Here is a 57,671-nt window from a genome sequence, read left to right as displayed (position 1 = left end):
GAGCTGGCTGCCGCTCGGCAAGAAGGTCCTCTCCAACGTCGAGCGGATCGTCCGCGAGGAGATGGACGCCATCGGCGCCCAGGAGGTCACCCTCCCGGCCCTGCTGCCCCGTGAGCCCTACGAGGCCACCGGCCGCTGGGACGAGTACGGCCAGGAGCTGTTCCGGCTCAAGGACCGCAAGGGCGGCGACTACCTCCTCGGCCCCACCCACGAGGAGATCTTCACCCTGCTGGTCAAGGACCAGTGCACGTCCTACAAGGACCTGCCGGTGATCCTGTACCAGATCCAGACCAAGTTCCGGGACGAGGCCCGCCCCCGCGCCGGCATCCTGCGCGGCCGTGAGTTCCTGATGAAGGACTCGTACTCCTTCGACCTGGCGGACGAGGGCCTCGCCCAGTCGTACGCCCTGCACCGCCAGGCCTACCAGCGCGTCTTCGAGCGCCTCGGCCTGGACTACCGCATCTGCGCGGCCACCGCCGGTGCCATGGGCGGCTCGAAGTCCGAGGAGTTCCTGGCTCCGGCCGAGGCCGGCGAGGACACCTTCGCGGACTGCCCGAACTGCGACTTCGCCGCCAACACGGAGGCGATCACGTACGCGCTCCAGCCGGTGGACGGCTCGGCCGTCCCGGCCCTGGAGGAGATCCCCACCCCCGACACCCCGACCATCGAGACCCTGGCCGCCTCCCTCGGCGTCCCGGCCTCCGCCACGCTGAAGAACCTGCTGGTCAAGGTGGACGGCGAGATCGTCGCCGTGGGCGTGCCCGGCGACCGCGAGGTGGACCTGGACAAGGTCGAGGCGCACTTCGCCCCGGCCGCCGTCGAGATGGTCACCGAGGCGGACTTCGCCGGCCGTCCCGACCTGGTCCGCGGCTACGTCGGCCCGCAGGGACTGGGCGAGAAGGTGAAGTACGTCGCCGACCCGCGCGTGGCCCCCGGCACCGCCTGGATCACCGGCGCCAACAAGCAGCACACCCACGCGAAGAACGTCGTCGCCGGCCGTGACTTCGAGGTCGACGCGTACGTGGACGTCGTCGTGGTCCAGGAGGGCGACCCCTGCCCCAAGTGCGGCACCGGCCTCAAGCTGGACCGCGCCATCGAGATCGGCCACATCTTCCAGCTGGGCCGCAAGTACACCGACGCCCTCAAGCTCGACGTCCTCGGCCAGAACGGCAAGCCGGTCCGCGTCACCATGGGCTCCTACGGCATCGGCGTCTCGCGCGCGGTCGCGGCCATCGCCGAGCAGAGCGCCGACGACAAGGGCCTGGTGTGGCCCAAGGAGATCGCCCCGGCCGACGTGCACGTCGTCGCCGCCGGCAAGGCCCTGCAGACCGAGCTGGCCCTCGACGTCGCCGAGAAGCTGGCCGCCGCGGGCGCCCGCGTCCTGGTGGACGACCGGGCCGGCGTCTCCCCGGGCGTGAAGTTCACCGACGCCGAGCTGATCGGCGTACCCCAGATCCTGGTCGCAGGCCGCCGCTCCGCCGAGGGCGTCCTGGAACTGAAGGACCGCAGGACCGGCGAGCGCGAGGAACTCCCGGTGGAGGACGCGATCGCCCGCCTGACGGCCTGACGTGCGGCGAGGGCGGCGGTCGGTCACGTGCGTGAGCGCTGCCACTCCTCCCGGGAGAGCGTCCAGTACTCCCGGCCGGCGAAGGTGACGGAGAAGACGGTGCCGTAGCGGGCGCGTGCCTCGGCGACGGTGGTCCCACCGGGCTCCAGCCGGCACCGCTGGTCCGGGGCGGGCGAGGGACCGTCCGGGGCCGACGGGGGACACGGCATGGGCTCCCGGGCGCGCTCCCGCCGGTCCCACGTGTTGTCCCACTCGACGGTGAGCGACGCATCGGTGAGCCGGGGCTCGGACATGAGCAGCCCGTCGGACCCCCGGCCCTTGGCGCGCTGGTACCGCAGGGCGTAGTCGAACCCGTCGAATCCGCTGGTGTCCGCGCCCTCGCCCGGCAGACCGCCCGAGTCGCCGAGGTGCGCTCTGCCGATGTCCCGGAGGGCCGGCGTCACCCCGCGGGGCGCCCCGTAGTAGGCGACGGCGTCCATCCGGCAGTGCACCACGTCGGGGTCCTCGGACTCGTCGAAGAGATCCGGCTGCCGAGGACCGAGGCAGACGTCGCTGAACCGCAGCAGCACGGGTTCCAGTGAGGGCAGCGCCGCGAAGGACGCCACCCGCGCCCGAAGGGGCCCGTTCCTCCCCCGCCCGCCGCTGCCGCGCCGCCGTCGACATTCCCAGCCGGTGGCGTTCGGCGTCGTCCGGCTCGGCCGCGGAGCAGCCCGCCACCAGCAGCCCGGCCAGCCCCATGAGCAGTCCCCTGCGCCATGTTGTTCGCATGCGGCGAGTCTGTCCGCGCACCCGCCCGGCCCGCACCGGCCCGGCTACTCGGACACCTGAGTACGCCTGCTCTTGCCTACAACCAGCCCGCGAACTCCAGCAGCAGTTCCGCGTCCTTCTCACGGCCGACGCGCCGCGCCCGCACTCCCGACTCCACCGCCCGGAACAGCGTCCACCCCCGCAGCCGGTCCTGGTCCACCTCGAGCGACTCCGCGAGCCGTTTGATGCGGCGGCGGGTCGTCGCCGGGCCGGACGGTGAGGCGACCAGGTCCTCCACCCGGTCGCGCACCAGCCGTGCCAGGTCGAAGGCGCTCTCGCCGACCACCGGGTCCGGGCCCACCGCGAGCCACGGCATCCGCTCTCCGGCCAGCACCTTGCTCTGCCGGAACGTGCCGTGCAGCAGCAGCCGCTCGGGCGGCGCGGCGAGCAGCTCCTCGCGGGCCGTGAGCGCCGCGTCGACCAGCGGTGCCACCTCGGGGTCCGCGTCCGCGCCCGCCCGCACCGCCGTCGCCTGCCGCCCGGATCGCTCGGCGACGGTCTCGAAGGCGTGGCCGGCCGGCGGCTCGACCCACAGCCGCCGCAGCGTCCCCGCCGCCTCCAGCAGCGCCTTCGCCTCCGGCAGCGACCGCACCGACACATCCGGGTGCAGCCGCTCCAGCAGCAGCACGCCGTCCCCGGCACCGGTTTCCAGCAGCTGCACGGCGCCCCGCCCGCCCCAGTGCGCCAGCGCCGCCCGCTCGCTCTCCGGGCGGGCCCTCGGCGGGGCGAGCTTCAGCACGGCCGGGGTGCCGTCCGCCCGCCGCACCAGCACCACCAGGCTGCTGCGCCCACCCGGCACCTGGACCCGCTCCACGGCCAAGTCACCCTCGGCGACGGCCCGTTCGGCGATCGCGGGCAGCTCCGCCAGCCAGGCGTCCCCGGCCGGTGCCGTCTCACCGAGCGCCCGTACCAGGCGCGGCGGCGGTTCGAAAGCCATGCGCGAGTCGTTCCCTTCCAGTCCGGCTGCTGTCGTACGGGCGCTCACCGGGTCACCGTGACGGTGTCGCCGAGGCGGAGGCCGACGGGGCCGCGCCGGCCGAGCCCGTCCCCTCGTCGGCCCGCTCGGCGAGCCCAGGGAAGGCTACGCTCTCTCCGCTCCAGCGCCCCGCGCGCACCGCGGCCTCCCGCAGCGCCGCGGCGGCCGCACCGCGCCGCCCACCCGTCGCCGCCCGCACCAGGTCCGCGTACACGCCGGCCACCCGCTCCTCCAGCCGGGCGGCGAGCCGTACGGCGGCGGCCGGGTCCACCACCGGGAACGGCAGCGCGTACGCGGCGTTCGCGGCGACCGGCTGGCCGCCCAGGTCGCGGACCTCCAGGGTCAGCGCGTCCCGGCGCGCCCGGTGGGCGTCGTACGCCGCCCGTGCCTCGGTCCGGCGCGCCGCGCCGATCCGGCCGCCGACGACGCCGTACCCGTACACCGCCGCGTGCTCCGCCGCCAGCGCCGCCTGCAGCGCGGTCAGCTCGGCCGCCTTCGCCTCGTCCCTCGTCCTGCCGCTCACTTCGCCGCCTTCGTCAGCAGGTACGCGTGCGTGGCGCCCGCCGCCGCCACCGACGCCAGCAGCCGCGCCAGTTCGCCCGGCACCTCCAGTAGCTGCTTCGCACGCTGGTCGGCGAGGGTGCGCTCGGCGGCGGCCAGCCCGGCCAGCGCGTCCTTCCCGGCGGCCGGGACGGGGGACGCGGACGGGGAGGCGGACTTCGAGGGCGTCCGCGTGGCCGTCGTGCCGTCGGTGAACGCCCGGACGTGCGCCGCCACCTGGGCACGCAGCGGGCGCAGCCGCTCCGCGAGCCCCGGATGCGCCGCGAGGACGGCGTCGTACCGCTCCAGCAGCCCCTGGCTGTCCCGTGCCGCACGCGCGCGTGCCCGATCCGTCGCTGACGGGCCGTCGCCGCCGGAGCCGGGACCGGCCGAGCACCCCACCAGCAGGGCGGCCCCGGCGGCCGAGGCGAACAGGGATCTTCTGCGCGGCCCCGAGGGGGCGGGCAAGGGCGGGGGGTACGGCACGGCTGACGTCCTCGGGGGCCTCGTACGAACACACAGGCGGGAGGGCACCCCGCCGTGATCACCGTACCCGCGCATCCCCTCGCTTCCTCTCACCGGCTCAGCAGACCCACCCGAGGGGCCCGTGGCTGTGTCGACGGGCGCCTGCGCCGCGTGGGCGCGACCGGCCCGCCCGCCGCCGGAGGCAGGACGCAACACCCCCCGCGACCGGATACCCTTTGACCAGACACGCGCCCCATCCCACAACAGCACACGCGGCCGAGGAGTCACCCGGATGAGCACCACCCAGAGCGAGAGGCTGCGAGAGCTGCTGGAACCGCTCGTCACCTCCCAGGGACTGGATCTCGAAGAGATCGCCGTGGACTCCGTCGGACGCAAGCGGGTGCTGCGCGTGGTCGTCGACTCCGACACCGGAGCGGATCTGGACGCCATCGCCGATGTGAGCCGTGTGCTCTCGGCGAAGCTCGACGAGACCAACGCGATGGGCGACGCGGCGTACGACCTTGAGGTCGGAACCCCCGGCGCGGAGCGCCTCCTCAGCGAGTACCGGCACTTCGTGCGCGCCACCGACCGGCTCGTGAAGTTCCAGCTGGCCGAGGGCGGCGAGCTGGTCGCCCGGATCCTGACGGTCGACGAGGACGGTCTCGACGTCGAGGTCCCCGGGGTCAAGGGCCGCAAGGCGACCACCCGCAGGCTCGGCTTCCCGGAGATCGACAAGGCGCGCGTGCAGGTCGAGTTCAACCGCAAGGACAGGACCGACAAGGCCGACAAGGCCGATGAGACGGACAAGAACGACATGAAGGAAGAGGAGGAGGCGTAGCCGTGGACATCGACATGAGTGCCCTGCGGGGCTTGGTTCGGGAGAAGGAGATCTCCTTCGACCTGCTGGTCGAGGCGATCGAGTCGGCCCTCCTCATCGCCTACCACCGCACCGAGGGAAGCCGCCGGCACGCGCGCGTGGAGCTCAACCGGGAGACCGGGCATGTGACCGTGTGGGCGAAGGAGGATCCCGAGGACGTCGAGGAGGGCCAGGAGCCCCGCGAGTTCGACGACACCCCCACCGGCTTCGGCCGTATCGCCGCCACCACCGCCAAGCAGGTGATCCTGCAGCGGCTGCGCGACGCCGAGGACGACGCGACGCTCGGCGAGTACGCCGGGCGCGAGGGTGACATCGTCACGGGAGTGGTCCAGCAGGGCCGCGACCCGAAGAACGTGCTGGTCGACATCGGCAAGCTGGAGGCCATCCTGCCGGTGCAGGAGCAGGTGCCCGGCGAGACCTACCCGCACGGCATGCGCCTGCGGTCGTACGTCGTCCGGGTGGCCAAGGGTGTGCGCGGACCGTCGGTCACGCTGTCCCGGACGCACCCGAACCTGGTCAAGAAGCTCTTCGCCCTGGAGGTGCCGGAGATCGCCGACGGGTCCGTCGAGATCGCCGCCATCGCCCGTGAGGCCGGTCACCGCACCAAGATCGCCGTACGGTCCACCCGTTCGGGTCTGAACGCCAAGGGTGCCTGCATCGGTCCGATGGGCGGCCGGGTGCGCAACGTGATGGGCGAGCTGAACGGCGAGAAGATCGACATCGTCGACTGGTCGGACGATCCGGCCGAGATGGTGGCGAACGCCCTGTCACCCGCTCGGGTGAGCAAGGTGGAGGTCGTCGACATGGCCTCCCGCTCCGCCCGGGTGACCGTGCCGGACTACCAGCTGTCGCTGGCGATCGGCAAGGAGGGGCAGAACGCCCGCCTCGCCGCCCGGCTCACCGGCTGGCGCATCGACATCCGGCCCGACACCGAGCAGGCCGGGGAATAGGCGGGGAATAAATCCCGGCCGCAGGTCGCTCAGATCACGACAACAACCGTTCGATCTTTACCCCAAAGGGGTGAGGCCGCTACGGGGAGGTAGACTTAACCGTGTCTGGCCGGACGCACACCCGAGCATGCCCTGAGCGCACCTGTGTGGGGTGCCGGGAGCGGGCGGCCAAGAACGATCTGTTGCGGATCGTGATGATCGAGGACGCATGCGCCCCCGATCCTCGCGGTACGCTGCCCGGCCGGGGTGCCTATGTACACCCCGCCCTGGTCTGTCTCGACCAGGCGGTACGCCGCCGGGCGTTCCCGCGGGCACTGCGCGTCCCGGGGCCGCTCGACACAAAGGCGTTGCGCCGATACGTCGAGCAGACAACAGTTGCCGAGCAGGCAACACCGTAAGACGTGCCGCGCGGAACCCCGTGCGGCCTGGTACCTCGCGAGTCGAAAGCAGGTCGAGATTGCGATGAGCACTCGATGAGTACGCGATGAGTACGCCCATGAACTAGCGACGGTCCGGCTTCACCCGGACCTCAAAGGAGCGAAGTGGCTAAGGTCCGGGTCTACGAACTCGCCAAGGAGTTCGGTGTCGAGAGCAAGGTCGTCATGGCCAAGCTCCAGGAACTCGGTGAATTCGTCCGTTCGGCGTCTTCGACCATCGAAGCGCCGGTAGTACGTAAGCTGACCGACGCCTTCCAGGGCGGTGGCAACGGCAAGTCCGCCGGTAAGTCCGCCCCGCGCAAGGCTGCCCCCAGGCCCGCCGCGCCCTCTCCGGCGCAGGCGGCCCGTCCCGCTGCCCCGAAGCCGGCAGCCCCCAAGCCGCCGACGGCACCGGCTGCCCAGCAGCCCGCTGCCCCGTCGGCTCCCTCGGCGCCCGCGCCGGCCCCGGGTCCCCGTCCGGTTCCCGGCCCGAAGCCCGCGCCGCGCCCGGCTCCGGCCGCCCCGGAGTTCACCGCTCCGCCGGCCGCTCCGGCCGCCCAGACCCCGCAGGCCCCGGCCGCGCAGGGTCCGCGTCCGGGTTCCCGTCCGGGTGCCCCGAAGCCCGGTGGCCGTCCGGCTCCCGGTCAGGGCCAGGCCCGTCCGGGCCAGGGTGCCCCGCGTCCCGGTGGCCAGGCCCCGCGTCAGGGTGCCCGTCCGGCCGGCCCGCGTCCGGGTAACAACCCCTTCACCTCCGGTGGCTCCACCGGTATGGCCCGCCCGCAGGCCCCGCGCCCGCAGGGCGGCCCCCGTCCCGGCGGCCCCGGTGCCCCCGGCGCCGGTCCCCGTCCGCAGGCTCCCGGCCAGCAGGGCGGCGGTCCGCGTCCGCAGTCTCCCGGCGGTCCCCGCCCGTCGCCGGCCGGCATGCCCCGGCCGCAGGGCGGTCCGCGTCCCGGCCCGGCCGGTCCGCGTCCGAACCCCGGCATGATGCCGCAGCGTCCCGCTGCCGGCCCGCGTCCCGGCGGCGGTGGCCCCGGCGGCCGTGGTCCCGGTGGCGCCGGTCGTCCCGGTGGCGGCGGCGGTGGTCGTCCGGGTGGCGGCTTCGCCGGTCGTCCCGGTGGCGGCGGCGGCGGCTTCGCCGGTCGTCCCGGTGGTCCCGGCGGTGGTGGCGGCGGCGGTGGTTTCGCCGGTCGTCCCGGTGGTCCCGGCGGTGGCGGCGGCGGCCGTCCCGGCTTCGGCGGTCGTCCCGGTGGCCCGGGCGGCCGTGGTGGCACGCAGGGTGCCTTCGGCCGTCCCGGCGGTCCCGCGCGTCGTGGCCGCAAGTCGAAGCGGCAGAGGCGCCAGGAGTACGAGGCCATGCAGGCCCCGAGCGTCGGCGGCGTGATGCTGCCGCGCGGCAACGGCGAGACCATCCGTCTCTCCCGCGGCGCGTCGCTCACCGACTTCGCGGAGAAGATCAACGCCAACCCGGCGTCGCTCGTCGCGGTCATGATGAACCTCGGCGAGATGGTCACCGCGACGCAGTCCGTCTCCGACGAGACGCTGCAGCTCCTCGCCGGCGAGATGAACTACGCGGTTCAGATCGTCAGCCCGGAGGAGGAGGACCGCGAGCTGCTCGAGTCCTTCGACATCGAGTTCGGTGAGGACGAGGGCTCCGAGGAGGACCTGGTCGTCCGTCCGCCGGTGGTGACCGTCATGGGTCACGTCGACCACGGTAAGACCCGACTGCTCGACGCGATCCGCAAGACGAACGTCATCGCGGGCGAGGCCGGTGGCATCACCCAGCACATCGGTGCCTACCAGGTCGCGACCGAGGTCAACGACGAAGAGCGCAAGATCACCTTCATCGACACCCCGGGTCACGAGGCGTTCACCGCCATGCGTGCCCGTGGTGCGAAGTCGACCGACATCGCGATCCTGGTCGTCGCGGCCAACGACGGCGTCATGCCGCAGACGGTCGAGGCGCTCAACCACGCCAAGGCGGCCGACGTGCCGATCGTGGTCGCGGTCAACAAGATCGACGTCGAGGGTGCCGACCCGACCAAGGTGCGCGGTCAGCTGACCGAGTACGGCCTGGTGGCCGAGGAGTACGGCGGCGACACCATGTTCGTCGACATCTCCGCCAAGCAGGGTCTGCACATCGACTCGCTGCTGGAGGCCGTGATCCTCACGGCCGACGCCTCGCTCGACCTGCGGGCCAACCCGGCCCAGGACGCGCAGGGCATCTCGATCGAGTCCCGCCTCGACCGCGGCCGTGGTGCCGTGGCGACGGTCCTCGTCCAGCGAGGCACGCTGCGGGTCGGCGACACGATGGTCGTGGGCGACGCCTACGGCCGGGTCCGCGCCATGCTCGACGACAACGGCAACAACGTCGCCGAGGCCGGCCCGTCGACGCCGGTCCAGGTCCTGGGCCTGACCAACGTCCCGGGTGCGGGTGACAACTTCCTGGTGGTCGACGAGGACCGTACGGCCCGTCAGATCGCCGAGAAGCGTGCCGCCCGTGAGCGGAACGCGGCCTTCGCCAAGCGCACGCGCCGCGTGTCCCTCGAGGACCTGGACAAGGTGCTCAAGGCCGGCGAGGTCCAGCAGCTGAACCTGATCATCAAGGGTGACGCTTCTGGTTCGGTGGAGGCCCTGGAGTCCTCCCTGCTCCAGCTGGACGTCGGCGAAGAGGTCGACATCCGCGTCCTGCACCGCGGCGTCGGTGCGGTCACGGAGTCCGACATCGACCTGGCGATGGGCTCCGACGCCATCGTGATCGGCTTCAACGTCCGTGCGGCAGGCCGCGCGGCGCAGATGGCCGAGCGCGAGGGCGTGGACGTCCGGTACTACTCGGTCATCTACCAGGCGATCGAGGAGATCGAGGCGGCCCTCAAGGGCATGCTCAAGCCGGAGTACGAAGAGGTCGAGCTCGGTACGGCGGAGATCCGCGAGGTCTTCAAGTCGTCCAAGCTGGGCAACATCGCCGGTGTCCTCATCCGCTCGGGCGAGGTCAAGCGCAACACCAAGGCGCGCCTGGTCCGCGACGGCAAGGTCATCGCGGAGAACCTCAACATCGAGGGTCTGCGTCGCTTCAAGGACGACGTCACCGAGATCCGCGAAGGCTACGAGGGCGGTATCAACCTCGGCAACTTCAACGACATCAAGGTCGACGACGTCATCGCGACGTACGAGATGCGGGAGAAGCCGCGGGCGTAACAGCCGACGGTTCGCCGCTGGCCGGCAGGACTGCGGTCCTGCCGGCCAGCGCGCCGTTCCCGGGGGCTCCGCCCACGGGCGGCGCCCCCACGGCACCGAAACCCTGTCGAGTCACCGGCAGGTACGCGGTACCGTTCTTGATGTCCCCGGCCACACCGACCCGGGGCCATCGATCCCGCGCCGGCGGGTGAACCGGCTACACAACATGTACGTGGGGACTCTGTCCTTCGACCTCCTCCTCGGCGACGTCCACTCGCTGAAGGAGAAGCGCTCCGTCGTCCGCCCGATCGTCGCCGAACTCCAGCGCAAGTACGCGGTGAGCGCGGCCGAGGTGGACCACATGGACCTCCACCGGCGAGCGGTCATCGGCCTCGCCATGGTCTCCGGCGACACGGCGCACCTCACCGACGTACTGGACCGGTGCGAACGGCTGGTCGCCGGCCGCCCCGAGGTGGAACTGCTGTCCGTCCGACGCCGCTTCCACGGCGAAGACGACTGAGAACGACCGCGGACAACCGGCGACGACCGGACGACCAGACCACAGAACGCAAGAAGAAGAAAGAACGGGAGACGGACCAGTGGCCGACAACGCGCGGGCGAAAAGGCTGGCGGACCTCATCCGGGAGGTGGTGGCCCAGAAACTGCAGCGCGGGATCAAGGACCCGCGGCTCGGCTCGCAGGTCACCATCACGGACACCCGGGTCACGGGTGACCTGCGGGAGGCGACCGTCTTCTACACGGTCTACGGCGACGACGAGGAGCGGGAGGCCGCGGCAGCGGGCCTGGAGAGCGCCAAGGGCATCCTGCGCTCGGAGGTCGGCCGCGCCGCGGGTGTGAAGTTCACGCCGACCCTGACCTTCGTCGCGGACGCCCTGCCGGACACCGCCCGGACCATCGAGGACCTCCTCGACAAGGCGCGGCAGTCCGACGCGAAGGTCCGCGAGGCCTCCGCGGGCGCCAGCTACGCGGCCGGCGCGGACCCGTACAGGAAGCCGGCGGACGACGAGACGGACGGCGACGCCGCGGAATGACCCAGAAGCACACCACGCCCGACGGCCTCGTCATCGTCGACAAGCCGTCGGGCTTCACTTCGCACGACGTGGTCGCCAAGATGCGCGGGATCGCCAGGACCCGACGCGTCGGCCACGCCGGCACCCTCGACCCGATGGCGACCGGAGTCCTGGTCCTCGGGGTCGAGCGTGCCACCAAGCTCCTCGGGCACCTCGCGCTGACCGAGAAGGAGTACCTGGGCACCATCCGCCTGGGCCAGAACACCCTCACCGACGACGCCGAGGGCGAGGTCACCTCGTCCACCGACGCCGCCAAGGTGACCCGGGACGCCATCGACGCCGGCATCGCCAAACTGACCGGCGACATCATGCAGGTCCCGTCCAAGGTCAGCGCCATCAAGATCGACGGCGTACGGTCGTACAAGCGGGCCCGCGAGGGCGAGGAATTCGAGATCCCGGCCCGCCCGGTGACGGTCTCCTCCTTCGCCGTGTACGACGTCCGGGACGCCGTCGCCGCGGACGGCACCCCCGTGCTCGACCTGGTCGTGTCCGTGGTCTGCTCCTCCGGCACCTACATCCGCGCCCTGGCCCGTGACCTGGGCGCCGACCTGGGCGTCGGCGGCCATCTCACCGCGTTGCGCCGGACGCGCGTCGGGCCGTACAAGATCGATACGGCGAAGACGCTGGACCAGCTCCAGCAGGAGCTGACCGTGATGCCGATCGCACAGGCCGCCGAGGCCGCGTTCCCGCGCTGGCAGGTGGACGCCCGGCGCGCCGGGCTGCTGCTGAACGGCGTCCGGCTGGACATGCCCGACGAGTACGCGGGCGCCGGGCCCGTCGCCGTCTTCGACGCCGAGGGCCGTTTTCTCGCGCTCGTCGAGCAGCAGAAGGGCAAGGCCAAGAGTCTGGCCGTCTTCGGCTGAGACACCCGCCACAGGCGTCGCCCGTGGAGCGGCGGCCGGCCACGGGGTGGGCCCCTGCCGCCGCTCCACGGTCCCCCCTCGGTTCCCCCACCTCTAGGGTTATCCAACGGCTCCCGCCTATTCACCCGTCCGGGCAGGCGCTCGGAGTGAACCGGGGGAGCGGAAGGGGGCGCTTTCGTTCCGCGATCTGTCCCGTCGATCATCGCGCGCCTACCTTCGGGAACAAGGCACGCGGGTAGGGCGGGAGGTACGGCATGGCGGAACGGGGCCCGCGCACCGGAAGCGGTCGCGGGACTGCGGCGGACGGCACGGGGGAACCGGCGTACGGCGCTCGACGGGAGTATGGGGGCGGCAGGCGCGACGAGGACGGCGGGGGTGGCAACGACACCGGGTACACCACCGGCACGGCTGCCGGCTGCTGCACCAGCAACCCTGCCGGCACCGGAGACACCGGAAACGTTCCTCGCACCGGGGGCACCACAGACGCTTCCGGCACCTGCTACACCACCGGTACCAGCTGCATCGGCAGCGTGGATGCCATCACTGGCACGGCTGGCATCGGTGGCCCTCGACACCCCTCCAACCCCACAACCACCGCCGCTCACGGAGTCCCCCAGGGCACCGGTGACGGCGACGGCCCGGGCCCCGGTGCCGACCCCGCCCTCGTCCAGATCCACGACCTCGCCGGACGTCCCCGGGGCGTCGGTTTTCTCGCCGATCACCAGGGGACCCTGCTCACCAGCCACGAGACCGTCGACGGCCTGCCCCGGCTCGTGCTGCGTGCCGCGGACGACCGCACCTGCGTGGTGGCCGCGGACGCCGTCACCCCACTGCCGGCCCTCGACCTGGCCCTGATCCGCACCGAGGGCCTGGGCCTGGACCCGTTGCCGCTGACCGTGCGGGAGCACATCGACGCCGGAACCTATGTACGGCTCCCGGCGGGCTGCTGGCGGGAGGCGCGGGTGCTGGCCGCCACCGAGGTGACGTACACCGCCACCGACCGCTTCCACCTCGTCCAGGAGGCGCTGGAGCTGGCCATCGGCACCGCCGGCCAGGACGCGCTGCGGCTGGGCGGCGGGGCGGCCGGGGGACCGGTGCTCGACGCGCGGACCGGCGCGGTGCTCGGCGTCCTCGGCACCGCCCTGCACTCCGCACAGCGGGACACGGGCTTCGCGGTGCCGCTACGGCCCGCCGACGGCCCCCTCGCGGAGCTGCTCGCCCGCAACGCGGCCACCGTGCCCGCCTACGGCGCCGACCTCAACCTGGCCGGCATCCTGCAGCTGACCGCCACCTCGGCCGGCCAGGAAAGCCCGCAGGGCTTCCTCGCAGGTGCCGTCGAACCGGTCGAACGAGCCGACGTCGTACGCGAGTTGATGGCTTTCACGGACGGTGACCGCACGGTGCTCGGACTCGTCGGCGCCCCGGGCAGCGGCCGTACGACGGAACTCGCCGCCCTGGTCGCCCGGCGGGCCCACGGTGAACGGGCAGCCCCGACGCTGTGGCTGCGCGGCGCCGACCTGGAGGACGCCGACGACTCCCTGGCCGACGCGGCCCGGCGCACCCTGGAACGGGCCGCACGGATCGTCGCCGCCGCCCGCGCCGTCCACCCTGCCGACCTGGGCGATCTCGGCCCCGAACACCTGGCCCGTCTCGCCGCACGGGCCGGCCGCCCGCTCCTGCTCCTTCTCGACGGCCCCGAGGAGATGCCCCCCGTCCTCGCTCACCGGCTGCCCGAGTGGACCAGAGGAACGGCCGCCTGGCTGCGCGAGACCGGGGCACGGCTGGTGGTGGCCTGCCGGGAGGAGTACTGGGAGCGCGCGGGGGCGGAATTCCCCACCGACCTGCTGTACGCCCCGCCGTCCCCCGCCACCGCCTGGGCCGCTCCGGAGCCTGCCACGGCTCCCGCGAGTCCGGTCTCTGCGCCGGCATCCACGACCGTTGTTCCGGCCGGTTCCGCGGCTCCCGCGGGCCCCACCCCTCCTGCGGACTTCACCGCCCCCGCGGCTTGGGCCGGCACCGCAGGTCTCGCCGCCCCCGCGGCTCCCGCTCCCGCCACCATGCGGCCCGGTCCCACAGCCACCGCCATGCCGAGCTCCGTCTCCACGCCCGCCCCCGCCCCCGCCCCCGGCGCCACCACCGTGCAGGCCGTGCCCCCCACCACCTCCGGGCCCAGCACGCCGGCGACCACACCCACCGAGCCGGCCCCTCCCCTCCCACCGCGCCTGCACCTCCCCGACCTCACGGAGGACGAGGCGCGTCTCGCCCGGACCCGCTACTGGATCCCGGACGGCGTGCTCGCCGATCGTGATGCCCGGCATCCGCTGACCCTCCGGCTGCTGGCGGAGATCCGCGCCGCCGTGCCGGACCTGCCGGTCGCCGCGCCGGTCGACCGGCACGAGGTGTTCGCGGCCCACCTGGACCTGATGTGCCTGCGTATCGCCGTCCGGCTCGCCGCGGGGAGCGGCCTGCGCGGTACGGCCGTACGCCGGCTCGCCGCACGCGTCGCCGGACAGGTGCACGAGGCCGCCCGGCGCAGCCTCGGACCCGGCCACGGCGAGCTGGACCGGGAGTCCTTCGAAGCGGTGTTCCCCTGGGGCCCCGCCCCGGCCGGGCTCGGCGGCGGTACCGGCTGGGCGTCCGCCGTCCTGACCGAGGGCCTCCTCGTCCCGGCCGGCCGCGGCTACCGCTTCGCTCACGAGGAGCTGGCCGACTGGATCCAGGGCCTGCACCTCGACCTCGACGAGGCCCTGCGCGCCCTGGTCCACCGTCCCCGCGCCGACCGCGAAGCCGCTCCCGTACCGGTGCCCCACCACCGGATCGGCTCGGTCGTCCAAGCCCTGCTGCTCCTCGCCCGGCAGTACGGGGAACACCAACTCGCCGTCCGGCTGAGGGACTTGACGGAAGCCCTGGATCGCGACCCCGGGTCCTGGTGGGCCGCCCGGCTGCTCGCCCGCACCCTGCTCCAGGTTCCGGACGCGACGCCGTACACGGAGGTGCTGCGGCTGCTCGCCGACCGCATCGTGGGCTGGCGCCGCGCCCGGCGGGCCGTACCGGCCGAGTTCGGTCCCGCCTTCTGGGCCGAGCTGCCGCTCCCCGACACCGAGCGGCTCGATCTGCTGCGCCGGCTCGTGCTGGCCGACCAGGCGCCCCCGGAGGGCGGGGAGCGTTACCTGGACACCGTCGCCCGGCTGCTCGCCGCCGCCCCCGCCGTCGTACAGCCGCGGCTGACGCGCTGGTTCGACGACGAACGGCCGCTGCCCGCGACCCCGAACGCCACCGTCGCGACCGCCGCACAGGCGCTGCTGCACACCCACCGGCACGGCGCGCTGGACGACCTCACCGAGACCCTGGTGGCGAGCGCGCACCGGCGCGCCGACGAACTGCTCACCACCCTCGCCGAGGACGAGCCGTCGGCCGTCTGCCGGGCCGTGGACCGCTGGGCGCACGACGAGCGCCCCGCCCGCCGGGTCGCGGCCGTGACCTTCGGGCTGCGCGCGGCCCCGCACGTCCGCTCGGCGGCCGACCGCGAGCTGCTGCGCTACGCCGCCCTCGCCCTGCTCGCCCGCCCCGCCGACTGCACCCTGCACGGCGGCGCCCTCGCCCTGCTGGTGGGTGACCCGCACACCCGCGACCGTCATCTCGCCGCGGCCCTGCGGCACTTCGCCGACGGCGACCCGCAGTTCCCGCCGGGCGCCCTGGCATCCGCACTGACCACCCACCCCGAACCGGTCCTGGAGGCCTTCCGCGCCCGGCTGCGCGGCCCGTACGCACGAGAGGCGCTGGGCGTCCTGACCGACGTCACGACCCCGGCCCTCGCCCACCGCGTCGCGGCCCTGGTCCGGGAGGCGGTACGGCTGCACCCGGAGACCGCCGGACACGTCGCCGCCCATGTCGACCGCCGCCTCGCCCAGGGCCCCACCACCCGCCCGGTCCTGCTGCCGCTGGTCACCGGCCTGCTCGACGACGCCCCCGAACAGCTGCGCGCCGCCCTCGCGACCGTCCTGGCCGCCCCCGGCACCACCGCCTCCCGTCCCCTGCGCCGCGAGCTGCTGGAGTTCCTGCTCGCCCGGGAACACGAGCCCTGTGTCCTGGACGCCGTCCTGCACGCGGCGGCCGAGCACGGCTACGACCGGGAGGAGGAGGCCCGCGGGCTCGTCCACCGCACCGGCCTGCTCCTCGTCCGCACCCCCGAGGGGGCCACCCACTTCGACCGCGCCCTGGTCGACCTGGGCCGGCACGTGCCCGGCTTCGCCGCCCGGATGGCCCGCTGGCTGGCCGCCACCCCGGACGACTGGGCCGCCGTGGTGGGCCCCAGCACCCGCCGCATGCTCGAGAACCTGGCGGGCCTACGCGTACCCGCGTGAGCCGCCCCGGTCGGACGGTGAACGTGCGCCCGGTCACAGCCCCGATGCCGATGCGGGCCCGGGGCACCCGGCATGGCACCCTTAGACCTGCACAAGAGGTCAAGACAGACACGGACACGGGTTCGAGGAGCGGTCACAGTGCAGCGCTGGCGTGGCTTGGAGGACATCCCCCAGGACTGGGGGCGCAGCGTCGTCACCATCGGTTCCTACGACGGCGTCCACCGCGGCCACCAGCTGATCATCAAGCACGCCGTCGACCGCGCCCGCGAGCTGGGCGTCCCGGCCGTCGTGGTCACCTTCGACCCGCACCCCAGCGAGGTCGTCCGCCCCGGCAGCCACCCGCCGTTGCTCGCCCCGCACCACCGCCGCGCCGAGCTGATGGCGGACCTGGGCGTGGACGCGGTCCTCATCCTCCCCTTCACCACCGAGTTCTCGAAGCTCTCGCCCGCCGAGTTCGTCGTGAAGGTCCTGGTGGACAAGCTGCACGCGAAAGCGGTCGTGGAGGGCCCGAACTTCCGCTTCGGGCACAAGGCCGCCGGCAACGTCGAGTTCCTCGCCGAGCAGGGCAAGACCTACGACTTCGAGGTCGAGGTCGTCGACCTGTACGTCACCGGCTCGGCGGGCGGCGGCGAGCCCTTCTCCTCCACCCTGACCCGCCGCCTGGTCGCCGAGGGCGACGTCGAGGGCGCCCGCGAGATCCTTGGCCGCCCGCACCGCGTGGAGGGCGTGGTCGTGCGCGGCGCCCAGCGCGGCCGTGAACTGGGCTTCCCGACGGCCAACGTCGAGACGCTCCCGCACACCGCCATCCCGGCCGACGGCGTGTACGCCGGCTATCTGCACGTCCAGGGCGAGGCCATGCCGGCCGCGATCTCCGTGGGCACGAACCCGCAGTTCGACGGCACCGAGCGCACGGTGGAGGCGTACGCCATCGACCGCGTCGGCCTCGACCTGTACGGGCTGCACGTCGCCGTCGACTTCGTCGCCTACGTGCGCGGCCAGGCGAAGTTCGACTCGCTGGAGGCCCTGCTGGAGCAGATGGCCGAGGATGTGAAGCGGTGCCGGGAGATCGTCGCCGCGGAGGCGTAGGTCCTACGCGGCGGGTTTCCCGGCTTTTCCACGGCGAAGGGCGGCCGGTGCGAGGAACGCACCGGCCGCCCTTTCTCCTGCCTCTTGCTTCCTGCCGTGCTACTGCTACTGCTGCTGGGGCGGGGCCTGCGGCGGCTGCTGTCCCTGCTGCGGGTAGCCGTACGGCTGGCCGGGCTGCTGCGGCGGGTACGGCTGCTGCTGGCCCGGCGCGGCCTGGGGGTGGGGCTGTTGGCCCGGCGCCGCCTGGGGGTAGGGCTGCTGGTCCGGCGCCGCCTGGGGGTAGGGCTGTTGGCCCGGCGCCGCCTGCGGGTACGGCTGCTGGTTCGGCGTGGCCTGCGGGTACGGCTGGCCCTGCGGCGGATAGGGCTGCTGGCCCTGCGGATAAGGCTGGCCGGGCATGGGCTGGCCGGGCATCGGCTGGCCGGGTATGGCCTGCCCTGGCATCGGCTGCCCTGGCATCGGCTGGCCCGGCATGGGCGGGGCGGCCACCGGCGGCGGGTTGCCGTCGTTGGTCCACAGCCCGTGCGACTGCTGGTGCCGTACGAAGTCCTCGGCGATCAGCGCGGCCAGGTTGAAGTACGCCTCGCGCGTCCGTGGCCGCATCATGTCGAGGTCGACCTCGGCACCGGCGGCCAGATGCTCGTCGAAGGGGACGACCACGACCCCGCGGGTCCGCGTCTCGAAGTGCGACACGATGTCCTCGACCTTGATCATCTTGCCGGTCTCGCGGACCCCGGAGATCACGGTCAGGGACCGCGAGACCAGGTCGGCGTACCCGTGTGCGGACAGCCAGTCCAGCGTCGTACTGGCGCTGCTCGCACCGTCCACGGACGGCGTGGAGATGATGATCAGCTGGTCGGCGAGGTCGAGCACCCCGCGCATGGCGCTGTACAGCAGACCGGTACCCGAGTCGGTCAGGATGACCGGGTACTGCCGGCCGAGCACGTCGATCGCGCGCCGGTAGTCCTCGTCGTTGAACGTCGTCGAGACGGCCGGGTCCACGTCGTTGGCGATGATCTCCAGTCCGGAGGGTGCCTGCGAGGTGAACCGGCGGATGTCCATGTACGAGTTCAGGTACGGGATCGCCTGGACGAGGTCACGGATGGTGGCGCCCGTCTCCCGGCGCACACGCCGCCCGAGCGTTCCGGCGTCCGGGTTGGCGTCGATGGCGAGGATCTTGTCCTGCCGCTCGGTGGCGAGGGTGGAGCCGAGCGCGGTGGTGGTGGTCGTCTTGCCGACGCCGCCCTTGAGGCTGATGACCGCGATGCGGTAGCAGGAGAGCACCGGCGTGCGGATCAGCTCCAGCTTGCGCTGCCGCTCGGCCTCCTCCTTCTTGCCACCGATCTTGAACCGGCCGCCCGCCGCAGCGGGCCGCCCGCTCTTCGCCTTCTGCCTCTTGTTGTTGAGCAGCCGGTCCGAGGACAGCTCCACGGCGGCGGTGTAACCGAGCGGCGCCGCCCCCGGGTTGGTCGGCTGCCGCTGGTCGTGCTGAACGGGCTGCGGCCAGGCGGCACCGGACCGCGGATCGACCGGCGCCTGCAGCACCTGGGGGTTCTGCGCGGCTTCCGGCCCCTGCGGCACCTGGGGGTTCTGCGGGGGCTGGGGGAATCCGTAACCACCCGGCTGGGGCTGGGGCTGGGGCTGGGCGGTGGGAGTCCCGGGCTGGGGGAAGCCGTAACCGCTCGGCGCGGTAGGCGCGTTGGGATCCGCCTGCGGCGCCGGTGGCTGCGGGAATCCGTAAGCGCCGGGCTGAGCCTGTGCGTTGGGGGTGCCGGGCTGCGGGAAGCCGTAGCCGCTCGGCGCGGGGGGACCCGCCGGGATCGGCTGCGCTCCCGGCCCCGCCGTCGGCTGACCCGGCTGCGGTTGTGCCGCAGGTGCGCCGGCCTGGTTGCCTGGGCCCGGCTGACCCGGCTGACCCGGCTGACCCGGCTGACCCGGCTGACCCGGCTGACCCGGCTGACCCGGCTGGGCGGCCTGGTTCCAGGTGGCGGGGGCGGGCTGCGGGGCCTGCGGCTGGAACGGCTGCTGCTGTCCGGGCACACCACCGGGCCCCTGTGCGGCCGCCGGCTGCGGCTGCCCCGGCATCGGACCGGGCTGCTGCGGCGCGGGCTGCTGCACGGGCCACTGGGCCGCCGGAGCGGGCGCCGCGGGCTGGTAGGAGGGCGGCAGCGGGGGCACCCCGTTCTGCGGCGCGGGCGGGGGCGTCCAGGCGGGCGGGGCGTCCTGCGGCGCGGGCGGTACGGCGGCCAGGGGCGCGCCGGGCTGCGGGGTGCCGTGGGGCTGGGCGCCGCTCTCCTGCGTGCCCGGCTGAGACCTGACGTCCTGGGCGTCGGCGTCCGCCGCCACGGCGTCCTGGACGACGGAGTCCGTCGGTTCCGAGGTGCCGGGCTGGGCGTCGGCGGACTTGGCCTCATCAGACGTGGTGTCATCGGCCTTGGTGCCGTCGGCGGAACCCGCCCGGGCACCGGCCGCGTCCCCGGCCTCGGCACCGGTGTCGCCCTCGGCCTGAACCTTGCTCTCGGCCTCGCCGTCGCCCTGCTCCTCCTCCCGGTCGGCGTCGGAGGACTCAAGGTGCTGAGAGCCCCCGAGGCCCTCGGAGGCGGCGGCACCGTCGCCGGGGTGGTCCGCCCCGGCGGCGGACTCCTCGCCCGCCGGCTCCTCGGAGCCCCGCGACGCTGTCGCGGCATCCGGCGCGGACTCCTCGGACGCAGTGACCTCGGCACCGGCGGACGGCGTGGCCGTCCCGTCGGCCGCAGGCGTACCCGCGACCTCGGCGGAGCCTTCGTCGCCGGACCCGGCCTCCTGCGCGGCTGCCGCCGCCCGCTCGGCGATCTCGGCCATCTCGCGCTTCAGGGCCACGGCGGAGAACCGCATGGTGGCCCCGCTCTCCAGGTCCCCGTTGTCCGTCTCCGGCTCGACCGCCCCGGTCGGCGCCCCGGCCTCCGGCTGCGCCTGCTCGGCGGCCTCCGGCTGCACCTGCTGGACGGGCTGCGCCTGCTGCAGTTCGAACCCGTCCGGCGCCTTCTGCATCGGCACCGGATTCCCGACGGGCGCCACGGGCGCGGCGTAGGGCGTGGCGTGCGGCGGCGGAGGTGGCACCGGGGCTGGCGAAGGCGCACCGGACGGACCCGACGCGTTCTGCGTGTACCAGGCGGGCGGGGCGTAGTCGATGGTGAACTCGCCCGTCATCTCGATGGCGGACTCCGCGTCGGTCTGGTCGTCGTCGGGTGTGTCCCAGCCCCCGCGGATCCCGTCCCGATCGCTGTTCACAGTTCCTCCTGGTGGTCGAACACCCTCATGCCGTGCTTGGGGGCGACCGTTCCTGTCGTACGATTCGCCGGGCTTCCCCCTGGGGTCACTGGACCCCTGCGTCGCAGAGCGCTTACCACCCGCTAGCGGGGACTCGCGACGTGCCCGACCCCAGCCTAATCACCAAAACGACGCGGCTGGCAGGCCCGTCCTCCCCTTCATGTCCGTCCGACGCGTCACACCGGGCCCGAGGCCGCCGCAGCGCAACGGCGCGTACACCAAAACGTGACGAAGACGCATCGTAATCCGTCCTCGAAACCGGGCGAATTCAGGCGGCAAACCGCCAGCACGCCTGAAAGGGGGCCGCGTTGGGCGCCTCCTCAGTCCATCCGGCGTGCCACGCCCAGCAGTCCTGTCTCGGCGTCGGTCGCCCGGGTCACGACGTACTGACGGTCCCGCTCCGTGCACCAGAGCGTCACACCGTCCGGAAGCGTGGGCAGCGTCTCGAGCTCGGGACGCGGGAGCCCCATCACCCGCCCGATCTCCGCCGCCTCGTCCGGCGACACCCGCTGCACGCCCACCAGGCGCGCCTGACGCATCAACCGCGGCGCGACCGGGCTCAGATAGGGCAGCAACGTCAGCACGGACTGCCAGGGAGCCGACACCACGCGTCCGCGCGGCGGCCGCATGCCGCAGTCCCGCACCACCAGCACCGGTGTACCGGCCGAGGCGCCCTGCGGGGGCACGCGGCCGACGTCGTAGACCGCGAGGCCGTTCTGCCCGCCGCCCATGGCGTGCACCATGGGCATCCAGGCCTGTGCGCGTCCCGTCTCGACGGCCACCCGTGCCCCTGTCGCCGCCGCCCGCAGCGCTATGACCTGCGCGGTCCACAGCCCGCCGATGAGCACGATGTCGTAGGGGGTGGGACGGTTCACCCCCAGCACGGCGGGCTGTCCCTCGGCGTTGTCTCCGACCACCACGCCGTCGTCGCCGATGGGCAGGGACAGGGCGTCGGCCTGCTCCACGGGCAGTGTGTGCCGCGGGTGGCGGGGGCCCAGGAGGCCGAAGCCGGTGCGCAACCGCTCGCCGAGGCCGGGCGCCGACGTGGTGGTGCGCGACGGCGCGGACGATGTCGACAGGGCCATCAGCGGGCACCTCCAAGCGGCAGGGTGGCCAGAACGCCGGGGAGTTGTTCACGGTCCAGACGCGCGAGCACGGTCCGCGCCTCTCGCGCCGCACGCTCGAGATCACGGCGTGCGTCGGTCAGTTCCTGGTTGCTGCGGCCGGTGATCCGCACGTGGCCGGTGATGGCCACGTCCTGCTGCGCACCCTTGGCCAGCGTCAGGCTGAAGGTCGTCGCCAGCGCGGGGACCTCGGTCAGCTGCGCCACCAACTGCGCCAGCGAGCCGTCGGCCCCGCCCAGTTGGGGCCAGCGGCGCACCCAGTAGGTGGTGTGCCGGCGGTTGTCGCAGCGCCAGCTGCGGCTGGCCTCCTCGGTGCGACGCTGCGGCGCCTCGCCCCGCCCGGCCTGGGCCGTCACCATGGGGTTGGCACAGGCGGACGTGGCGATGGCCGCCGTCAGCTCCTCCTCGGTGAGCACGCTCGCCCGGAAGCCGGCGCCGGTCAGCCGGCTCGCCAGATGCTCGGCCGCGCGCGTCAGGCACTTCTGCGCGCCCGGCAGTCCGCCACCGCGCGCGGCCACCGCCTCCGGGCACAGCTCGGGATCGAGCTTCAGAGCGATCCACGTGATGCGTACGGCGGGGGAGCCGGTCTGGGCCTGCAGCGGCGCGTAGTTGCTGACCACGACCGACTGCTGGGGCAGGTGCAGCGCGGGCGCGGGCTGGGTGTGCACCACGATCTGCGCCGACTCCAGCCGGATCCCGTCGACTTCGAGGACGTCCCGGATCAGGGCCACCGGAAGAGGTCTGCGGCTGCGCTCCGCACGCAGTGCGTCGGCGTCCGACTCCACCTGGAGCACCGCGGTCAGGAAACCACCGTCGCCGACCATGCCGATCGGCCGCTGGTCGCGGTCGTCACCGCGGCTGTAACTGTACGTGCGCAGGGTCGGGTCGCACTCCACGGCGGGCGCGAGGCCGGAGTCGGTTCCCGGGGGCACCGGGGTGCTCGCGGCCCGCCGCTTACGGGCCCGCAGCGCCAGCAGCGTGCTGAGCCATTCCGGCAGGGAGCGCCCCCGGCGTCGTACGACGGCGAGCACCACGAACAGCACGGCGACGGGGGCAACGGCGATCAGCGCGACCGTCCCCACGAGCCACCCGCACACCAGGAGCGCCGCCACGATCTCCAGCAGCACGAGCCGCTGCAGGGCGAACGAACCGCCACGACCCGAGCGGGACTCCGGATGCGGCGAGAAGGCGCCCTGATAGGGCGTGGCTGCTTGCTGGGCGGCGGGCCGGGAGGAAGAATCGCCGCGGCCAGCCGACCGGCGCACGCGATGAGGTCGTGATCCCGATTGCGATCGCGACCGGGTCCGCGTTGCGGAAGCCATCACTCCAAAACCCCCGAACTCACCCGGAAACCCTTTGAGCTCCGGTCCCTTCAAGCCCTGAGCACCCTACCCGTGCCACCAGCACGTCCACGCAACAGGCATAGTAGGGGGCGGGTCTGACAGTCGAGTCACCAGAGGCAACCGAGGGCGGGGGACGGATCTTCACAGGTCCCCCACGGCTCCGCAACGGGGAGAGAGCGGACACAGATGGCATCACGGCGGGACGAACTCAACGCCTACACCTTCGCGAAGCGCCGCACGCTCGCATCATTCCTTCAGCCTTCGCCCTCCGGCTCGGAGGAAGGCGCTCCCAAACCGCTGAGCGCACTGGTGCCCGGCCTCGTCGTCGGCGCCGTGGTCCTCGCGGTGTTCGGCGCGATCGGCATGTTCAGTCCGACGGCACCCAAGGGCTGGGACGACCCGGAAAAGCACGTCATCGTCGCGAGCGAGTCGACCACCCGCTACGTCGTGCTGAAGACGGGCAACCAGAAGCAGCTGCACCCGGTCCTCAACATGGCCTCGGCCAAGCTGCTCCTGAGCCCCGACAACGACAGCGTCATCACCGTCGACGAGAAGGTCCTCGACAGCGGAAAGCCCCCGCACGGCGTCACCATCGGCATCCCGTACGCCCCCGACCGCCTGCCCTCCCCGGACGAGGCCTCGGCAGCCAAGCGCTGGGCGGTCTGCGAACGCCCCGGCGACGGCGGCCGGGCCATCCAGAAGGCGGCGTTCGTCCTCGCGAAGAAGGAATGGTCCACCACGGACGGGCCCGACAGGCTCACCCGTGGAGATCTGATGTACGTCGTCGCCCCGGACGGCAAGACGCAGTACGTCGTCGACGCGCGGGGCACCGCGTACCAGATCGCCGATCCCGCTGACAAGGAACTGCTCAAGGCCCTCGACACGCAGGGCCGTCCCCCGCAGCGCGTCTCCCAGGAGTGGCTCGACACCCTGCACAAGGGCGACCCGGTCTCGATCCCGAGGATCCAGGGCACACCCGGTGCGAAGGCCGGCGCAGGGATCGTTCCGGGGCAGTACGACAAGGTCGGCGAGGTCATCAAGGCGTACGACGGCCAGACCCTGCAGTACTACGTCGTACTGCAGGGGAAGGTGGCCCGCATCTCGGAGTTCACGGCCACGCTCCTGCTCAACAGCCCTCAGCTCCTCGGGGTCGGCCAGGCAGGCGAGGCGCAGCAGGTCAGCCCCGGCGCGGTCTCCGACAGCACGACGTTCCGCATGAGCAAGAACTGGCCGACGTACAAGCCGAACACGGTGAACGACGGCTCCAGCGCCACCAGCGGCCGCAACACGGTCTGCAACGTCCTGCGCTCGGTCGGCGCCAAGGGCGGCACCACCCTGTCGACCTGGGTGGGCAAGGACTTCCCCGCCCAGCTGCCCACCGGCTCCTCCAGCGGGTACGTCACCCCCGGCTCCGGCCAGCTCTACCGTCAGTTCCAGGGCACGGAGACCACGGTCGGCGGCGTCTTCCTGGTCACCGACACCGGCCTGCGCTACGCCCTCCAGTCCAACAGCGACAACGACTCCAAGAACGAGGGCGTCGGCACCTCCGCCAAGAAGCGCAAGGAGGAGCTGCAGGAGGCGAAGATCGCCCAGACCCATCTCGGCTACGCGCAGGTGACGCCCACCCCCATCCCCATGCAGTGGTCGACGTTCCTGCCGACGGGGCCGCGTCTGTCGGAGGCGGCGGCCCGGCAGCCGCAGGGCTCGTAGCGACGGGGCGGAGGAGAACGGAATCATGCTGAAGGCGAAGGCAAGGACGCCGGGGACTGGGACATCGGCCACCGCGGCACGAGCGGCGGCCCTGGCCGCCGCGGTGGCCCTCACCGCGACGACGACGGTGATCGCCCTCCCCGCCTCCCCGGCCCTGGCGGACGACGGCCAGTGCACCTTCCCGGCCAAGCCGTACACGGGCCGGCCGTGGGCGCTGCAGCGCGTCAACCTCGACGAGCTCTGGGCGCAGTCGACGGGCAAGAACGTCCAGGTCGCCGTGATCGACACCGGAGTCGACGTCAAGAACCGGCAGCTCACCAAGGCCGTGGACGCGTCCAAGGGCGAGAATCTGCTGCCCGTGAAGAACGCCAAGGGCGAGAAGATCGACCGCGGCAACAAGTCGGGCACCACGGACACGGTCGGCCACGGCACGCGCGTGGCCGGCATCATCGCGGCCCGCCCGATGAAGGGAACGGGCTTCGTCGGCCTGGCCCCGGACGCGACGATCATCCCGATCAAGCAGAACGACGCCGAAGGCGACGGCACGGCGGACACGCTGGCCCAGGCCATCCACGACGCCGTTCGCGCCGGCGCGGACGTCATCAACATCTCCCAGGACACGGCCAAGGCGCTCGACCCGAAGGACTCGAAGCTGGAGGACGCCGTCGACTCCGCTCTGAAGCAGAAGGTCGTGGTGGTGGCCTCGGCAGGCAACGACGGCCTGGGCGGCAACGTCAAGCTGACCTACCCGGCGTCGTACAAGGGCGTCCTGGCCGTGGCCGCGTCCGACCGCAACAACGAACGGGCGCCCTTTTCGCAGTCGCAGGACACGGTGGGCGTCGCGGCCCCCGGCGTCGACATGATCTCCACGGTCCCGGGCGGCGGCCACTGCTCGGACAACGGGACGAGCTTCTCGGCCCCCTATGTGGCGGGCGTGGCGGCCCTGTTGAAGTCCAAGTACCCCAACTGGTCGGCCCAGGAGGTCGTAGCCCAGATCGAACAGACCGCGGAACGCTCGATCCCCGGGCATGACCAGCTGGTCGGCTGGGGCGTGGTGGACCCCGTGAAGGCACTGACGGACATCGACCCGGAGCACCCCGTCCAGTCCCCGAAACCCGAGGGCGGCGTGTCCAGGGCCGAGGCCCCGTCGGTCACGCCCCTGCACTTCGGCGAGACGGCGGAGGAACGGAACTCCCGTATGGCGACGTACGTGGTCGTCGGCCTCCTGGTCCTGGTGGCGGGCCTGAGCGGTACGGCGGTGGCGGTTCGGGACGCGCGGCGCAGGCACGGGCGGCAGGCAGAGGCCGGCCGATGAACGCCCTGGGCGAGCTGAACGCGCCGGGCCCGGCCGGGTCCGCCGTGCTGCTGGTCACGGCCATGGCCCTGACCAGGGCCTGCGTCGAGGCGGACCGGGTGCGGTCCTGACGCCTCGAGCGTCAACGCGCCGGCGCTGAGACCGCCCGGCGCGGCCTTCGCCGCCGCACGCGTCGGCTTCGTCCCGGCGTGACCGTCACCCGGCCGACACGGACACGGACGACGACGCGCACCTCACCGTCACGGCGGCCGGCACCGATGCGGCATCCCGCACACCCACGTCGGGCGCAGCCGCGCCGGGAGGGACGACGCCCGATGCCGCGACGGGCGTGCGCGCGGCCTCGTCAGTTCGCGGCCGGAGAGGCCTTGTCGTCGGCCTTGATGTCGAAGTTGATCCGGCCGTCCTTGACGGAGGTGACGGTGACGGTCACGCCCAGAGTGCTGCCGTCGTCCGCGGTCAGCTTGCAGCGGGTGCTGGTGCCGACCTTCCCCGTGAGGTCCTCGGGGCAGGTGATGTGCGGCTTCGGCCGGCCGGTCTGCGCGGCGAGCCGCTCGGAAACCGTGGTGGCCAGCTTGTCGGCGGACACCTTCGGCTCGGACTTGCCCACGCTCACCGAGCCGGAGCAGCCGACGAGCAGCGTGCCGGCGGCCACGGCCGAGAGAACCGAAACGGCTGTGGTCATCCGGGATTTGAGCATGGCGACACTCCACATTGGCTGGCGATGAAAGGAAGACCCGGAGAGCATACTTGGCGAGGGTCCTGGCCATGCTCAAGGCGCATCCGGGCATTTGCAGCCGTCAGGCGCCGCCCCACTTTTTCTTCACTTTCCCCGCAAGCACTCCTCGGTGCATAAAAGACCTGCGTATCCGGTGAACAAGGTGCGCCGTCTCACTCGCGAGGGTGAATTCAGAGCCGGTGGAGTGACGTAACAACCGTGAGTTTTGCGGAAGTTGACGACGCTGTGGCCCCGGTGGCCCTGCTGGCACCCAGTGGCAGGAGTCGAGCGGAGGCGATGAGCTCGGCATTCGCATGATGATGTTGGTGCTAGCGTTTGGGACGCCGGCAACCGACCCATGTGCAGGCGGAGTTGAAAGAAAGGGGACGGGGACTCGTGTCGACTGATCTCGGAGTGGGGCCGGGAGTCCTCAAGAAAGGCGCTTCGGACATTCTTGAATGCCTCACGCCGGTCCAGAAGGTGGACCTGAAGGACCCAGCCGAGCAGGGTTCTTCACTAGGGGATGATGCGGCCGCTGCCGCACTGGTCACGTTCTGCGCCACATGGCAGCTGGGGGCACAGTTTCTGGCGGATTCCGCCGCGACCCTGGTGGGCGGGCTGAACAAGGCCAACAGCGACTACGCGGAGACGGACGAGGCGATCCGCGACGCGGCGAACTCGGTCAAGACGGATTTGAGTTAGGGACGGGGAACCCGCATCCATGGCAGTCGAGTTGGGGTCGACGAGCGACCCCAAGGACCTCATCCCCGGAGACCCCGGAAAGCTGACCGGTCTCGCCACCACCCTCACCGGCTGGTCCACGAAGTTCGAGAAGATCGGCGACGGTCTGCGCGACCTGAAGATCCCTGGCTGGACCGGTCAGGCCAGTGACGTCTTCTGGCCCACCCTGGCCAAGGAGAAGACCAACTGGTACCTGGCGGCCGACGCCATGTCGGGCGCGGCCCAGCAGATCACCTCGTACTCCTCGACCCTGGACTGGGCCCAGAAGCAGGCCCACACGGCGATCGAGCAGTGGAAGTCCGGGGACCATGACGCGGCGGAGACGACGCTGAAGGCCGCGCAGAAGCAGCTGAAGCCCGAGGCCGAGAAACTGACGAAGAAGCTGGACGGCCTTGCGGGGGGTGCGGGGCACAGCCCGGGCTGGCTTACCAAGGCCAGGCAGCAGGTGGATGACTGGAAGTGGATCGAGGACCACGGGGTCGGTAAGACCAGTCAGAACCGCAGGAAGTGGGAGAGCGAGCACTGGCTGCCGAAGGGTGACGGGTTCTGGCACACCGACAAGGTCTGGGGCAAGGACGAGGACGGCAACTGGTACGTCCGGGACAAGCCCGCGGACTCCGGAGAGGAAGAAGAGGCCACGCCCGGCAAGAAGACGAACATGACCGTCAAGCTCGCAGAATGGTCGGGCGGCGCCAGCGCCTGGTCGGCGGGTGCCGACGGAGAGAAGTCCTTCCTGGGCGACGGTAAAATGAAGGGTTCGGTCGGCGTCTCCGCGCTCGGCGTGGACGGAAGCGCTGGCGCGAGCATTACCAACGGGCAGCTGCAGGCCGGCCTTTCCGGGAGTGCGTATCTGGCGCAGGCATCCGCGAAGGGCAGCGCGGAGTATGGCATGGCCGCCGTCCAGGGCGAGGGGAAGGCCTACGCGGGCGCGGAGGCCGGAGCGACCGTCGGCGTCGGCAAGGACGGACTGCACGCCGGCGCGGAGGCGTTCGCGGGAGCCAAGGCCACCGGGTCGGTCTCCGCTGACGTCGGCGGTGTCGGTGCCGGTGCCACCGGCGAGGCTTGGGCGGGCGTCGGCGCTTCCGCCAATGCGGACTTGGGCATGAAGGACGGCAAGTTCACCATCGGCGGCGAACTCGGAGTCGGTCTGGGCGTCGGCGGAAAGGTCTCGTTCGACGTCACCGTCGATCCCCACAAGATGGTCGACTCGGTCGGTGACGCGGCCGACTGGGTGGGCGACACCTGGGACGACACGGTCGGCAGTTGGCTCTAGGCTCGACTGAAGCTCATCAGAAAGCGGATTTCACCATGACGACCACGCTGCCGGTCAAGATCTCGTTCTCGCTGCCGGACGGCTGGCAGGCGGCGCCGCCGGACGAGGTGGGAGCCCCCGGCGTCGCCTTCGTCGCACTCCATCCCGCCTCCATTGACGGGTTCACAGCGAACATCACGATCGCCGGGCGGATGCGGAACGACAGCGCCACGATGTGGCAGATCGCCGAAGAGTCGGTGCAGCGGCTGGAGCAAGCCGGGACCGTGGAGGTCGTCAAGAAGGCCGAGGTGGGAACTCCGGACATCCCCGGCCTGACAGATTCTCCTGGCGTGGTCCAGAACCTGCGTCTCCACACCACCCTGCGGGGGGAGCCGCTGGAACTGATGCAGAGTCAGTTCTATCTCGGTATGGAGGATGTCAAAAACCCGGCGGAACGCGCGGTGCTCGAATTCGTCCTCACCGCGAAGCCGACCCAGATCAACGAGGTGCTGGGGGACTTCAAGGCCTTTCTGCGCACAGTACGTCCCACCGAGGAAGACTCTGGTTGATTGCTCAGGCAGTAGTCCAAACCTGAGCGGGAATCCGATCCAAGACGTCGCACAGGTAGTTAAGCCTCTCCTCGATCGCCTGCGGAGAGAGGGTGCCCCTGTACCAAGTGAAGAGTTCGTTGTCACGCAACTGTAGTGGGGACTTTTTGGCCTGCTTGTGCGTGAGCAGATAGGGCACCAGTGCGGGGCGCAGGGCGTCGCGGACGAAGTCCTCGTCCTCCGTGATGATCCGGAAGTTCTCGTCGAATTCCGGCACACCGAGCTGCATCTTCGGCCGCCGGTCGAACAGTGTGTCCAGTACGCGCGGGAGAAGTACTTGCGTGAACGGCGCCGAGCCGGGCGCCGTGACGATGAAGACAGCCTCGATGGTCGGCTGCTTGCGTTCATTCACATCCGCGCCCGACGTGACGTTCATGTACCGGTACTCGAAGCACTTGAAGGAACGGCCGCGGAACTCGCCCGTGGTGTAGTGCCACGCGCGCAGATTGCTCCCGCGGCCCGGAAAGGGGCGCACGCCGCAGTACTGGTCGATCCGTCCCTGCACGCGTGTCTCATGCGTCCATCCACGTTCCGGAGCGAGTCGGGCGAGCTGCGAATAATCCTCCTTGATTCGTGCATCCTTCTTGCGCCCGCGCGCAGACACTGTGAACACGAGGGTGAACATGCCCACGATGAAGGCGAACAGCAACACCAACACCAGAATCCCAGCCCATTGCTCCATGTCCCAGATTATGGCGGATGTGGGTGGCTCGGTGAACGGACCCTTCCGCTTGCGGGGCCGCGCGACCCCGATGGCCTCTGTACCGCGTCAACGCATCGTCGTACACCGGGATCCAGATGCCGGTGTGGAAGTTCGATGAAGATCGCAAACGGTAAGATGTGGGCCGCACCGACCGTGGCCACGATGGGGCGGTGCTCCCTGGCGCGGCGAGCCGGGAGTCGGCGGAGTCCCTCGCTCCAGCGCGGCAAAACGGGCAAAGCCCGGCATTGGGTCCGGCATCGTAACTGAGTTAACACACAGCCTGGTTGGACCCGTTGTGCAGGGTGACTACAGTGGTAAACGCGTTGCGAGGCGCGGCTCGCTTTGCGATCGTACGGCGAGCGGTTGGTCGGTCTCGGTTCGATCGAGGCCGATGGATGTACGGGGAAAACGGGGAGGAGCGCGTCGTGCTTCCGGACGACATGGTGGGGGGCGTGTCGGCAACCAGGGCGGCGAACCTGGAAGCCAGCAGTGAGGCGCTGGATGTGTTCGTGACACGGGTGGACAGCGTCCTGAAGGCGCTTGAGGGGTCCGCCGGCAATCCGACGAGGGTCGAGGCCCAGAAGATCAGGCCGACGTCGCTGACCTTGGGTACGGCGGACGTCTTCCCTGAGGCGCACGAACTGTACCGCCAGTACACGCGGGTCCACGGCGAGCTGACGGAACTGTCCAGGAACCTGCATCTGCAGATCGAGGCGATGGGTATCGCGGTGCAGGGTGCGCGTGTCGGCTTCGACAACCTGGAAGAGGAACAGCGCCACCGGTTCTGGGCGATCCAGAGTCAGATCGGGAAGGGCCAGGCTGCGGCAGACGACAAGGACCACACCGGAACCGGCAACAAGCTGAAGGCGTGACGATGACCGACAAGCACGACGCCGATCTGCAGCGAGTCGGCGATTGGAACAAAGTCACTGACTGGGTCCGCGGTTACGAGAGTAGCCCGCACCCCGGCGGGATGTTCTTCGGGCTGTTCAATGCCGCGATCATGACCACGCCGATCGGGCGGGGTGTGGCCATTCGGACGGATTTCGGCAAGCGTGATCTCTCGCTCAACAAGATGATCGACCTGGTCGAGCAAACCGACCCTGAGGATCTCGAATCCTCCGGCAAGGCGTTGTGGGACGCACGCGACGCCATCAAGGCGGCAGCCGACGAGCTCGACGGTCATATCCAAAAGGTTCACTGGGTCGGTGAGTCGGGTGACTCGTTCCGCGAATGGGGCGGCAAGCTCGTCACGCACACGCACTATTTGAGCGAATTCGCCGGAGCTGCGGGCGATCTGATCACCGCAGCCGCCGAGGGGCTGGCGTCTGTCCGCAACGCTATGCGGCTTCCCCGCGACACGAGAGCGGTTCCGACGCGGCCCGACAAGTTCACGGCGGCCGAAAAGGCGGCGGACAAAGAGGGCTACGCCCTTGCCGTAAAGGTGGAGAAACACCGCCAAGAGGCGATCAACCAGATGAACCGGTTGGCGTCGTATTACGCAGTGTCGGAAGAGGCGCTGTCGGCCCTGCCTGAGAAGGGCAGGGAGCCGCAGTTCACATCCACGCTCAACGTGGGAGTTCCCAAGCCCTCGCGGTGGTCCAGCGATGGTGGCCCGGCGCCCGCCACGGGCTCGGGCTTCGCCACGCACGGGGGCGGCGGATCATCGGTAGCCGGCGCCGGCCATCAGCCGACGGTGCCGAGCAGTGACGTCCCCAGGCACGTCACAAGCGACAGCCCGACGCCCACCCAGCACATCCCCGACAGGATTCCGCACCCCGACCAGCCCGTCGGCACGCACATCGACACCACTGGCACACTGCCTCCGCCCACCACCACTCCTGGGACCAGCCACACTCCGCCGGTCACGGGCACGCCCCCCACGAGTGGCAGCCAGCCCAACGTGTTCGACGGCGGTGGATTCAGGCTCCCCATGCCCAATGCCACATCGGGCCGGGGGTTGAGCGGCGCCGGCCGTTTCCGTACGCCGCCGTCCGCCCAGGGACGCACGGGCACGTCCGGGCTTACCAATCCGGGCTCGGGACGTGCCACGGGGCGAGGACCCATGGACCAGGTGGGCCGTGCAACGTCGACCGGTCAGTCCGCTGTCAAGGGCACCGGGTCCGGGCCGAGGTCGTCCTCGCCGATGGGCCGAGGAGTCACGGGGGGCACACCCCGGCCCGGGGGCACGGCAGCACCACGTTCGAGCAGTGGGCCGACCACTGGCGCCGGTCGGTCCAACGGAGTTGTCGGGGGACGGCCGACCGCCGCGAATCCGTCGTCGAAGAATGGGTCGCGGATGCCCCGTGGCACAGTCATCGGTGGGGAGGAAGGGTCCGACTCCCGGCCCGCGACTGGTCGGCTCGGCCAGCGCGGTGTCTTCGGAACGCCTGAGTCCACGGCGCGGCCCGGTTCGAGTGCGGAGGGCTCCCGTGCTGGTTCGGGGTCGTCCGAGAACGTCACCGGCCGGCCGACCGCGCGTAACTCCGCGGCAGGCGCTGAGCGCAATGGCATGACCCGGGGCGGCACTGGTCTCACGCGCGGCGCCGGCCACAACGGAAAGCCCGGCGACGCGCGGAAGACGGAGGGATCGCCGCGGCCTGACTACCTGGTCGAGGACGAAGAGACACATCTGTCCGAAAAGCCCCGGCGTGATGTGCCGCCGGTGGTCAACTGAGCGCGAGCGAGGACACGAAAGACGATGAAGTCAGGGATCAGCCGACGAGCCGAGCAGGCCAGGGTTCACGGAACGCGCCGCGGTAGACGAGTGCGTGCTGTGGCTGCGGTCGTCGGCGCCCTGGCCGCCACGACTGTGAGCCTGGCTCCGAGTGCCGCCGCGGACGACGTGCAGTCGAAGCAGTGGTACCTCGGTCCGATGCAGGCCGAAAAGATGTGGAAGGTCAGCACTGGAAAAGGCGTGAAAGTCGCCGTCATCGACACCGGGGTGAATGCAGACACCTCGTCTCTCAAGGGACAGGTCCTGACGGACGAAGTTCCGAAGTCGGTTGCGTACCGGGCCACCGACGATTACGTCGGTCATGGCACGACCATGGCCGAGCTGATCGCAGGTACGGGAGCAGGTGGCGGCCTGAAGGGCCTGGCGCCTGACGCGAAGATCATCCCGATCCGCGTCAAGTTCGACGGTATGAAGCGCAGCACGGCTGAGAAAAAGAAGACGCCCGATTCCACCGCGGCGATCAGGGCGGCAGCCGACACTGACGCGAAGATCATCAGCATGTCGTTCGGTTCCCCTGGGCCCGATTCCGACGAGCAGACTGCTATCGATTACGCGGCATCGAAGGGAAAGCTGCTGATCGCTGCAGTTGGTAACGACGGCCGCACATCAGGTGACACGATTGGTTACCCTGCTGCCGACGATTACGTAATCGGCGTAGCAGCAGCGGACAAATCTCTTACCATAGCGAAGTTCTCGTCGCACGGCGGCTTCGTGGACCTTTCGGCCCCTGGGCAGGGATTCCCTGGCTGGTGTGATGCGACCTTCCGCTCGTACTGCGACAACGTGAACGGCACGAGCTCGGCAACGGCGATCACATCGGGAGCCGCTGCTTTGATCTGGTCTGTCCACCCCGACTGGACGGTGAATCAGGTAACCCGCGCCCTGATCGACACTGCCGGTCGGACGTGGCCCAAGAACAACCCGAGCATTTACGCCGGCTACGGGCTCATTCGTCCACGTCTGGTTCTCGAGAACCCGAATTACAACGCTGGACCGGCGCACGTCGACCCACTCGCGAAGGAAAACGGCGGCAACTTGCTGGCCAAGTCGGACTCTTCCAGCACGGCTTCCTCCTCCTCCGCTTCTGCATCAGCCTCGTCACAGGCCCAGGACAAGGGTTCCACCGGGGCGACCTCGGCGGCAGGATCAAGCACGGAACCGTCGAACGACAGCAACTCCACGCTCTGGATCGCACTCGGCGCAGTCGTCGTGGTCGGCGGTGGCGCCCTGGCCGTCGCGCGGGCCCGACGCACCAGGTGAGTTCCTCGAATCAACAGCCGTAGCAGCCCGGTGCCGTTCGGACAGGGCAGGCACTGCGTGTTCACCGTTGGACGCGACAAGCAACAGCGGTGAGCCGAACCCGTCAGATCAACAATGACACACGAAAGGCAGGGCCAAACATGGCCGGCGGAACGCAGAAGCTTCAAGACGATGCAGTAATCCGGCTGCAGAAGCAGATGCTCGAGAAGTACGAGAACATCCAGAAGCGCGCGCACACGCTCCAGGGCGTCATCGACAGCCTCGAGGGCCAGTGGCAGGGTATCGGCCGCGCCGCATTCGACAAGAAGCAGATCGAGATCAACGAGTCGCTGCGGGCCATCGGCGGCATCCTCGCAGATGTCATCGACTCCATGACCAAGACGCGCAACATCAAGGACAGCAAGGAAGACGAGGTCCGCGCGGCGGTCAACAAGATCGACGTCCACGACGGTGCTTCCTCGACCCCGCCGTCCGCTCTGAGCTCCTACTGAGCCGAGCAGCACTCAGAACGTCTGCCGGGCAACCGGCGCATTCATCAGCTAGACACCAGCGAGACGAGGTAAAGAGGCATGGCCAACAACGCTGAGGGGCTGTCAGTCACTTATGACGGGCTCGACACCGCGGCGACCAGCATCGGTAACCAGGCGAGCCAGCTCGAGACGGACCTGCACGACCTGCGCGGTCTGGTGGTGAACAGCCTGCAGTACTGGGAGGGCGAGGCCCAGGGCAGCTTCCACGAGAAGCTGCAGCGCTGGGACAAGGAAGCCGCCCACATCCACCAGGCCCTGCAGGGTATCGGTCACGTCGTCGCCCAGTCCGGCGGTACGTACATGGAAGGCGACAAGAAGGCGGCGTCCTACTTCCACTAGGACACGGCTCGCAGAAGCAACTCCAGGGTGGGCGCGCGCGGGAGGCGCCCACCCTGCTGTTGTGCCGAGCCATTGATTCGAGCCAGAGGAACAAGCGAGAGTGAGTACGCGCGCGTCAGGCAGCGGCACCGGTACCCGAGGTGGCCGACAGATCGGTCCCTACACAGTCGTGACCCGACTGGACACCGGTATCCCGGCGCACACGCCCGTCCCCGAGCAGCGCTTCATCGCCCGCAGTGCCGACGGCGGCCGCACCGTACTGCTCAGCCGTCCGCTGCCGGAGGTCGACCCGCAGCGGTTCATGGCCGAAGCCGACACCTCCCGCTACCTTCTGGGGCCCTGGGTCCTCCCCGCCGTCGAGCTCGCCGCCCCCGGCGAGAAGCCGTGGCATGCACGTCCCTATCTGCCCGCTCTCCCGCTGCCCATCGCCCTCGCCGTGCACGGCGGCCCGCTGCCCGAGCGGACCGTCCGGGCGCTCGGCGTCGCGCTTGCCGAGAACCTCGCCATCATGCACGGGCAGAACCTGACCCACGCCGGGCTCTGCCCGTCCGCCGTGCTGATCGCCGCGGACGGTCCCCGGCTCACCTGCTTCGGAGCGGTACGGGCCGCAGCGCCGGAGGGCGCCGCACGGCGCGGGGTGCCCGGGCTCGATCCGGGCAGCCTGCCACCGGAACAGGCCGCGGGTGGAAAGCCGCGCCCGCTGGGTGACGTATACGCCCTCGGCGCGACGCTGGCCTATGCCGCCACGGGATACGCGATGCCGGAACGGGAGGAACTGCCGCCCGCGCTGCGCTCGGTCATCACCAGGTGCCTCTCCCGCGACCCGGCTCATCGACTGCAACTCTCGGAAGTCATAGATCAGTTGGCGGGCAGCTCCCCACCGGAGGGCCCCGCGGGATTCACTCCGCCCTCACGCGCGGAGGCGTTGCCGGGCCCCGGTTGGCTGCCCGCCCGGCTCATCGCGGCCATCGTCCACCAGTCGGCGTCCGTCCTGGCCGCGGAGGTGCGGTTGCCGACGCCGGCACAGGCACCGGCGCAAGCGTCCTGGCCGCCCGGCGCAGCGCCGTCGCCCCCAGCGTCCCACCGCAGTCACTGACGACAAGAATCTCCATGCCGACTCCTCTCACCCACGACGATCCCGTCGCACTCGGTCCGTACCGGCTCATCGCCCGGCTCGGCAGCGGAGGCATGGGCACGGTCTATGCGGCGCGGTCCGCCGGTGGACGTACCGTCGCCCTGAAGACCATGCATGCCGCGATCGCCGCCGATCCGGCGGCCCGCACCCGCTTCCGGCTCGAGGTGGACGCGGCCCGGGTCATCGGCGACCGGTTCGGGGCGCGGGTGATGGACGCGGACCCGCTGGCGGAGACGCCCTGGCTGGCCACGGAGTATGTGCTCGGGCCCCCACTCAACGAGGCCGTCGAAACCGGGGGACCGCTGCCGGAACAGTCCGTACGTGCCCTGGGCGCGGCCCTGTGCTCGGCGCTCGGCCAACTGCACCGGTCGGACGTCGTGCACCGCGACCTCAAGCCGTCCAACATCCTCCTCACGGCCTACGGGCCCAAGGTCATCGACTTCGGCATCGCGCGGGCGATCGGTGACGATCATCTGACCCGGGCCGGTGCGGCCGTCGGCACTCCGGCCTTCATGTCCCCGGAACAGGCCACCGGCCAGGAGCACGACGCGGCCGGCGACGTGTTCGCGCTCGCCGGCGTGCTGGTCTACGCAGCCACCGGGCGCGGCCCGTTCGGGAACGGACAGGCGGCGGATCTGCTGTACCGGGTGCGGTACGCGGAGGCGGACCTCAGCGGGGTACCGGCCGCGCTGGTACCGGTGCTGGCCCGCTGTCTGTCCAAGGAGCCGGGGGGCCGGCCCACTACGGCGCAGTTGGCGGCGCAACTCCACGACGGCAAGGGAGAGTTCGCCGACCACCTGCCTCACGAGCTGCTCGCGGACATCGGGCAGCGGGCCACCGACGTCTGGCGGCTCGCGGCGCAGCGGCTGCCGGCGCCGGCGGTCGAGGCAGGTTCCACCACAGCCACTTCGCCGCCCGAGCGAAGCCTTTCCCGTCGCGCATTTCTGGTTGCGGGTGGGGCGCTGGCGGTCACCGCGGCTGGAGGCGGGGGCGTGTGGTGGTATCAAGGGCGTTCCACGGCTCCGGCCAAGAAGGCCCCCCAGCGGACGCGTAACCTCGATCCGCTGTGGCGCAACGACGGCGAGGGCGACGACAGTGAGCACGACGGCTGGGGCCTGGTTGTCCCTTACCACGCCTATGGATCGATCTGGCTTCCGTCAAAGCGCATCGATCCATTGAACGGGTCGGCTCGGGACGACCAATCGTTGATCGGATCCTGGTGGCAGGCAACGGCGGTGAACGACCGGCTGTACATGCTCAACTACTCCGGCAAGGGACACTCGATGGAGATCGACATCTGGGACGAGGGCCAGAAGGCTCCGAGGTCGACCTCGACTCGCTTCGCGTCCGCCGTGTATGGCATCACGGCGAACCAGCTCCTCTGTATCGGCAACAACGTCGCGTACGTGGCCGCGGGTTATGGCAAGGAGGCCGAGAACGGGGGATTTCTGCCCTCGCAGACCTGGACCCTGCGCGCCGCCGACCTCAAAACCGGCAAGACGCTCTGGACGAAGCCGTTGCCGAAACGGTCGAACAAGAGTCACAGGCTCCACTTCCTCGCCGCCAAGGTGGTGGGCGGTCGCCTGGTGACCTTCCAGGAAGTGGCGGACAAGAAGCCGCACATAGTCGTACGTGACGCCGGCAGCGGAGCAGTCCTGTGGGACAAGCCGTACGACATCGAGGACATCGACTCCCTCAAGAGCGAGATCGCCGCGGACGACAAGTACCTCTACGTCGGTGGCGCTCAGCTTCGGGCGTTGCGACTGAGCGACGGGGCACAGGCGTGGGCCACCGAGAGCGGACAACGGTACAGCCCGCCGACGCTGACGAAGGGTGTGCTGTATGCCGTCGGGGAGGGCGTCGGGCTCACTGCGGTGGACGCGGGACGTGGCAAGGTCCTGTGGACTGAGGCGACAGCTGAGGTGGACCAGGCTTACACCGGCTGGCGGCCGATCCTCGGCTCCAACTACGCGTACTACAAGAACGGGCTGCATATGCGGGCCGTTTCACTGTCGGTCCACGACCTCGCCCTGACCTACAAGACGACCGCTGTGGAATTCCACGCGGACACCCAGTCGGGTCTGGTACTCGGCGTGGACTCCAACTACATCGCCGCCTATCCGCTCAAGTGACCGCAGGCGGACAGCGTGGCAGGTGACCGCCCGGACCGCCTCCGGCTCCCCGTCGTCCTCGGTAGAAAGAACAACCCACGATGAAACCCCTCGGCACAGGCGACCCGGTCCGTCTCGGCCCTTACCGCCTGCTCGGCGTCCTCGGCGAGGGCGGCATGGGCAAGGTCTACGTCGGCCAGGACGGCGCCGGCGCCCTGGCCGCCGTCAAGGTGCTGCGCCCCGAACTCGCCCACGACACCGACCTCGCCCAGCGCTTCGTACGCGAGGCACAGGCGGCACAGGCCGTGCGCAGCAAGGGAGTCGCGGCCGTGCTCGGGGCGCACACCGAGGGAGCACGACCGTGGATCGCCACCGAGTTCCTCGCGGGACTGCCCCTGGACCAGGTGGTCGACACATACGGCCCACTCGCCGAACCCGCCCTGCGTGCCCTGGCGACCTCGCTGGCGCTGACCCTCGCCGACATCCACGCGGCGGGCTTCATCCACCGCGATCTCAAGCCCCCGAACATCGTGCTCACCGCGGACGGGCCGCGCGTCATCGACTTCGGCATCGCCCGGCCGGAACACGGGCTCACTCTCACGACCACCGGCCAGATCCCCGTCACGCCGGGATATGGCGCGCCCGAACAGGTCCTCGGGCAGCGCGTCGCCCCGCCCGCGGACGTGTTCTCGCTCGGTGCCGTCCTCGTTTACGCCGCCACAGGAAGGCGTGCATTCGACGGCGGGAACGTGGCAGCGCTGCAGTACGAGGTGGTGCACGGCCAACCTCGCCTCGACGGCTTGGCGTCGCAGTTGCAGACGCTCATTGTGCCCTGCCTGGCGAAGGACCCGGGCGTCCGCCCGCTGCCCCTGCAGATCGCCCAGGCCATGTCGGTTCCGAAAGGAGCCGACCGTGTCTGGCGGCGCGGTGAGGTCGCGGACGCAATCAAGGAGCGGGAGGCCGATGCACACCGGTTGACCACGCTGATCACGGCCCAGCCCACGGACGGAGCGACGGCCGTGACACGGCGGCGACTGCTCACTGGACTGTCCGCTGCGGGCGTGGTCGTCGCGGCCGGAGGAGGTACGACGGCCTGGTGGCTCCGGACGCGAGGCGGCACGACCACCCGGACCAAGACGAGCGACCCTTTCGACATCCCTCCGGCCGTACGCACCCCGATCGAAACGTTGGGCCGCGATCCCGACCAGACCGGCAACTCCGATCCGGGCTGTATCTGGTCGCTGACCGATGTGGCGGACGTCTACTCGCCCCTGCTGCTGCCGGTTCGGGATGTCCTCGTCTTCGGCGTCGCGAGCGGTGGCATCGGCGCGTACGGCGTCAGTGAGGGCAAGCACCGCTGGAGCGCACCCTCCCTCACGGCGAAGGCCGGCTATCTGTCGCTGTCGGACCGACTGGTCATCGGCGCGGACGGACATGGCACTCTGCGGACCTATGTGCCCTCCACCGGGGAGCCCAAGTGGACATGCCCGGCGGCCGAAGCGGCCACGCTGCTCGCCGCGGACGTGGAAGCGGTGTACGTCCTCACGAAACAGGGCAGATTGTGCAGCATCGGCCGCTCGGACGCGCGCGTGCGCTGGACGGCGACCGTCCCCGCCGACTTCCGCAAGGACGTGATCACTCCCGGGGCCGTCGGCCAGGGCAGGCTGGTCGTGGCGGCCTCGAACGGGAGTGTCCTCGCCGTACGGACAACCGACGGCCGTACGGTCTGGAGTCGCATGGCCGAGCTCAACAGTGACGAATTCGTGGTCCGCCCGGTCGCCTACGGCGACGCCGTGTACTTCAACGGCAAGACGCTCGAAGCCCGTCGGCTCAGTGATGGTGCGGCAATCTGGAGCATGAAGGCTGGTGTCGGCCATCCTCCGGGCTGGGGATCCCCGTTCGTCTGCGCGGATGCGGTCTATGCCACCAACGGCAGCCAGCCGACGCGTCTGGACCGGCACGACGGCAGCGACCTGTGGACGCCCGAGCGCACGGGTGGCATCGGGACGATGACCTCTTCGGAGAGGAGCCACATCGTGCTGGCCACCCACGCGGTGTGGGTCTTCGACTCCGGCTTCACCGAATGGGATCACCCGTGGGTCCAGGCAGCGAGTGCGGCCAACGGCGCGCAGAAGTTGGCCTACGCACTCCCCAAGTTCAACTACGGCCGCCTCGCCGCTGACGGCAACCGCGTCTTCGTCATGCACGACAGCGCCATTGACGTCCTGACGACGTTGTGAAGCAGCGTTACCAGGCGTCGGGACGATGCCCGGTGACAGAGAAGGGGTCACCGCGCGCCTTCAGCTGCTCCCACTCGTCCCTCAGCCCTGTACAGAACGGCAAGATGCCGCGGACCGACACGGCCCGCGGCATCCAGGTCGGGCCAAGACCAGGCCCGGGAACGGCTCCGAAAGTGAACGTCCCCTAGGACTCCACCACCCCCACCTGCACCATCGGCTTCCCCCGCTTCCGCGACACGAAGATGCCCCGCCCCGCGGGCATCGGCCGCGGGCGCACGCCGCCCAGCAGTTCGCCCTCCGCCGGGTCACCCGCGAGAACCACGCCCTGGGCACCGAGTTCCTTGATGCGCTGCATGAAGGTCTCGTAGCCGGCGCGGCCGGCGCCCGCCGTGGAGCGCGCGATGATGAAGCGGACGCCGACGTCGCGGGCGAAGGGGAGGAGTTCCGTCAGGCCCGCCAGCGGGTTGCCGCTGGAGGTGGAGACCAGGTCGTAGTCGTCGATGACGACGTACACCGTGGGGCCCCGCCACCAGCTGCGGTTGCGCAGCTGCTCCGGGGTCACGTCGGCCGTCGGCGTGCGGCGCTGCATCAGGTCGGCCAGCGCGTCCATGTGGTGCTGCATCTGGTTCGACATCGGGATGTACTCGGCCAGGTGCGAGTCCGGGGTCACCCCGATCAGCGAGCGGCGGTTGTCGACGACGAACAGCTTGCAGCTGTGACCGTCGTAGCGCTCGGTGAGGCGCTTGATCAGCAGCTTCAGCAGATTCGACTTGCCGGACTCGCTCTCACCGAACACCAGGAAGAACGGGTCCTGTTCGAAGTCCACGAACACCGGCTCGAGGTTGTCCTCGTCGAGGGCGAAGGAGATGCCCCGGTTCGGGAAACGGTCGCCCGGCGGGAGCTGGGCCGCCGCGAACTCGCGGGGCAGCAGACGGACCTCCGGTGCGCCGGGCTCCTGCCAGTGCCGGGTGACCTCGGCCGCGAGAGCGGTCGTCGCCTCCGCCAGGTCCGTGTCGGAGGAGAGGCCGTCGATGCGCGGGACCGCCGCCATGAAGTGCTGCTTCTGCGGGGTCTGGCCGCGGCCCGGCACGCCGGTGGGCACATTGGCCGCGACCTTGCGGTCGATCTCGGAGTCCATGGGGTCACCCAGCCGCAGCTCGAGGCGGTTCATCAGGTGGTCCTTGAGGTTCGCCCGGACCTCCATCGAGCGCGACGCGGTGATGATCACGTGGATGCCGTAGCCGAGACCGCGCTGGGCCATGTCCAGGACCAGCGGCTCCAGGGCCTCGTAGTCCGTGCGGAAGTTGCCCCAGCCGTCGATGACGAGGAAGACGTCGCCCCAGGGCTGGTCCGTGACCGAGATGTCGCCGCGCGCGCGGCGGGAGCGGAACTCCGCGATGGAGGAGATGCCCGTGGAGCGGAAGTACTCCTCGCGGCGGGTCATGACGCCGTACACCTCGGCCGTCGTACGACGGACCTTCTCCGGGTCGAGGCGGGAGGCCACGCCGCCCACATGGGGCAGGCCGGCCACCGCGGCCATACCGCCGCCACCGAAGTCCAGGCCGTAGAACTGCACTTCATAGGGGGTGTGGGTGAGGGCGAACGACGCGATGACCGAGCGCAGCAGCGTCGACTTGCCGGACTGCGGGCCACCGATGATCTGCATATGGCCGGCCGCGCCGCCGAAGTCGAGCCACAGCGGGTCGCGGCGCTGCTCGTAGGGCTTGTCGATGAGGCCGACCGGGACGACGAGCCGGCCCGCGCCCTCGTAGCCCGGCTGGGTCATGCCGCGGCCGGGCACCGGGGCGAGCCCCGGCAGCAGCGTGTCGAGCGACGGCGGGCTGTCCAGCGGGGGCAGCCACACCTGGTGCGCGGCCGGACCCTGCGCCTCCAGGCGCCGCACGATCACGTCGAGCACGGTGTCGGCGAGTGCGTCGTCCTGCCGCTCGGCTGCCGTCTCCTGACGCTGCTGCGGGACCGGCGCATACTGCACCGGCACCTCGGCCGCCGTGAACAGGACCGGCCTGCGGTCGACGGGCAGCGGGCCGCCGAGCGCCGCGGCCTGCTGCGAGCTCGTGCGGTACACGCCGGAGACGTACGCCGCCTTGAAGCGCACCATTTCGTCGGTGCCGAACTTCAGGAAACCGGAACCCGGGACGTTCGGCAGCTCGTAGGCGTCCGGGACGCCGAGCGCGGCGCGGGACTCGGCCGCCGAGAACGTCCGCAGACCGATGCGGTACGAGAGATACGTCTCCAGGCCGCGCAGGCGGCCCTCCTCCAGGCGCTGCGAGGCCAGCAGCAGGTGCACGCCCAGCGAACGGCCGATACGGCCGATCTGCACGAACATCTCGATGAAGTCGGGCTTGGCGGTCAGCAGCTCGCTGAACTCGTCGATCACCAGGACCAGGGACGGGATCGGCTGCAGCGGGGCGCCGGCCGCGCGGGCCTTCTCGTAGTCGTGGATGTTGGCGTAGTTGCCCGCGTCGCGCAGCATCTCCTGGCGGCGGTTGAGCTCACCGCGGATCGAGTCGCCCATGCGGTCGACGAGGGTCAGGTCGTCCGCGAGGTTGGTGATCACGGCCGCCACATGCGGCAGCTGCGCCATGCCCGCGAACGTGGCACCACCCTTGAAGTCGGCGAGGACGAAGTTCAGCGTCTCGGACGAGTGGGTCACGGCGAGGCCGAGCACCAGCGTACGCAGCAGCTCCGACTTGCCGGAACCGGTCGCACCGACGCACAGGCCGTGCGGGCCCATGCCCTCCTGTGCCGCCTCCTTGAGGTCGAGCATCACGGGCCGGCCGTCCTCACCGAGACCGATCGCCACCCGCAGCCGCTCCGACTGCGAGCGTGGCCGCCAGGTCCGCTTCGGGTCGACGGAAGCCGCGTCACCCAGGTTCAGCAGATCCGTGAACTCCAGGTTCGCGAGCAGCGGTTCGCCGTCGTCACCGCCCGACCCCATCCGCAGCGGCGCCAGTTGGCGGGCGAGGGCTTCGGCGGCCTCGTACGACAGGACGTCGGGTGTCCCCTCGTAGACCATGCCGTGCGCCGACTCCAGGCGCAGTTCCTCGGGGTGCACGATGACGGAGAGGTCGCCGCGGCCGACGGTGAGGTCGCCCGGCACGACCTCCAGGACCGTCACGCCCTGCAGGCCTTCGGGGTTGGCCAGCAGCGACGTGGGGGGCAGGGAGATGCCGTCGAGCACGACCACCAGGTGCGGCTGCTCGGCAACCGGGGGACCACCGGGGTGGAAGCGCGGGCGGCCCTGGAGGCGGGAGGAGAGCCGGTCCTCCAGCTCCACCGGGTCGGTGGTGATCAGACGGATGCTGCCGGCGCCGTCGGCGAGGCCCGGGGCCTGTACGTGCGGCAGCCACTTGGCCCACTCCCACTCGGGCGCCGACTGACGCCCGGTGACGACGGCGATGACCAGGTCCTCGGGTGAGTGCAGCGAGGCGAGGGAGGCGGCGACGGCACGGGCGGCGCCGCGCACGGTGCCGGGCTCACCGCTGATCGTCACGTGGTAGAAGGCGCGCAACGAGACCGCCATCGGCAGCTCTTCGAGGGTGCTGTGCGTGGCCAGGAAGCGCTGCATGGCGCCCGCGGTCAGCGGCTCCAGCTCGTCCACCGGGGCGGTCTGCGGCGGGATCAGGGCGGTGGCCAGGGCCTGCGGGCCGAGCCCCACCCGCACCTGCCCGAAGTCCTCGTCACCGGTACGCCGCTCCCACACCCGGCTGCCCTCGGCGACCAGTGCCCACAGTTGCTCCGGCGAAGGGTGCAGGTAGTACTGGGCGTCGCGCTGGGCCTTGGCGGTGTCGAGGGCGGAGCGCCGGGTCTGGGAGAGGTAGCGGAGGTAGTCACGGCGCATGTCCGCCATCTGCCCCTGGTTGCCGCGGCGGTAGCGCACGAGCATCGAGATGCCCATGGCGAGCGTCGAGGCCACCATCAGCAGGCCCATGATCTTCATGAACGGCTGGGCCTGGGGGTTGAAGAAGAACACCACGGACCCGCCCATGCCCAGCATGGGCAGGAGCTGCATCCAAGCGCTTTCCTGCTGGCCGCGCGGCAGTTCCGGCGGCGCCTCCAGTACGACTTCGTCCGTGGGCACTTCCTTCGGCAGTGCCCGCGGTGGGCGCTTGACGACGATGTGGCTCACTACGCACCAATTCCCTTGCCGGACCGAGATGTTTCGTCCGCCGCCCCGTGTCAGGCGAACGTCGATCGCGAAGCGCGATCCTACTGACAACCACTGACAACGGCTGGCGGTAGGGTGCCGGTGAGACGCGTGAGCAGTTGCGAATCGTTCCGGGAAAACCCGGGCAATCCGCAACTGTTCGAAGGGGGCGCCTCCCCGCAGACCCCGGATGCGACCGCTCGGTCGACCGGTTGAGCGGGGGGCGCCGCACAACCTACACAGGATTTTTACGGGCGGAACGTGCGCGGCGGCACCGTGGCCGCCCCACCACCGACGAGGGGGAACAGCAGGTGAGCATGACGGCCTCCGCGCCGGCCGGCGCGACCGGCGGACCGGGCACCGGAGCCCCTTCCGGGGCGGGCATGGGATTCGGCTTCTGCCGGGTCACCATCGTGGCGCCCGACAGTCGTATCGACGTGGCGCTGCCCGACGACGTACCGGTCGCCGACCTGTACCCGGAGATCCTGCGCCTGTCCCAGCAGAGCCCCGCCGAGGGCGCTCCGGTCGGCTACCACCTCGTACGGCGGGACGGGACCGTCCTCGACGGCGCCCGGTCCTTCACGGCACAGCGCATCCTGGACGGTGAGTTGCTCACCCTGCGCCCGTTCGCCGAGTCGCTGCCGCCCGCCGTCCTCGACGACGTCTCCGAGGCGGTGGCCTCCGCCGTCACCCGCGACCGCACCCTGTGGAGCGGCGACCTCACCCGCGCCGCCGGACTCGTCGCCGGCGGCATCCTGCCGGCGCTGCTCGCGTTCGTGGCCTGGAGCTCCCAGGTCCACCACGACATGCACAGCCTGCAGGGCATCATCGCGGGCGTCACCGGCGTCCTGCTGGTCACCCTCGCCTGCGTCCGCGCGCGTGTGTACGACGACCGAGGCTCCGCGGTCGCGCTGGGACTCGGCGCCCTGCCCAACATCGGCGTGGCCGGTTCCGGGCTGTTGCCCCTCGCCGACGGCCAGGGCATCGGGCGGCTCCAGTTCCTGCTCGCCTGCACCGCGGTCCTCGTCGCCTCCCTGGTGCTCACCCTGGTCTCGCCCGGCGGCGACGGACCCTTCGTGGCGTTCCTCTTCGCCTCCGCCATCGGTCTGATCACCACCTTCATCGCGACCCTCACCGACCTGCGGCCCATCGAGACGGCCGCCATCTGCGCCCCGCTGTCCGTGGTGGCGCTGGCCTTCCTGCCGGGGCTGTCCATGCGCTTCGCGCGCCTGCCCATCGGCTTCGAACCGCCCAACCCCTCCCGCGGCGGCTACGGCACCGCCGAGCCCGCCCCGCAGGAGCCCGTGGACGCCGAGCGGGTGGCCGCCCAGGCCCGGCGCGGCCACGAACTCCTCGTCGGCCTCGTCGGGGGCTGCGCCCTCGTCGCCGTGGGCGCGTCGATCGTCCTCGGTTTCTCCAGCAACACCTGGGCCCAGCTCCTGGCGCTCGCGACCGGCCTGGCGATGCTGATGCGGGCGCACCTGTTCCGTTACACCGCGCAGGTCGGTGCCACCCTGGCCGCGGGCCTCGCCGCGATCGTCTTCCTCGGGCTCGGGCTCGCCCTGAACCCGCCCCGGGGGTACCTGATCGACGCATTCCAGGGCGACACCACCGCCCTCGACATCCGCAGCGTCTGGCTCGCCGCGGCGGTCGGCGCGGCCACCGCCCTGGTCACCGCGATCGGTCTGATCACTCCGCGGCGCGGTGTCACCCCCTTCTGGGGGCGCTTCCTGGAGATCGCCGAGAGCTTCGTCCTGCTCACGCTGATCCCGTTGGCGCTGGCCGTGTTCGACGTGTACGCGCGCGCACGGGCGATGACCAGCTGAGGACCGGCGCTACGGAAAAAGGGCGGCACGCATGCGTGCCGCCCTTTTTCCGCGTTCCGTTCACTGCGCCGCGAGACCGCCGTTGCGCTCGCTGGGCTCCAGGTCGAACTCCCCGTCCCGCGCCCCCAGCACGAATGCCCGCCACTCCGCCTCGGTGTAACGCAGCACGGTGTCGTGGTCGAGGGAGGAGCGCATCGCCACGGCGCCGTCGGGCAGGTACGCGATCTCGACGCGCTCCTCGTGCTCCTCCGTGCCGGGCGCGCAGTGCCACTCCACGCCCGAGATGTCGAGCGCGTACAGCTCGTCCCGCTCCCGCTCCTTGCGTGCCTTGATCTCCGCTTCCGTCTCCGTCATCGTGGCGCGATCCCCTTCCGGCGTGCGTACGGTCCCGGCGCTCACCCTAGTGGCCCGCCGCCTCCCGCCCGGGCGGTTCGCGGAGCGGTGGAAAGGCGCCGGCCACCTGCTGGTACCCTGGGTGGCGGCCGTTTGTGTACGCACCCCCGGAGCCGTCGGTTCTGGTGGCCGCGCCCAGCGGATCCCCGCCTCCCGAGTAACGGAAGCTCCCCCGAGACGTAGACCGGGGGCACTCGGTGGCACTCAACAGACTATGAGGAGTACGCGTGTCGCTCGACGCCGCTACGAAGAAGCAGATCATCGGCGAGTTCGGTACCAAGGAGGGTGACACCGGCTCCCCCGAGGTCCAGGTTGCTCTGCTCTCCCGTCGGATCTCCGACCTGACGGAGCACCTCAAGACCCACAAGCACGACCACCACTCCCGTCGTGGCCTGCTGATCCTCGTCGGTCAGCGCCGCCGCCTTCTCCAGTACCTGGCGAAGAAGGACATCCAGCGCTTCCGTACGCTGGTCGACCGCCTCGGCATCCGCCGTGGTGCGGCGGGCGCCAAGTAAGACGCCATGAAGGGAGCGGTTCCCGGTAGCCTCCGGGGACCGCTCCCTTCGTCGTGCATGCGGAAACGTGCGGAGTGTCACTCACGCTTTGTAGTGTGGTAGCACAACGCAATACGCACGACACAGAACGGCGTACGACGCACCACGACGTACGACGAGAACGAGGAGAAGCGCTCCTCGCCGCCGCCGGTCCTCGGTAGTGGCCCCCGGGGGATGCGAGCCCCGGGTGCTTCGATCGAAGACCGGCCCGCACCAGACGGCGCGCTTCTCCACCACCGTCCCCCTGCCACACGGGCAGCCAAGGGACGAAAGACGATACGTAACGGAGAAAACGCTAGTGGAGAACGAGACCCACTACGCCGAGGCCGTCATTGACAACGGTCCCTTCGGCACCCGCACCATCCGCTTCGAGACGGGCCGCCTGGCCAAGCAGGCCGCCGGCTCCGCCGTGGCGTACCTGGACGACGACACCATGGTGCTGTCGGCCACCACCGCCTCCAAGAACCCCAAGGACCAGCTCGACTTCTTCCCCCTGACGGTGGACGTCGAGGAGCGGATGTACGCGGCCGGGAAGATCCCCGGCAGCTTCTTCCGCCGTGAGGGCCGGCCGTCCGAGGACGCCATCCTCACCTGCCGACTGATCGACCGCCCGCTGCGCCCGTCCTTCAAGAAGGGCCTGCGCAACGAGATCCAGGTCGTCGCCACGATCATGGCGCTCAACCCCGACCACCTGTACGACGTCGTGGCGATCAACGCCGCGTCCGCGTCCACGCAGCTGGCCGGTCTGCCCTTCTCCGGCCCGATCGGCGGCGTCCGCGTCGCGCTGATCCGCGGCCAGTGGGTCGCCTTCCCGACGCACACCGAGCTCGAGGACGCCGTCTTCGACATGGTGGTGGCGGGCCGCGTCCTGGAGGACGGCGACGTCGCGATCATGATGGTCGAGGCCGAGGCCACCGAGAAGACCATCAAGCTGGTCGAGGGCGGCGCCGAGGCGCCGACCGAGGAGGTCGTCGCCGCCGGTCTGGACGCCGCGAAGCCCTTCATCAAGGTCCTGTGCCGCGCACAGGCCGACCTCGCCGCGAAGGCCGCCAAGCCGACCGCCGAGTTCCCGATCTTCCTGGACTACCAGGACGACGTCCTCGAGGCCCTGACCGCCGCCGTCAAGCCCGAGCTCGCCCAGGCGCTCACCATCGCCGGCAAGCAGGAGCGCGAGGCCGAGCTGGACCGCGTCAAGGGGCTCGCCGCCGAGAAGCTCCTGCCGGAGTTCGAGGGCCGCGAGAAGGAGATCTCCGCCGCGTACCGCTCGCTGACCAAGACCCTGGTCCGTGAGCGCGTCATCAAGGAGAAGAAGCGCATCGACGGCCGTGGCGTGACGGACATCCGCACGCTGGCCGCCGAGGTCGAGGCCATCCCGCGGGTGCACGGCTCCGCGGTGTTCGAGCGGGGCGAGACCCAGATCCTGGGCGTCACCACCCTCAACATGCTCCGCATGGAGCAGCAGCTGGACACCCTCTCCCCGGTGACCCGCAAGCGCTACATGCACAACTACAACTTCCCGCCGTACTCCACCGGTGAGACCGGCCGCGTCGGCTCCCCCAAGCGCCGCGAGATCGGCCACGGCGCGCTCGCCGAGCGCGCGCTCGTGCCGGTGCTCCCCACGCGCGAGGAGTTCCCGTACGCGATCCGTCAGGTCTCCGAGGCGCTGAGCTCCAACGGCTCGACGTCCATGGGCTCGGTCTGCGCCTCCACCATGTCGCTGCTGAACGCCGGTGTGCCGCTGAAGGCGCCGGTCGCCGGTATCGCCATGGGCCTGATCTCCCAGGAGATCGAGGGCGAGACGCACTACGTCACCCTCACCGACATCCTCGGTGCCGAGGACGCCTTCGGTGACATGGACTTCAAGGTCGCCGGCACCAAGGAGTTCGTGACCGCCCTCCAGCTCGACACCAAGCTGGACGGCATCCCGGCCTCCGTCCTGGCCGCGGCCCTCAAGCAGGCCCGCGACGCCCGCCTGCACATCCTCGACGTGATGATGGAGGCCATCGACCGGCCCGACGAGATGAGCCCGCACGCCCCGCGGATCATCACCGTCAAGATCCCGGTCGACAAGATCGGTGAGGTCATCGGCCCCAAGGGCAAGATGATCAACCAGATCCAGGAGGACACGGGCGCCGAGATCACCATCGAGGACGACGGCACGATCTACATCGGTGCCGCCGACGGCCCCTCCGCCGAGGCCGCCCGCGCCACGATCAACGGCATCGCCAACCCGACGATGCCCGAGGTCGGCGAGCGCTACCTCGGTACGGTCGTCAAGACGACCACCTTCGGTGCGTTCGTCTCCCTGCTGCCCGGCAAGGACGGTCTGCTGCACATCTCGCAGATCCGCAAGCTCGCCGGCGGCAAGCGCGTGGAGAACGTCGAGGACGTCCTCGGCGTGGGCCAGAAGGTCCAGGTCGAGATCGCCGAGATCGACTCCCGCGGCAAGCTCTCCCTCGTTCCGGTGATCGAGGGCGAGGAAGGCAACGACGAGACCTCGAAGGACGACGCCGAGCAGTGACGTCCCGTAGCTCCAAGGCGACGGCCCGCACCTCTTCGGAGGCGCGGGCCGTCGCCCGTACCCAAACCCTCATCAAGGGCACCAACGGCATCGGCACGGTCCGCAAGACCACCCTCCCGGGCGGCCTGCGCATCGTCACCGAGACCCTGCCCTCGGTCCGCTCCGCGACCTTCGGCATCTGGGCCCACGTCGGCTCCCGCGACGAGACGCCGGCCCTGAACGGCGCCACGCACTACCTGGAGCACCTGCTCTTCAAGGGCACGCGCAAGCGCAGCGCGCTGGACATCTCCTCCGCCATCGACGCCGTCGGCGGCGAGATGAACGCGTTCACGGCGAAGGAGTACACGTGCTACTACGCGCGTGTGCTCGACACCGACCTGCCGCTCGCCATCGACGTCGTCTGCGACATGCTGACCGGCTCGCTCATCCTCGAGGAGGACGTCGACGTCGAGCGCGGCGCGATCCTCGAAGAGATCGCCATGACCGAGGACGACCCGGGCGACTGTGTGCACGACCTGTTCGCGCACACCATGTTCGGCGACAACGCCCTCGGCCGCCCGGTCCTCGGCACGGTCGACACCGTCAACGCCCTCACCGCCGACCGCATCCGCCGCTTCTACAGGAAGCACTACGACCCGACCCACCTCGTGGTCGCCTGCGCCGGCAACATCGACCACGCCAAGGTCGTACGACAGGTCCGCGCGGCCTTCGAGAAGGCGGACGCGTTCAAGAACCCGCACGCGCAGCCCATCGCCCCGCGCGACGGCAGCCGTACGATCCGCACGTCCGGCAAGGTCGAGCTGCTCGGCCGGAAGACCGAGCAGGCGCACGTCCTCCTCGGCATGCCGGGCCTGGCCCGCACCGACGACCGCCGCTGGGCCATGGGCGTGCTCAACACCGCCCTCGGCGGCGGCATGTCCTCCCGCCTCTTCCAGGAGGTCCGGGAGAAGCGGGGCCTGGCCTACAGCGTGTACTCGTACACCTCCGGGTTCGCCGACTGCGGCCTGTTCGGCGTGTACGCCGGCTGCCGGCCGAGCCAGGTGCACGACGTGCTGAGGATCTGCCGCGACGAACTCGACCACGTCGCCGCCAACGGCCTCACCGACGACGAGATCGCCCGCGCCGTCGGCCAGCTCCAGGGCTCCACCGTCCTCGGCCTCGAGGACACCGGCGCGCTGATGAACCGCATCGGCAAGAGCGAGCTGTGCTGGGGCGAGCAGATCTCCGTCGACGACATGCTGGACCGGATGGCGGCGGTCACCCCGGACGAGGTCCGCGCGGTCGCCCGCGACATCCTGGGACAGCGCCCTTCGCTGTCGGTCATCGGCCCACTGAAGGACAAGCAGGCCGCGCGGCTGCACGACGCCGTCGCCTAATCCCTTCCGGTCACTCCCCTAAGGAAGCAAGAGATGAGCAAGCTGCGCGTGGCGGTCCTCGGTGCCAAGGGCCGGATCGGGTCCGAGGCGGTCAGGGCGGTCGAGGCCGCCGAGGACATGGAGCTGGTCGCCGCCCTCGGCCGGGGCGACACCCTGGAGACGCTGACGGCGGCCGGCGCCCAGGTCGCCGTGGAGCTGACCACCCCGGACTCCGTCATGGACAACCTCGACTTCTGCGTGCGCCACGGCATCCACGCGGTCGTCGGTACGACGGGCTGGACCGAGGAGCGCCTCGCGCGGCTGAAGGGCCGGCTCGCCGAGTCCCCCCGGACCGGTGTGCTCATCGCGCCGAACTTCTCCATCGGGGCCGTGCTGACGATGAAGTTCGCGCAGATCGCCGCGCCGTACTTCGAGTCGGTCGAGGTGGTCGAGCTGCACCACCCGAACAAGGTGGACGCCCCGAGCGGCACGGCCACCCGCACCGCCCAGCTCATCGCCGAGGCCCGCCGGGCGGCCGGTACGGCCCCGGCACCGGACGCCACGGCCACGGCCCTGGACGGCGCGAGGGGCGCCAGCGTCGACGGGATCCCGGTCCACGCCGTCCGCCTGCGTGGCCTGTTGGCCCACCAGGAGGTACTGCTCGGCGGCGAGGGGGAGACCCTCACCATCCGTCACGACTCCCTGCACCACAGCAGCTTCATGCCGGGCATCCTGCTGGGCGCCCGCCGCGTGGTGACCACTCCGGGCCTGACAATCGGCCTGGAGCACTTCCTGGACCTGAGCTGAGACAGGCCATGCGCGCGAAGATCACCTACCTCGTCACGGCCGCCGTCCTGGTCTTCTACTTCGTCCTGGTCGGCAGCCGCGGCGTGATGCTCATCGAGTCCGGCACGGTCATCACCGTCACCTTCGGCGTCGCGGTGCTGATCCTGCCGGTCATCGGCCTGTGGTTCCTGTGGAAGAACACCCAGTTCGTCCGCAGGGCCAACGCCCTCGCCGCCGAACTGGACGCCGAGGGCGGCCTGCCGGTCGACGAGCTGAAGCGCCTGCCCAGCGGCCGGATCGACCGCGACTCGGCCGACGAGGTCTTCGCCAGGCGCAAGACCGAGACCGAGACGTCCCCCGACGACTGGCGCTGCTGGTTCCGCCTCGCCGTCGCCTACCACGACGCCCGCGACACGCCTCGGGCCCGAAAGGCGATGCAACGGGCTATCGCCCTGCACGACGGAAAACCGGTCCAGGCCTGAATCGAGGCGCCTCTTGGAGAGGCGCCCGACCCCGCCCGTCGGCGCCCACCCGCCGAGACGCCTCAGGCCGTGCGCGAGTGCAAGTGCGAGTGCGCTGCGGCTGGCCGCGCAGCTACCCGAGCCCCTTCGGGGCGCTCAGCTGCGCCCCCGGCCGCACTCGGCCGCCCACGCCTCCACCACATCCGCGGCCCGGTCGAACGCGGCCGGGCGGCCCAGGAAGTCCAGTGTGTGCGTGGTCAGCAGCGGGGCCGCGTCCCCGGCCGACCGGTCCTTGCGTACGAGCACCAGCGCCTGCCCCTGTACCGTCCGCGGCAGCCCCAGCCAGCGCACCGGCTGCTGCACCGTCCGCACGGAGATCACCCGGGCCCACGGCGCCGTACGCGTCACCAGGAAACCGACCTGGCGCAGCCCCCGGCCGCTCACCCACACACCCATGCGCAGCAGCCGCAGAGCGCCGGCGATCACCATGAGCGCCGCGACGAAGACCGTTCCGCCGGAGGAGACCGAATCGGTCAGGGCGAGGGCCACCGCGGCGAAGAGCACGAAGGAGGCGAACAGCAGCACCAGCGCCGCCGCGGCCACACGCCAGGGGCCGGGGCGGTAGGGGCGCCGCCAGCGCTCCCGGTCGTCGTACGGCAGCGCGCTCTCTGCGGCGGCCTCGAAGGTCCGGTCGGCCGTCAGGAAGGACAGGGGCACGGCTGGTCCTCACAATCCTTGCGTGAGCTGTGCCCGGTGAGGCTATCCGCCGGTGTTCCCGCTCACCACCCGTGGGCGGCCGGAAGGGTCAGTGCCCCTGTGAGGCCTGGGACTGCTGTGCCGGCGTACTGGACTGCGTGGACATCGCCGGCATGCCGAGTATGAGGGCTCCCACCAGCCCGGCGACGATCGTCAGCCCCAGCAGCCAGCGCCCGGCCATCTCGCCGAAGGACACCCGCTGACGGGGCGGGGGAGTGACATTGCTGCGGAACCGGTCCGCCTCGGCCAGGAAGGCGAAGGGTACGGGCTCGCGGCGACGGAACATCGGGGGTACGTCTCCTCTCGGGGATCGAACGAGCAGGCCTCACCGGTACAGACGCTCGAGTGACACAAAAGGTGCCCATGTCGGAAAAAATCCGTGGTGGGATTTTTGAGGTGAGGTCCTGCCGTGGCCCCGGCGGGTGCCCCGTAAGGTGGGCGCGAACCACAGCTGTGATGGGAAGGACCCCAACCCCCGTGACCACCCCCGAGTCGCTCACGTTCCGCAGTGACGTCACCGTCGAGCTGGTGAAGTCCAGCGCTTCGGACGCCGACGTCCTCTTCGCCGCGCGGGTCTCGACCGCCGGCGAGCAGTCCCTGGACGAGCTGAAGAAGGACCCCGAGCGCTCCAAGGGGCTGATCAACTACCTGATGCGCGACCGGCACGGCAGCCCGTTCGAGCACAATTCGATGACGTTCTTCATCAGCGCCCCGATCTTCGTGTTCCGCGAGTTCATGCGGCACCGCGTCGGCTGGTCGTACAACGAGGAGTCCGGGCGCTACCGGGAGCTGGAGCCGGTCTTCTACGTCCCCGGCGCCGACCGCAAGCTGGTGCAGGAGGGCCGCCCCGGCAAGTACGTCTTCGTCGAGGGCACCCCGGCCCAGCACGAGGCCGTCAGCAGCACGCTGCGCGAGTCGTACGAGCAGGCTTATGCGGCCTACCAGAAGATGCTCGCCGAGGGCGTCGCCCGTGAGGTCGCCCGCGCGGCCCTCCCCGTCGGCCTGTACTCCTCGATGTACGCCACCTGCAACGCCCGCTCCCTGATGCATTTCCTCGGTCTGCGCACCCAGCACGAGCTGGCCAGGGTGCCGTCCTTCCCGCAGCGGGAGATCGAGATGGTCGGCGAGAAGATGGAGGCGGAGTGGGCGAAGCTCATGCCGCTCACGTACGCGGCCTTCAACGCCAACGGGCGCGTGGCCCCGTAGGAAAGGCCTACGAAGCTCTGTTCCCCCGCCAGGAACGGATGTCCGGATCAGCCTCGCGAAGTGTCCGTATTGCGGCATTTAGAGAAGTTCATCTAGCCTGATCAAACGGACCCGGCACTGCTTGAACCCCCGAGCAGGCAGTGCCGGGCTCCGCATTTGTCCTGACTTTCCCGGCACCCCGCGGGCAGACCACGCATTGAGCACCGAGTAGCGTGTTACCCATGGCTCCGACCTCGACTCCGCAGACCCCCTTCGGGCGGGTCCTCACCGCCATGGTCACGCCCTTCACGGCGGACGGCGCACTCGACCTCGACGGCGCGCAGCGGCTCGCCGCCCACCTGGTGGACGCAGGCAACGACGGCCTGATCGTCAACGGCACCACCGGCGAGTCCCCCACCACCAGCGATGCGGAGAAATCGGACCTCGTACGAGCCGTACTGGAGGCGGTCGGCGACCGTGCCCACGTCGTCGCCGGCGTCGGCACCAACGACACCCACCACAGCATCGAGCTGGCCCGCGAGGCCGAGCGCGTCGGCGCACACGGCCTGCTGGTCGTCACGCCGTACTACAACAAGCCCCCGCAGGAGGGCCTCTACCGGCACTTCACGGCCGTCGCGGACGCCACCGGCCTGCCGGTCATGCTCTACGACATCCCCGGCCGCAGCGGCGTCCCGATCGGCAGCGAGACCCTCGTCCGGCTCGCCGAGCACCCCCGGATCGTCGCCAACAAGGACGCCAAGGGTGACCTCGGCCGCGCCAGCTGGGCCATCGCCCGGTCCGGACTCGCCTGGTACTCCGGCGACGACATGCTGAACCTCCCGCTGCTCTCCGTGGGCGCGGTCGGCTTCGTCTCGGTCGTCGGCCACGTCGTCACCCCCGACCTGCGCGCCCTGGTCGACGCGTACGTCTCCGGCGACGTCGTCAAGGCCACCGAGATCCACCAGAAGCTGCTCCCGGTCTACACCGGCATGTTCCGCACCCAGGGCGTGATGACCACCAAGGCCGCGCTCGCTCTGCAGGGCCTGCCCGCGGGCCCCCTGCGCTCGCCCATGGTCGAGTGCTCGCCCGAGGAGATCGCCCAACTCAAGATCGATCTTGCTGCCGGCGGGGTACAGCTCTGACAACAGACTTGGCACCACACGGGCTTCACAACTGAAGAACAACAGAAGACGCGGGCCACCGGCGCCCGCACCCCACAACGACAACTGCTTCTGCACGAACGTCATGCGCGCCACGTGCCCGACCGGTACGTGGCGCGTGTGGTGAGGAGGGTCTTTTGAGTCATCCGCATCCCGAACTCGGTCCGCCCCCGCCGCTCCCGGAGGGGGGCCTGCGGGTCACCCCGCTCGGCGGCCTCGGCGAGATCGGCCGAAACATGACGGTCTTCGAGTACGGCGGCCGTCTGCTGATCGTCGACTGCGGAGTGCTCTTCCCGGAGGAGGAGCAGCCCGGAATCGACCTGATCCTGCCGGACTTCTCGTCCATCCGGGACCGTCTCGACGACATCGAGGGCATCGTCCTCACGCACGGCCACGAGGACCACATCGGCGGTGTCCCGTTCCTGCTCCGCGAGAAGCCGGACATCCCGCTGATCGGCTCCAAGCTGACCCTCGCCCTCATCGAGGCCAAGCTCCAGGAGCACCGCATCCGCCCGTACACCCTCGAGGTGGCGGAGGGGAACCGCGAGCGCGTCGGCCCCTTCGACTGCGAGTTCGTCGCCGTCAACCACTCCATCCCGGACGCCCTGGCCGTCGCCATCCGCACCCCCGCCGGCATGGTGGTGCACACCGGCGACTTCAAGATGGACCAGCTTCCGCTGGACAACCGCCTCACCGACCTGCACGCCTTCGCCCGGCTGAGCGAGGAGGGCATCGACCTCCTGCTCAGCGACTCCACGAACGCCGAGGTCCCGGGCTTCACCCCGCACGAGCGCGACATCTCCAACGTGCTGCGGCAGGTCTTCGCAAGCGCCCGCAAGCGGATCATCGTGGCGAGCTTCGCCAGCCACGTCCACCGCATCCAGCAGATCCTGGACGCCGCCCACGAGTACGGCCGTCGGGTCGCCTTCGTCGGCCGCTCCATGGTCCGCAACATGGGCATCGCCCGCGACCTCGGCTACCTGAAGGTCCCGCCGGGCCTGGTGGTCGACGTCCGGACGCTGGACGACCTGCCCGACCACGAGGTGGTCCTGGTCTGCACGGGCTCCCAGGGCGAGCCGATGGCGGCGCTGTCGAGGATGGCCAACAGGGACCACCAGATCCGGATCGTCGACGGCGACACGGTCATCCTGGCGTCCTCCCTCATCCCCGGGAACGAGAACGCGGTCTACCGCGTGATCAACGGCCTGACCCGCTGGGGCGCCAACGTCGTCCACAAGGGCAACGCCAAGGTGCATGTTTCCGGCCACGCGTCCGCGGGCGAGCTGCTGTACTTCTACAACATCTGCCGCCCGAAGAACCTGATGCCTGTCCACGGCGAATGGCGCCACCTGCGCGCGAACGCCGAGCTGGGCGCCCTCACGGGTGTCCCGCACGACCGGATCGTCATCGCCGAGGACGGCGTGGTGGTCGACCTGGTCGAGGGCAAGGCCAAGATCTCCGGCAAGGTCCAGGCGGGTTACGTCTACGTCGACGGCCTCTCCGTCGGTGACGTCGGCGAGCCGGCGCTCAAGGACCGCAAGATCCTCGGTGACGAGGGGATCATCTCGGTCTTCGTGGTCGTGGACTCGTCCACCGGAAAGATCACCGGCGGCCCGCACGTCCAGGCGCGCGGTTCCGGCATCGAGGACTCGGCCTTCACCGACGTCATCCCGAAGATCACGGAAGTGCTGGAGCGGTCCGCCCAGGACGGTGTCGTGGAGCCCCACCAGCTCCAGCAACTCGTCCGCCGCACCCTCGGCAAGTGGGTCTCGGACACCTATCGCCGCAGGCCGATGATCCTGCCGGTGGTCGTGGAGGTCTGACGCCTCGTCGGCAGCCGGCCGACGCGAGCCCGGAGCGGGGCGTCTCGATTTGCATCGGGGCGCCCCGCTCCAGTACGTTTACGGCTCCGCCCAACCGGGAACCCCAGCACTTCATGCGCTGGACACAGGTGCCCGAGCGGGTGGGAAAACCGACTCAGAACTTCTGATAAAGTCGGGACCGCCGGAAAGGGAAACGCGAGAGCGGGAACCTGGAAAGCACCGAGGAAATCGGATCGAGAGAAGATCTGATAGAGTCGGAAACACCGAAGGGAAGCCCGGAGGAAAGCCCGAGAGGGTGAGTACAAAGGAAGCGACCGTTCCTTGAGAACTCAACA

The 57,671-nt window shown here is 70.7% G+C and carries 45 protein-coding genes (1 of these 45 running past the window's edge); 32 read left to right on the top strand and 13 right to left on the bottom strand.

Features of this window, described 5'->3' with window-relative positions; all coding sequences use genetic code 11:
• On the top strand, positions 1 to 1,567 hold the 3' portion of the coding sequence (locus ACZ7GZ_RS28830) for a proline--tRNA ligase (protein WP_471028604.1). It extends 137 nt beyond the left edge of the window; the window shows 1,567 of its 1,704 coding nt (coding positions 138-1,704); its start codon lies off the left edge, out of view; it ends in the stop codon at positions 1,565 to 1,567.
• A 23-nt stretch (positions 1,568 to 1,590) separates the two neighbouring features.
• On the opposite strand, the gene ACZ7GZ_RS28825 is transcribed toward ACZ7GZ_RS28830, so the two are convergent.
• The 4 genes from ACZ7GZ_RS28825 to ACZ7GZ_RS28810 form a co-directional block, all read right to left on the bottom strand.
• Complete coding sequence (locus tag ACZ7GZ_RS28825) at positions 1,591 to 2,172, bottom strand: hypothetical protein (RefSeq protein ID WP_471028603.1); 582 nt, start codon at positions 2,170 to 2,172, stop codon at positions 1,591 to 1,593.
• A gap of 239 nt (positions 2,173 to 2,411) precedes the next feature.
• Entirely contained in the window at positions 2,412 to 3,311 is a 900-nt protein-coding gene (locus ACZ7GZ_RS28820; protein WP_471028600.1) for an aminoglycoside phosphotransferase family protein, read from the bottom strand.
• A gap of 52 nt (positions 3,312 to 3,363) precedes the next feature.
• Positions 3,364 to 3,873: a ferritin-like domain-containing protein gene (locus ACZ7GZ_RS28815; RefSeq protein WP_471028599.1), complete on the bottom strand. Its 510-nt coding sequence runs from the start codon at positions 3,871 to 3,873 to the stop codon at positions 3,364 to 3,366.
• Positions 3,870 to 4,376 carry a hypothetical protein gene (locus ACZ7GZ_RS28810; protein WP_471028597.1) on the bottom strand — a complete coding sequence of 169 codons (507 nt, stop codon included), beginning with the start codon at positions 4,374 to 4,376 and terminating at the stop codon, positions 3,870 to 3,872. Before ACZ7GZ_RS28810 ends, ACZ7GZ_RS28815 begins: the two co-directional genes overlap by 4 nt.
• Before the next feature lie 271 nt (positions 4,377 to 4,647).
• On the opposite strand from ACZ7GZ_RS28810, the gene rimP reads away from it, so the two are divergent.
• From rimP to ACZ7GZ_RS28765, 9 genes are all read left to right on the top strand, one after another.
• Positions 4,648 to 5,193 carry a ribosome maturation factor RimP gene (gene rimP / locus ACZ7GZ_RS28805; RefSeq protein ID WP_471028595.1) on the top strand — a complete coding sequence of 182 codons (546 nt, stop codon included), beginning with the start codon at positions 4,648 to 4,650 and terminating at the stop codon, positions 5,191 to 5,193.
• Positions 5,194 to 5,195: 2 nt separating this feature from the next.
• The gene (nusA, locus tag ACZ7GZ_RS28800) at positions 5,196 to 6,182 is read left to right on the top strand and encodes a transcription termination factor NusA (protein WP_471028594.1); all 987 of its coding nucleotides are present in this window, start codon (positions 5,196 to 5,198) and stop codon (positions 6,180 to 6,182) included.
• Between the two features lie 101 nt (positions 6,183 to 6,283).
• Positions 6,284 to 6,580 carry a YlxR family protein gene (locus ACZ7GZ_RS28795; protein WP_471028593.1) on the top strand — a complete coding sequence of 99 codons (297 nt, stop codon included), beginning with the start codon at positions 6,284 to 6,286 and terminating at the stop codon, positions 6,578 to 6,580.
• A gap of 144 nt (positions 6,581 to 6,724) precedes the next feature.
• The gene (infB, locus tag ACZ7GZ_RS28790) at positions 6,725 to 9,793 is read left to right on the top strand and encodes a translation initiation factor IF-2 (RefSeq protein ID WP_471028591.1); all 3,069 of its coding nucleotides are present in this window, start codon (positions 6,725 to 6,727) and stop codon (positions 9,791 to 9,793) included.
• 205 nt (positions 9,794 to 9,998) lie between these two features.
• Positions 9,999 to 10,292, top strand: coding sequence for a DUF503 domain-containing protein (locus ACZ7GZ_RS28785; RefSeq protein ID WP_471028590.1), 294 nt, complete (start codon positions 9,999 to 10,001; stop codon positions 10,290 to 10,292).
• A gap of 79 nt (positions 10,293 to 10,371) precedes the next feature.
• Positions 10,372 to 10,824, top strand: a complete 453-nt coding sequence (rbfA, locus tag ACZ7GZ_RS28780; RefSeq protein WP_471028589.1) for a 30S ribosome-binding factor RbfA — start codon at positions 10,372 to 10,374, stop codon at positions 10,822 to 10,824.
• The gene (truB, locus tag ACZ7GZ_RS28775) at positions 10,821 to 11,726 is read left to right on the top strand and encodes a tRNA pseudouridine(55) synthase TruB (protein ID WP_471028587.1); all 906 of its coding nucleotides are present in this window, start codon (positions 10,821 to 10,823) and stop codon (positions 11,724 to 11,726) included. Before rbfA ends, truB begins: the two co-directional genes overlap by 4 nt.
• A gap of 530 nt (positions 11,727 to 12,256) precedes the next feature.
• On the top strand, positions 12,257 to 16,090 hold the full coding sequence (locus tag ACZ7GZ_RS28770; protein ID WP_471028584.1) for a trypsin-like peptidase domain-containing protein: 3,834 nt from the start codon (positions 12,257 to 12,259) through the stop codon (positions 16,088 to 16,090).
• A gap of 138 nt (positions 16,091 to 16,228) precedes the next feature.
• A complete protein-coding gene (locus tag ACZ7GZ_RS28765) occupies positions 16,229 to 17,176 on the top strand; it encodes a bifunctional riboflavin kinase/FAD synthetase (RefSeq protein WP_471028583.1) in 948 nt (315 codons plus the stop codon).
• Between the two features lie 105 nt (positions 17,177 to 17,281).
• On the opposite strand, the gene ACZ7GZ_RS28760 is transcribed toward ACZ7GZ_RS28765, so the two are convergent.
• The 3 genes from ACZ7GZ_RS28760 to eccE all read right to left on the bottom strand — a co-directional run bounded on the left by ACZ7GZ_RS28760 (position 17,282) and on the right by eccE (position 22,931).
• Entirely contained in the window at positions 17,282 to 20,446 is a 3,165-nt protein-coding gene (locus tag ACZ7GZ_RS28760; protein WP_471028582.1) for an SCO5717 family growth-regulating ATPase, read from the bottom strand.
• Positions 20,447 to 20,805: 359 nt separating this feature from the next.
• On the bottom strand, positions 20,806 to 21,570 hold the full coding sequence (locus ACZ7GZ_RS28755; RefSeq protein WP_471028581.1) for a hypothetical protein: 765 nt from the start codon (positions 21,568 to 21,570) through the stop codon (positions 20,806 to 20,808).
• Positions 21,570 to 22,931 carry a type VII secretion protein EccE gene (gene eccE / locus ACZ7GZ_RS28750; protein WP_471028579.1) on the bottom strand — a complete coding sequence of 454 codons (1,362 nt, stop codon included), beginning with the start codon at positions 22,929 to 22,931 and terminating at the stop codon, positions 21,570 to 21,572. The genes ACZ7GZ_RS28755 and eccE overlap by 1 nt, the downstream gene beginning before the upstream one ends.
• A 207-nt stretch (positions 22,932 to 23,138) precedes the next feature.
• Here eccE and eccB point away from each other — a divergent pair, with 207 nt between their 5' ends.
• Both eccB and mycP read left to right on the top strand, forming a co-directional pair.
• Positions 23,139 to 24,662 carry a type VII secretion protein EccB gene (gene eccB / locus ACZ7GZ_RS28745; protein ID WP_471028577.1) on the top strand — a complete coding sequence of 508 codons (1,524 nt, stop codon included), beginning with the start codon at positions 23,139 to 23,141 and terminating at the stop codon, positions 24,660 to 24,662.
• A 25-nt stretch (positions 24,663 to 24,687) separates the two neighbouring features.
• The gene (mycP, locus tag ACZ7GZ_RS28740; protein WP_471028574.1) at positions 24,688 to 25,977 is read left to right on the top strand and encodes a type VII secretion-associated serine protease mycosin; all 1,290 of its coding nucleotides are present in this window, start codon (positions 24,688 to 24,690) and stop codon (positions 25,975 to 25,977) included.
• Positions 25,978 to 26,320: 343 nt separating this feature from the next.
• Here the strand turns inward: mycP and ACZ7GZ_RS28735 are convergent, their stop codons facing one another.
• On the bottom strand, positions 26,321 to 26,659 hold the full coding sequence (locus tag ACZ7GZ_RS28735; RefSeq protein ID WP_471028572.1) for a DUF4333 domain-containing protein: 339 nt from the start codon (positions 26,657 to 26,659) through the stop codon (positions 26,321 to 26,323).
• Between the two features lie 429 nt (positions 26,660 to 27,088).
• Here ACZ7GZ_RS28735 and ACZ7GZ_RS28730 point away from each other — a divergent pair, with 429 nt between their 5' ends.
• The 3 genes from ACZ7GZ_RS28730 to ACZ7GZ_RS28720 are packed head-to-tail and all read left to right on the top strand — an operon-like array spanning position 27,089 to position 29,254.
• Positions 27,089 to 27,394, top strand: a complete 306-nt coding sequence (locus ACZ7GZ_RS28730; RefSeq protein ID WP_471028570.1) for a hypothetical protein — start codon at positions 27,089 to 27,091, stop codon at positions 27,392 to 27,394.
• A gap of 19 nt (positions 27,395 to 27,413) precedes the next feature.
• Positions 27,414 to 28,706 carry a putative T7SS-secreted protein gene (locus ACZ7GZ_RS28725; RefSeq protein ID WP_471028568.1) on the top strand — a complete coding sequence of 431 codons (1,293 nt, stop codon included), beginning with the start codon at positions 27,414 to 27,416 and terminating at the stop codon, positions 28,704 to 28,706.
• Between the two features lie 35 nt (positions 28,707 to 28,741).
• Positions 28,742 to 29,254: a hypothetical protein gene (locus tag ACZ7GZ_RS28720; RefSeq protein WP_471028566.1), complete on the top strand. Its 513-nt coding sequence runs from the start codon at positions 28,742 to 28,744 to the stop codon at positions 29,252 to 29,254.
• Between the two features lie 4 nt (positions 29,255 to 29,258).
• Here ACZ7GZ_RS28720 and ACZ7GZ_RS28715 read toward each other — a convergent pair whose 3' ends face one another.
• The gene (locus ACZ7GZ_RS28715) at positions 29,259 to 29,975 is read right to left on the bottom strand and encodes a hypothetical protein (RefSeq protein ID WP_471028564.1); all 717 of its coding nucleotides are present in this window, start codon (positions 29,973 to 29,975) and stop codon (positions 29,259 to 29,261) included.
• 446 nt (positions 29,976 to 30,421) lie between these two features.
• Here ACZ7GZ_RS28715 and ACZ7GZ_RS28710 point away from each other — a divergent pair, with 446 nt between their 5' ends.
• The 8 genes from ACZ7GZ_RS28710 to ACZ7GZ_RS28675 all read left to right on the top strand — a co-directional run bounded on the left by ACZ7GZ_RS28710 (position 30,422) and on the right by ACZ7GZ_RS28675 (position 40,348).
• Entirely contained in the window at positions 30,422 to 30,868 is a 447-nt protein-coding gene (locus ACZ7GZ_RS28710; protein ID WP_471028562.1) for a hypothetical protein, read from the top strand.
• Positions 30,869 to 30,870: 2 nt separating this feature from the next.
• A complete protein-coding gene (locus tag ACZ7GZ_RS28705) occupies positions 30,871 to 32,673 on the top strand; it encodes a WXG100 family type VII secretion target (RefSeq protein WP_471028677.1) in 1,803 nt (600 codons plus the stop codon).
• Between the two features lie 90 nt (positions 32,674 to 32,763).
• A complete protein-coding gene (locus tag ACZ7GZ_RS28700) occupies positions 32,764 to 33,993 on the top strand; it encodes a S8 family serine peptidase (protein WP_471028560.1) in 1,230 nt (409 codons plus the stop codon).
• Between the two features lie 140 nt (positions 33,994 to 34,133).
• Entirely contained in the window at positions 34,134 to 34,484 is a 351-nt protein-coding gene (locus ACZ7GZ_RS28695; RefSeq protein WP_471028558.1) for a WXG100 family type VII secretion target, read from the top strand.
• A 78-nt stretch (positions 34,485 to 34,562) separates the two neighbouring features.
• A complete protein-coding gene (locus tag ACZ7GZ_RS28690) occupies positions 34,563 to 34,862 on the top strand; it encodes a WXG100 family type VII secretion target (RefSeq protein ID WP_471028556.1) in 300 nt (99 codons plus the stop codon).
• Between the two features lie 169 nt (positions 34,863 to 35,031).
• The gene (locus ACZ7GZ_RS28685) at positions 35,032 to 35,958 is read left to right on the top strand and encodes a serine/threonine-protein kinase (protein ID WP_471028555.1); all 927 of its coding nucleotides are present in this window, start codon (positions 35,032 to 35,034) and stop codon (positions 35,956 to 35,958) included.
• 14 nt (positions 35,959 to 35,972) lie between these two features.
• Positions 35,973 to 38,129, top strand: a complete 2,157-nt coding sequence (locus ACZ7GZ_RS28680) for a protein kinase domain-containing protein (protein ID WP_471028553.1) — start codon at positions 35,973 to 35,975, stop codon at positions 38,127 to 38,129.
• An 80-nt stretch (positions 38,130 to 38,209) separates the two neighbouring features.
• The gene (locus ACZ7GZ_RS28675) at positions 38,210 to 40,348 is read left to right on the top strand and encodes a protein kinase domain-containing protein (protein ID WP_471028551.1); all 2,139 of its coding nucleotides are present in this window, start codon (positions 38,210 to 38,212) and stop codon (positions 40,346 to 40,348) included.
• 184 nt (positions 40,349 to 40,532) lie between these two features.
• On the opposite strand, the gene eccCa is transcribed toward ACZ7GZ_RS28675, so the two are convergent.
• Positions 40,533 to 44,498, bottom strand: coding sequence for a type VII secretion protein EccCa (gene eccCa / locus ACZ7GZ_RS28670; RefSeq protein ID WP_471028549.1), 3,966 nt, complete (start codon positions 44,496 to 44,498; stop codon positions 40,533 to 40,535).
• Between the two features lie 335 nt (positions 44,499 to 44,833).
• Between eccCa and eccD the strand changes: the two genes are divergently transcribed.
• Positions 44,834 to 46,342 carry a type VII secretion integral membrane protein EccD gene (gene eccD / locus ACZ7GZ_RS28665; RefSeq protein WP_471028675.1) on the top strand — a complete coding sequence of 503 codons (1,509 nt, stop codon included), beginning with the start codon at positions 44,834 to 44,836 and terminating at the stop codon, positions 46,340 to 46,342.
• Positions 46,343 to 46,402: 60 nt separating this feature from the next.
• On the opposite strand, the gene ACZ7GZ_RS28660 is transcribed toward eccD, so the two are convergent.
• The gene (locus tag ACZ7GZ_RS28660) at positions 46,403 to 46,696 is read right to left on the bottom strand and encodes a DUF397 domain-containing protein (RefSeq protein ID WP_471028545.1); all 294 of its coding nucleotides are present in this window, start codon (positions 46,694 to 46,696) and stop codon (positions 46,403 to 46,405) included.
• A gap of 266 nt (positions 46,697 to 46,962) precedes the next feature.
• On the opposite strand from ACZ7GZ_RS28660, the gene rpsO reads away from it, so the two are divergent.
• From rpsO to ACZ7GZ_RS28635, 5 genes are all read left to right on the top strand, one after another.
• A complete protein-coding gene (gene rpsO / locus ACZ7GZ_RS28655) occupies positions 46,963 to 47,250 on the top strand; it encodes a 30S ribosomal protein S15 (protein ID WP_053664877.1) in 288 nt (95 codons plus the stop codon).
• Positions 47,251 to 47,587: 337 nt separating this feature from the next.
• On the top strand, positions 47,588 to 49,810 hold the full coding sequence (locus ACZ7GZ_RS28650; RefSeq protein ID WP_471028543.1) for a polyribonucleotide nucleotidyltransferase: 2,223 nt from the start codon (positions 47,588 to 47,590) through the stop codon (positions 49,808 to 49,810).
• On the top strand, positions 49,807 to 51,186 hold the full coding sequence (locus ACZ7GZ_RS28645; protein ID WP_471028541.1) for a M16 family metallopeptidase: 1,380 nt from the start codon (positions 49,807 to 49,809) through the stop codon (positions 51,184 to 51,186). Before ACZ7GZ_RS28650 ends, ACZ7GZ_RS28645 begins: the two co-directional genes overlap by 4 nt.
• Before the next feature lie 33 nt (positions 51,187 to 51,219).
• Entirely contained in the window at positions 51,220 to 51,972 is a 753-nt protein-coding gene (dapB, locus tag ACZ7GZ_RS28640; RefSeq protein ID WP_471028540.1) for a 4-hydroxy-tetrahydrodipicolinate reductase, read from the top strand.
• Positions 51,973 to 51,980: 8 nt separating this feature from the next.
• The gene (locus ACZ7GZ_RS28635; protein WP_471028537.1) at positions 51,981 to 52,433 is read left to right on the top strand and encodes a hypothetical protein; all 453 of its coding nucleotides are present in this window, start codon (positions 51,981 to 51,983) and stop codon (positions 52,431 to 52,433) included.
• A gap of 135 nt (positions 52,434 to 52,568) precedes the next feature.
• On the opposite strand, the gene ACZ7GZ_RS28630 is transcribed toward ACZ7GZ_RS28635, so the two are convergent.
• Both ACZ7GZ_RS28630 and ACZ7GZ_RS28625 read right to left on the bottom strand, forming a co-directional pair.
• Positions 52,569 to 53,129 carry a hypothetical protein gene (locus ACZ7GZ_RS28630; RefSeq protein ID WP_471028536.1) on the bottom strand — a complete coding sequence of 187 codons (561 nt, stop codon included), beginning with the start codon at positions 53,127 to 53,129 and terminating at the stop codon, positions 52,569 to 52,571.
• An 88-nt stretch (positions 53,130 to 53,217) separates the two neighbouring features.
• On the bottom strand, positions 53,218 to 53,454 hold the full coding sequence (locus ACZ7GZ_RS28625; RefSeq protein WP_471028534.1) for a hypothetical protein: 237 nt from the start codon (positions 53,452 to 53,454) through the stop codon (positions 53,218 to 53,220).
• Between the two features lie 170 nt (positions 53,455 to 53,624).
• On the opposite strand from ACZ7GZ_RS28625, the gene thyX reads away from it, so the two are divergent.
• The 3 genes from thyX (at position 53,625) to ACZ7GZ_RS28610 (ending at position 57,336) form a co-directional block, all read left to right on the top strand.
• Positions 53,625 to 54,374, top strand: a complete 750-nt coding sequence (gene thyX / locus ACZ7GZ_RS28620; RefSeq protein ID WP_471028532.1) for an FAD-dependent thymidylate synthase — start codon at positions 53,625 to 53,627, stop codon at positions 54,372 to 54,374.
• A gap of 221 nt (positions 54,375 to 54,595) precedes the next feature.
• Positions 54,596 to 55,495 carry a 4-hydroxy-tetrahydrodipicolinate synthase gene (gene dapA / locus ACZ7GZ_RS28615; RefSeq protein ID WP_471028530.1) on the top strand — a complete coding sequence of 300 codons (900 nt, stop codon included), beginning with the start codon at positions 54,596 to 54,598 and terminating at the stop codon, positions 55,493 to 55,495.
• Between the two features lie 155 nt (positions 55,496 to 55,650).
• Entirely contained in the window at positions 55,651 to 57,336 is a 1,686-nt protein-coding gene (locus tag ACZ7GZ_RS28610; RefSeq protein ID WP_471028528.1) for a ribonuclease J, read from the top strand.
• The last annotated feature ends 335 nt before the right edge of the window (positions 57,337 to 57,671 follow it).

It is taken from the genome of Streptomyces sp. NPDC037288 (assembly GCF_055603265.1).
The sequence above is the reverse complement of the archived record's forward strand: the minus strand, read 5'-3'. Positions and strand labels throughout refer to the sequence as shown.

Coding starts and splice junctions, on each gene's coding strand:
- ACZ7GZ_RS28690 (WP_471028556.1), top strand. CDS start 34,563: ATGGCCAACAACGCTGAGGGGCTGTCAGTCACTTATGACGGGCTCGAC.
- ACZ7GZ_RS28625 (WP_471028534.1), bottom strand. CDS start 53,454: ATGTTCCGTCGCCGCGAGCCCGTACCCTTCGCCTTCCTGGCCGAGGCG.
- ACZ7GZ_RS28660 (WP_471028545.1), bottom strand. CDS start 46,696: ATGACGGAGACGGAAGCGGAGATCAAGGCACGCAAGGAGCGGGAGCGG.
- truB (WP_471028587.1), top strand. CDS start 10,821: ATGACCCAGAAGCACACCACGCCCGACGGCCTCGTCATCGTCGACAAG.
- dapB (WP_471028540.1), top strand. CDS start 51,220: ATGAGCAAGCTGCGCGTGGCGGTCCTCGGTGCCAAGGGCCGGATCGGG.
- mycP (WP_471028574.1), top strand. CDS start 24,688: ATGCTGAAGGCGAAGGCAAGGACGCCGGGGACTGGGACATCGGCCACC.
- rimP (WP_471028595.1), top strand. CDS start 4,648: ATGAGCACCACCCAGAGCGAGAGGCTGCGAGAGCTGCTGGAACCGCTC.
- ACZ7GZ_RS28705 (WP_471028677.1), top strand. CDS start 30,871: ATGACCGACAAGCACGACGCCGATCTGCAGCGAGTCGGCGATTGGAAC.
- ACZ7GZ_RS28725 (WP_471028568.1), top strand. CDS start 27,414: ATGGCAGTCGAGTTGGGGTCGACGAGCGACCCCAAGGACCTCATCCCC.
- ACZ7GZ_RS28715 (WP_471028564.1), bottom strand. CDS start 29,975: ATGGAGCAATGGGCTGGGATTCTGGTGTTGGTGTTGCTGTTCGCCTTC.
- ACZ7GZ_RS28635 (WP_471028537.1), top strand. CDS start 51,981: ATGCGCGCGAAGATCACCTACCTCGTCACGGCCGCCGTCCTGGTCTTC.
- eccB (WP_471028577.1), top strand. CDS start 23,139: ATGGCATCACGGCGGGACGAACTCAACGCCTACACCTTCGCGAAGCGC.
- ACZ7GZ_RS28720 (WP_471028566.1), top strand. CDS start 28,742: ATGACGACCACGCTGCCGGTCAAGATCTCGTTCTCGCTGCCGGACGGC.
- eccD (WP_471028675.1), top strand. CDS start 44,834: ATGACGGCCTCCGCGCCGGCCGGCGCGACCGGCGGACCGGGCACCGGA.
- ACZ7GZ_RS28680 (WP_471028553.1), top strand. CDS start 35,973: ATGCCGACTCCTCTCACCCACGACGATCCCGTCGCACTCGGTCCGTAC.
- eccE (WP_471028579.1), bottom strand. CDS start 22,931: ATGGCTTCCGCAACGCGGACCCGGTCGCGATCGCAATCGGGATCACGA.
- ACZ7GZ_RS28820 (WP_471028600.1), bottom strand. CDS start 3,311: ATGGCTTTCGAACCGCCGCCGCGCCTGGTACGGGCGCTCGGTGAGACG.
- thyX (WP_471028532.1), top strand. CDS start 53,625: ATGGGAAGGACCCCAACCCCCGTGACCACCCCCGAGTCGCTCACGTTC.
- ACZ7GZ_RS28735 (WP_471028572.1), bottom strand. CDS start 26,659: ATGACCACAGCCGTTTCGGTTCTCTCGGCCGTGGCCGCCGGCACGCTG.
- dapA (WP_471028530.1), top strand. CDS start 54,596: ATGGCTCCGACCTCGACTCCGCAGACCCCCTTCGGGCGGGTCCTCACC.
- ACZ7GZ_RS28785 (WP_471028590.1), top strand. CDS start 9,999: ATGTACGTGGGGACTCTGTCCTTCGACCTCCTCCTCGGCGACGTCCAC.
- ACZ7GZ_RS28675 (WP_471028551.1), top strand. CDS start 38,210: ATGAAACCCCTCGGCACAGGCGACCCGGTCCGTCTCGGCCCTTACCGC.
- ACZ7GZ_RS28755 (WP_471028581.1), bottom strand. CDS start 21,570: ATGGCCCTGTCGACATCGTCCGCGCCGTCGCGCACCACCACGTCGGCG.
- ACZ7GZ_RS28695 (WP_471028558.1), top strand. CDS start 34,134: ATGGCCGGCGGAACGCAGAAGCTTCAAGACGATGCAGTAATCCGGCTG.